The organism is Geodermatophilus sp. SYSU D00705 (assembly GCF_054050135.1).
Map to the genome: position 1 here is coordinate 1 of NZ_JBJGYT010000021.1, position 55,120 is coordinate 55,120.

The 55,120-nt window shown below is 76.0% G+C and carries 57 protein-coding genes (1 of these 57 cut by a window edge); 29 read left to right on the plus strand and 28 right to left on the minus strand.

What is annotated here, in order from left to right; translation table 11 throughout:
* The first annotated feature begins 604 nt into the window (after window positions 1–604).
* From ACI78Q_RS16065 to ACI78Q_RS16085, 5 genes are all read left to right on the plus strand, one after another.
* Window positions 605–1,453, plus strand: coding sequence for a DUF4142 domain-containing protein (locus ACI78Q_RS16065; RefSeq protein WP_456924411.1), 849 nt, complete (start codon window positions 605–607; stop codon window positions 1,451–1,453).
* Entirely contained in the window at window positions 1,450–2,520 is a 1,071-nt protein-coding gene (locus ACI78Q_RS16070) for a hypothetical protein (RefSeq protein WP_456924412.1), read from the plus strand. The genes ACI78Q_RS16065 and ACI78Q_RS16070 overlap by 4 nt, the downstream gene beginning before the upstream one ends.
* 60 nt (window positions 2,521–2,580) lie before the next feature.
* Window positions 2,581–3,012, plus strand: coding sequence for a D-aminoacyl-tRNA deacylase (gene dtd, locus ACI78Q_RS16075; protein ID WP_456924413.1), 432 nt, complete (start codon window positions 2,581–2,583; stop codon window positions 3,010–3,012).
* A gap of 253 nt (window positions 3,013–3,265) precedes the next feature.
* Complete coding sequence (gene sigB / locus ACI78Q_RS16080; RefSeq protein ID WP_456924414.1) at window positions 3,266–4,258, plus strand: RNA polymerase sigma factor SigB; 993 nt, start codon at window positions 3,266–3,268, stop codon at window positions 4,256–4,258.
* Between the two features lie 189 nt (window positions 4,259–4,447).
* Entirely contained in the window at window positions 4,448–5,263 is an 816-nt protein-coding gene (locus ACI78Q_RS16085) for a methyltransferase domain-containing protein (RefSeq protein WP_456924415.1), read from the plus strand.
* 4 nt (window positions 5,264–5,267) lie between these two features.
* Here ACI78Q_RS16085 and ACI78Q_RS16090 read toward each other — a convergent pair whose 3' ends face one another.
* Window positions 5,268–7,976: a bifunctional acetate--CoA ligase family protein/GNAT family N-acetyltransferase gene (locus tag ACI78Q_RS16090; RefSeq protein WP_456924416.1), complete on the minus strand. Its 2,709-nt coding sequence runs from the start codon at window positions 7,974–7,976 to the stop codon at window positions 5,268–5,270.
* On the minus strand, window positions 7,969–9,150 hold the full coding sequence (locus ACI78Q_RS16095) for an acetoin utilization protein AcuC (RefSeq protein ID WP_456924417.1): 1,182 nt from the start codon (window positions 9,148–9,150) through the stop codon (window positions 7,969–7,971). The genes ACI78Q_RS16090 and ACI78Q_RS16095 overlap by 8 nt, the downstream gene beginning before the upstream one ends.
* A gap of 169 nt (window positions 9,151–9,319) precedes the next feature.
* On the opposite strand from ACI78Q_RS16095, the gene ACI78Q_RS16100 reads away from it, so the two are divergent.
* Window positions 9,320–10,027, plus strand: a complete 708-nt coding sequence (locus tag ACI78Q_RS16100) for a metal-dependent transcriptional regulator (protein ID WP_456924418.1) — start codon at window positions 9,320–9,322, stop codon at window positions 10,025–10,027.
* Window positions 10,028–10,126: 99 nt separating this feature from the next.
* Entirely contained in the window at window positions 10,127–12,226 is a 2,100-nt protein-coding gene (locus ACI78Q_RS16105) for a S9 family peptidase (protein WP_456924419.1), read from the plus strand.
* A gap of 6 nt (window positions 12,227–12,232) precedes the next feature.
* Here the strand turns inward: ACI78Q_RS16105 and ACI78Q_RS16110 are convergent, their stop codons facing one another.
* Both ACI78Q_RS16110 and ACI78Q_RS16115 read right to left on the minus strand, forming a co-directional pair.
* Entirely contained in the window at window positions 12,233–13,321 is a 1,089-nt protein-coding gene (locus ACI78Q_RS16110; protein WP_456924420.1) for a DUF4192 domain-containing protein, read from the minus strand.
* Between the two features lie 119 nt (window positions 13,322–13,440).
* Window positions 13,441–13,734 (minus strand): Dabb family protein, encoded by a 294-nt coding sequence (locus tag ACI78Q_RS16115; RefSeq protein WP_456924421.1) that lies wholly within the window; start codon window positions 13,732–13,734, stop codon window positions 13,441–13,443.
* Between the two features lie 88 nt (window positions 13,735–13,822).
* Here ACI78Q_RS16115 and ACI78Q_RS16120 point away from each other — a divergent pair, with 88 nt between their 5' ends.
* From ACI78Q_RS16120 to ACI78Q_RS16140, 5 genes are all read left to right on the plus strand, one after another.
* Window positions 13,823–15,076 carry a glycosyltransferase family 4 protein gene (locus tag ACI78Q_RS16120; RefSeq protein WP_456924422.1) on the plus strand — a complete coding sequence of 418 codons (1,254 nt, stop codon included), beginning with the start codon at window positions 13,823–13,825 and terminating at the stop codon, window positions 15,074–15,076.
* The gene (locus tag ACI78Q_RS16125; RefSeq protein WP_456924423.1) at window positions 15,070–15,861 is read left to right on the plus strand and encodes a class I SAM-dependent methyltransferase; all 792 of its coding nucleotides are present in this window, start codon (window positions 15,070–15,072) and stop codon (window positions 15,859–15,861) included. The genes ACI78Q_RS16120 and ACI78Q_RS16125 overlap by 7 nt, the downstream gene beginning before the upstream one ends.
* Window positions 15,862–15,883: 22 nt before the next feature.
* Entirely contained in the window at window positions 15,884–16,948 is a 1,065-nt protein-coding gene (locus ACI78Q_RS16130) for a prenyltransferase (RefSeq protein WP_456924424.1), read from the plus strand.
* Complete coding sequence (locus ACI78Q_RS16135) at window positions 16,945–17,817, plus strand: glycosyltransferase family 2 protein (protein ID WP_456924425.1); 873 nt, start codon at window positions 16,945–16,947, stop codon at window positions 17,815–17,817. Before ACI78Q_RS16130 ends, ACI78Q_RS16135 begins: the two co-directional genes overlap by 4 nt.
* Before the next feature lie 104 nt (window positions 17,818–17,921).
* Window positions 17,922–18,803 (plus strand): glycosyltransferase family 2 protein, encoded by an 882-nt coding sequence (locus tag ACI78Q_RS16140; protein ID WP_456924426.1) that lies wholly within the window; start codon window positions 17,922–17,924, stop codon window positions 18,801–18,803.
* Window positions 18,804–18,904: 101 nt separating this feature from the next.
* Here the strand turns inward: ACI78Q_RS16140 and ACI78Q_RS16145 are convergent, their stop codons facing one another.
* The 5 genes from ACI78Q_RS16145 to ACI78Q_RS16165 all read right to left on the minus strand — a co-directional run bounded on the left by ACI78Q_RS16145 (window position 18,905) and on the right by ACI78Q_RS16165 (window position 21,990).
* Window positions 18,905–19,288, minus strand: a complete 384-nt coding sequence (locus ACI78Q_RS16145; RefSeq protein WP_456924427.1) for a nuclear transport factor 2 family protein — start codon at window positions 19,286–19,288, stop codon at window positions 18,905–18,907.
* A gap of 65 nt (window positions 19,289–19,353) precedes the next feature.
* Window positions 19,354–19,686 (minus strand): TraR/DksA family transcriptional regulator, encoded by a 333-nt coding sequence (locus tag ACI78Q_RS16150; RefSeq protein ID WP_456924428.1) that lies wholly within the window; start codon window positions 19,684–19,686, stop codon window positions 19,354–19,356.
* Window positions 19,676–20,293: a class I SAM-dependent methyltransferase gene (locus tag ACI78Q_RS16155; protein WP_456924429.1), complete on the minus strand. Its 618-nt coding sequence runs from the start codon at window positions 20,291–20,293 to the stop codon at window positions 19,676–19,678. The genes ACI78Q_RS16150 and ACI78Q_RS16155 overlap by 11 nt, the downstream gene beginning before the upstream one ends.
* 14 nt (window positions 20,294–20,307) lie before the next feature.
* The gene (locus ACI78Q_RS16160) at window positions 20,308–21,498 is read right to left on the minus strand and encodes a YibE/F family protein (RefSeq protein WP_456924430.1); all 1,191 of its coding nucleotides are present in this window, start codon (window positions 21,496–21,498) and stop codon (window positions 20,308–20,310) included.
* Window positions 21,499–21,624: 126 nt separating this feature from the next.
* A complete protein-coding gene (locus ACI78Q_RS16165) occupies window positions 21,625–21,990 on the minus strand; it encodes an STAS domain-containing protein (protein ID WP_456924431.1) in 366 nt (121 codons plus the stop codon).
* A gap of 200 nt (window positions 21,991–22,190) precedes the next feature.
* Between ACI78Q_RS16165 and ACI78Q_RS16170 the strand changes: the two genes are divergently transcribed.
* From ACI78Q_RS16170 to ACI78Q_RS16195, 6 genes are all read left to right on the plus strand, one after another.
* On the plus strand, window positions 22,191–22,688 hold the full coding sequence (locus tag ACI78Q_RS16170; protein ID WP_456924432.1) for an Hsp20/alpha crystallin family protein: 498 nt from the start codon (window positions 22,191–22,193) through the stop codon (window positions 22,686–22,688).
* 91 nt (window positions 22,689–22,779) lie between these two features.
* Window positions 22,780–23,190, plus strand: a complete 411-nt coding sequence (locus ACI78Q_RS16175) for a MerR family transcriptional regulator (protein ID WP_456924433.1) — start codon at window positions 22,780–22,782, stop codon at window positions 23,188–23,190.
* A gap of 55 nt (window positions 23,191–23,245) precedes the next feature.
* Window positions 23,246–23,539, plus strand: a complete 294-nt coding sequence (locus ACI78Q_RS16180; protein ID WP_345771608.1) for a metal-sensitive transcriptional regulator — start codon at window positions 23,246–23,248, stop codon at window positions 23,537–23,539.
* A gap of 24 nt (window positions 23,540–23,563) precedes the next feature.
* On the plus strand, window positions 23,564–23,773 hold the full coding sequence (locus ACI78Q_RS16185) for a heavy-metal-associated domain-containing protein (protein WP_456924434.1): 210 nt from the start codon (window positions 23,564–23,566) through the stop codon (window positions 23,771–23,773).
* Between the two features lie 25 nt (window positions 23,774–23,798).
* Window positions 23,799–24,710, plus strand: a complete 912-nt coding sequence (locus ACI78Q_RS16190) for a hypothetical protein (RefSeq protein WP_456924435.1) — start codon at window positions 23,799–23,801, stop codon at window positions 24,708–24,710.
* Window positions 24,711–24,721: 11 nt separating this feature from the next.
* The gene (locus tag ACI78Q_RS16195) at window positions 24,722–27,016 is read left to right on the plus strand and encodes a heavy metal translocating P-type ATPase (protein ID WP_456924436.1); all 2,295 of its coding nucleotides are present in this window, start codon (window positions 24,722–24,724) and stop codon (window positions 27,014–27,016) included.
* 78 nt (window positions 27,017–27,094) lie between these two features.
* On the opposite strand, the gene ACI78Q_RS16200 is transcribed toward ACI78Q_RS16195, so the two are convergent.
* Together ACI78Q_RS16200 and ACI78Q_RS16205 are read right to left on the minus strand one after the other, a co-directional pair.
* Window positions 27,095–28,024, minus strand: a complete 930-nt coding sequence (locus ACI78Q_RS16200) for a M48 family metalloprotease (RefSeq protein WP_456924437.1) — start codon at window positions 28,022–28,024, stop codon at window positions 27,095–27,097.
* 33 nt (window positions 28,025–28,057) lie between these two features.
* On the minus strand, window positions 28,058–28,420 hold the full coding sequence (locus tag ACI78Q_RS16205; protein WP_456924438.1) for a BlaI/MecI/CopY family transcriptional regulator: 363 nt from the start codon (window positions 28,418–28,420) through the stop codon (window positions 28,058–28,060).
* Between the two features lie 116 nt (window positions 28,421–28,536).
* On the opposite strand from ACI78Q_RS16205, the gene ACI78Q_RS16210 reads away from it, so the two are divergent.
* The 3 genes from ACI78Q_RS16210 to cydC are packed head-to-tail and all read left to right on the plus strand — an operon-like array spanning window position 28,537 to window position 34,463.
* A complete protein-coding gene (locus ACI78Q_RS16210; protein WP_456924439.1) occupies window positions 28,537–30,069 on the plus strand; it encodes a cytochrome ubiquinol oxidase subunit I in 1,533 nt (510 codons plus the stop codon).
* Window positions 30,070–30,084: 15 nt separating this feature from the next.
* On the plus strand, window positions 30,085–31,080 hold the full coding sequence (gene cydB / locus ACI78Q_RS16215; protein WP_456924440.1) for a cytochrome d ubiquinol oxidase subunit II: 996 nt from the start codon (window positions 30,085–30,087) through the stop codon (window positions 31,078–31,080).
* The gene (cydC, locus tag ACI78Q_RS16220) at window positions 31,077–34,463 is read left to right on the plus strand and encodes a thiol reductant ABC exporter subunit CydC (RefSeq protein WP_456924441.1); all 3,387 of its coding nucleotides are present in this window, start codon (window positions 31,077–31,079) and stop codon (window positions 34,461–34,463) included. Before cydB ends, cydC begins: the two co-directional genes overlap by 4 nt.
* Window positions 34,464–34,472: 9 nt before the next feature.
* On the opposite strand, the gene ACI78Q_RS16225 is transcribed toward cydC, so the two are convergent.
* A complete protein-coding gene (locus tag ACI78Q_RS16225; RefSeq protein ID WP_456924442.1) occupies window positions 34,473–34,844 on the minus strand; it encodes a hypothetical protein in 372 nt (123 codons plus the stop codon).
* Window positions 34,845–34,989: 145 nt separating this feature from the next.
* Here ACI78Q_RS16225 and ACI78Q_RS16230 point away from each other — a divergent pair, with 145 nt between their 5' ends.
* Window positions 34,990–35,550, plus strand: a complete 561-nt coding sequence (locus tag ACI78Q_RS16230; protein WP_456924443.1) for a dihydrofolate reductase family protein — start codon at window positions 34,990–34,992, stop codon at window positions 35,548–35,550.
* A gap of 2 nt (window positions 35,551–35,552) precedes the next feature.
* On the opposite strand, the gene ACI78Q_RS16235 is transcribed toward ACI78Q_RS16230, so the two are convergent.
* On the minus strand, window positions 35,553–36,191 hold the full coding sequence (locus ACI78Q_RS16235; RefSeq protein ID WP_456924444.1) for a hypothetical protein: 639 nt from the start codon (window positions 36,189–36,191) through the stop codon (window positions 35,553–35,555).
* A gap of 19 nt (window positions 36,192–36,210) precedes the next feature.
* Between ACI78Q_RS16235 and ACI78Q_RS16240 the strand changes: the two genes are divergently transcribed.
* Window positions 36,211–36,435 (plus strand): hypothetical protein, encoded by a 225-nt coding sequence (locus ACI78Q_RS16240; protein WP_456924445.1) that lies wholly within the window; start codon window positions 36,211–36,213, stop codon window positions 36,433–36,435.
* A gap of 202 nt (window positions 36,436–36,637) precedes the next feature.
* Here the strand turns inward: ACI78Q_RS16240 and eutC are convergent, their stop codons facing one another.
* The 4 genes from eutC to ACI78Q_RS16260 all read right to left on the minus strand — a co-directional run bounded on the left by eutC (window position 36,638) and on the right by ACI78Q_RS16260 (window position 41,711).
* Window positions 36,638–37,387, minus strand: a complete 750-nt coding sequence (gene eutC, locus ACI78Q_RS16245; protein ID WP_456924446.1) for an ethanolamine ammonia-lyase subunit EutC — start codon at window positions 37,385–37,387, stop codon at window positions 36,638–36,640.
* Complete coding sequence (locus ACI78Q_RS16250) at window positions 37,384–38,796, minus strand: ethanolamine ammonia-lyase subunit EutB (RefSeq protein ID WP_456924447.1); 1,413 nt, start codon at window positions 38,794–38,796, stop codon at window positions 37,384–37,386. Before ACI78Q_RS16250 ends, eutC begins: the two co-directional genes overlap by 4 nt.
* Window positions 38,793–40,253, minus strand: a complete 1,461-nt coding sequence (eat, locus tag ACI78Q_RS16255) for an ethanolamine permease (RefSeq protein ID WP_456924448.1) — start codon at window positions 40,251–40,253, stop codon at window positions 38,793–38,795. The genes ACI78Q_RS16250 and eat overlap by 4 nt, the downstream gene beginning before the upstream one ends.
* 96 nt (window positions 40,254–40,349) lie before the next feature.
* Complete coding sequence (locus ACI78Q_RS16260; protein WP_456924449.1) at window positions 40,350–41,711, minus strand: MFS transporter; 1,362 nt, start codon at window positions 41,709–41,711, stop codon at window positions 40,350–40,352.
* 240 nt (window positions 41,712–41,951) lie between these two features.
* Here ACI78Q_RS16260 and ACI78Q_RS16265 point away from each other — a divergent pair, with 240 nt between their 5' ends.
* A complete protein-coding gene (locus ACI78Q_RS16265) occupies window positions 41,952–42,680 on the plus strand; it encodes a GAF and ANTAR domain-containing protein (RefSeq protein WP_456924450.1) in 729 nt (242 codons plus the stop codon).
* A gap of 7 nt (window positions 42,681–42,687) precedes the next feature.
* Here the strand turns inward: ACI78Q_RS16265 and ACI78Q_RS16270 are convergent, their stop codons facing one another.
* The gene (locus ACI78Q_RS16270) at window positions 42,688–43,575 is read right to left on the minus strand and encodes an SDR family NAD(P)-dependent oxidoreductase (protein WP_456924451.1); all 888 of its coding nucleotides are present in this window, start codon (window positions 43,573–43,575) and stop codon (window positions 42,688–42,690) included.
* 90 nt (window positions 43,576–43,665) lie between these two features.
* Entirely contained in the window at window positions 43,666–44,067 is a 402-nt protein-coding gene (locus tag ACI78Q_RS16275) for a hypothetical protein (protein ID WP_456924452.1), read from the minus strand.
* Window positions 44,068–44,200: 133 nt separating this feature from the next.
* On the opposite strand from ACI78Q_RS16275, the gene ACI78Q_RS16280 reads away from it, so the two are divergent.
* The 3 genes from ACI78Q_RS16280 to ACI78Q_RS16290 all read left to right on the plus strand — a co-directional run bounded on the left by ACI78Q_RS16280 (window position 44,201) and on the right by ACI78Q_RS16290 (window position 45,781).
* Window positions 44,201–44,821, plus strand: coding sequence for a hypothetical protein (locus ACI78Q_RS16280; RefSeq protein ID WP_456924453.1), 621 nt, complete (start codon window positions 44,201–44,203; stop codon window positions 44,819–44,821).
* Between the two features lie 52 nt (window positions 44,822–44,873).
* On the plus strand, window positions 44,874–45,143 hold the full coding sequence (locus ACI78Q_RS16285; RefSeq protein WP_456924454.1) for a DUF2277 domain-containing protein: 270 nt from the start codon (window positions 44,874–44,876) through the stop codon (window positions 45,141–45,143).
* An 89-nt stretch (window positions 45,144–45,232) separates the two neighbouring features.
* A complete protein-coding gene (locus ACI78Q_RS16290) occupies window positions 45,233–45,781 on the plus strand; it encodes a hypothetical protein (protein ID WP_456924455.1) in 549 nt (182 codons plus the stop codon).
* A gap of 93 nt (window positions 45,782–45,874) precedes the next feature.
* Here ACI78Q_RS16290 and ACI78Q_RS16295 read toward each other — a convergent pair whose 3' ends face one another.
* Window positions 45,875–46,096 carry a hypothetical protein gene (locus tag ACI78Q_RS16295; protein WP_456924456.1) on the minus strand — a complete coding sequence of 74 codons (222 nt, stop codon included), beginning with the start codon at window positions 46,094–46,096 and terminating at the stop codon, window positions 45,875–45,877.
* Window positions 46,097–46,213: 117 nt separating this feature from the next.
* On the opposite strand from ACI78Q_RS16295, the gene ACI78Q_RS16300 reads away from it, so the two are divergent.
* Entirely contained in the window at window positions 46,214–46,735 is a 522-nt protein-coding gene (locus ACI78Q_RS16300; RefSeq protein ID WP_456924457.1) for a DUF6328 family protein, read from the plus strand.
* Window positions 46,736–46,748: 13 nt separating this feature from the next.
* Here the strand turns inward: ACI78Q_RS16300 and ACI78Q_RS16305 are convergent, their stop codons facing one another.
* Entirely contained in the window at window positions 46,749–46,886 is a 138-nt protein-coding gene (locus ACI78Q_RS16305) for a hypothetical protein (protein WP_456924486.1), read from the minus strand.
* Window positions 46,823–47,413: a very short patch repair endonuclease gene (locus ACI78Q_RS16310; protein WP_456924458.1), complete on the minus strand. Its 591-nt coding sequence runs from the start codon at window positions 47,411–47,413 to the stop codon at window positions 46,823–46,825. Before ACI78Q_RS16310 ends, ACI78Q_RS16305 begins: the two co-directional genes overlap by 64 nt.
* An 84-nt stretch (window positions 47,414–47,497) precedes the next feature.
* On the opposite strand from ACI78Q_RS16310, the gene ACI78Q_RS16315 reads away from it, so the two are divergent.
* Window positions 47,498–48,937, plus strand: coding sequence for a hypothetical protein (locus ACI78Q_RS16315; RefSeq protein ID WP_456924459.1), 1,440 nt, complete (start codon window positions 47,498–47,500; stop codon window positions 48,935–48,937).
* A 50-nt stretch (window positions 48,938–48,987) separates the two neighbouring features.
* Here the strand turns inward: ACI78Q_RS16315 and ACI78Q_RS16320 are convergent, their stop codons facing one another.
* From ACI78Q_RS16320 to ACI78Q_RS16345, 6 genes are all read right to left on the minus strand, one after another.
* Complete coding sequence (locus ACI78Q_RS16320; RefSeq protein ID WP_456924460.1) at window positions 48,988–50,199, minus strand: DUF222 domain-containing protein; 1,212 nt, start codon at window positions 50,197–50,199, stop codon at window positions 48,988–48,990.
* A gap of 251 nt (window positions 50,200–50,450) precedes the next feature.
* Complete coding sequence (locus tag ACI78Q_RS16325) at window positions 50,451–51,137, minus strand: glycosyltransferase (protein ID WP_456924461.1); 687 nt, start codon at window positions 51,135–51,137, stop codon at window positions 50,451–50,453.
* Window positions 51,134–51,988 (minus strand): NAD-dependent epimerase/dehydratase family protein, encoded by an 855-nt coding sequence (locus ACI78Q_RS16330; protein ID WP_456924462.1) that lies wholly within the window; start codon window positions 51,986–51,988, stop codon window positions 51,134–51,136. The genes ACI78Q_RS16325 and ACI78Q_RS16330 overlap by 4 nt, the downstream gene beginning before the upstream one ends.
* Complete coding sequence (locus tag ACI78Q_RS16335) at window positions 51,985–52,791, minus strand: aldolase/citrate lyase family protein (protein ID WP_456924463.1); 807 nt, start codon at window positions 52,789–52,791, stop codon at window positions 51,985–51,987. The genes ACI78Q_RS16330 and ACI78Q_RS16335 overlap by 4 nt, the downstream gene beginning before the upstream one ends.
* Window positions 52,792–52,793: 2 nt before the next feature.
* A complete protein-coding gene (locus ACI78Q_RS16340; RefSeq protein ID WP_456924464.1) occupies window positions 52,794–53,846 on the minus strand; it encodes an ABC transporter ATP-binding protein in 1,053 nt (350 codons plus the stop codon).
* Window positions 53,843–55,120, minus strand: partial view of an ABC transporter permease gene (locus ACI78Q_RS16345; protein WP_456924465.1) — the 3' portion only. It continues 240 nt past the right edge of the window; 1,278 of the gene's 1,518 nt are visible here — the last part of the coding sequence; the start codon falls outside the window, past its right edge; it ends in the stop codon at window positions 53,843–53,845. Before ACI78Q_RS16345 ends, ACI78Q_RS16340 begins: the two co-directional genes overlap by 4 nt.

Below are 55,120 nucleotides of genomic sequence, written 5' to 3' on the forward strand. Positions count from 1 at the left end.
GCGAGCGTTAGCGTGGGACACGAGACCTCCGAGCATTCGGGCGTGGCGTCAGCACCCACACCTTCGCTCGGAGGTCTCCTCGTTGGATCAGGCCTCGGCGCCGTCAACAACGCTCATGGGCAGTACACCTAGGCGCTGCTGTGGCTGTGCACAGAGCTCGGCGGGTTCCCGTGGGGCACGCCCTCGTCGTGGACGGCGGCCGGACCTCCGGCATGGATCCGTCACCGTGGCGACGACGGCCGGGCGGGGTGGCACGGAGCGACGCGCCCGAGGGCTGGGGCGGGCGAGCGATGCCGCGGGCCGCTCACCGGCCCTCTGGTCGTGGCGCTCAGCCCGTCCGTGCGGGGCGCATCAGGGCCCGCGCGGGGGGAGGCCCCCGACCGGTGGAGCGACGCTCGGTAGAACTGTTCCGTCACGGACTTCCGATCACGCTGTGCTCACGTCTAACCTCGATGAGTCACACCCGTTCACCCGATCGAGGGGCCCCTTCCCCATGCACCACCGCCCCTCCGGGCATCGTCTCGTTCCCCTTCTGCTCCGCTGGTCCCGCCAGGGACGCCGCCGCGCGGGCCTCCCGGTCTCCGCGGTCGTCGCCCTCGTGGCGGTGACGGTCACGCTGACCACGCCCGCGCCGGAGGGAGCCGCCGGGAGCGCGCGCACGCTCGACGCCGTGGAGGCGTCCGCCGACACCCCGCTCGCCCACGCGGGCGGCGACACGACCGGCATCGGCGTCCCCATGGAGCGCGTCGAACAGACCGCTGCCGAAGCCGCCGAGCCGTCGGACGCCGACGGTGCGCCCCTCGCGGTGTCCGATCGCGAGGTGCTGCAGAAGGTGAAGCAAGCCGGTCTGTGGGAGATGCCGGTCGGGACATCGCTGACCGAGCGAGCCGTCGATCCGCTGGTCCGCGAGGTCGGCGGCAAGATCTCCGCCGAGCACCACGTCCTCGACGGGATCGTCGAGGAGGTCGCGGCCCGACTGGGCGTCGCGCTGCCGACCGGCCCGACGACGGAGCAGCAGGGCTGGATGCGCGAGATCGACGCGCAGCAGGGCGCCGCGTTCGACGAGCGCGCCGTGTTCCTGCTCCGGCAGGCACACGGCAACGTGCTGCCGTTCCTGACCCAGGTCCGGGTGTCGACGCGCAGCGCGGAGATCCGCGAGTTCGCGACCGAGGCGATGGCGTTCGTGCAGCGGCACATCGAGTACCTCGAGTCGACCGGGCTCGTGGACTACGAGCTGCTGCCCAGCACGTCCGACGTCGACCACCCCGACTGGCTGGGGAACACCCTCGACTTCCTCCTGTACACCCTGGTCACCGCTCTCTTCGTCGTCCTGCTCGTCCTCTTCGGCCGGGCGCTGGCTCGAACCGTGCAGACGCTGGCCGGACCGCGGGAGAACCGGACCACCACACCGCGGACACGGGCCCGCGGACACCACGCAAGGAGCAGAGCATGAGCAGGTCCAGGACCAACCAGGCGCTCCCCGTCGCCGCAGCCATGGCCGTGGGGGCTGTGCTCGGCGCCGCCGTGGTGGCCGGCACGGGCAGCCTCGCGACGGCGTCCGCGCAGTCCAGCGAGGCGGTCGCAGCGTCATCCCCGGCCGCCGGCGACGGGGCCGCGGCGTCATCCTCGGCCGCCGGCGAGGGGGCCGCGGGGCACGACCACGGGACTGCGGCGTCCGACGCCGCGGCATCACTCGTGCCGCTGGCGCAGGGCTGCGAGGACTCCGACCTGCCGCCGCACGACGGCAACCAGGTTGGGCCCGCGTGCGTCCCGACCCCGTTCGGCGAGGTCGGCGCGGCGGAGGACAACCCGCAGCTGCTGATCACCGACGCCCCGGGCGAGGTGGCGGTCGGCCAGCCGTTCGCGATCGAGGTGTCGACACGCAACCTCGTCCGGGACCGCTTCCTGCCCGCCGCGGAGGGCGGCTACTACCTCGAGTCCTCCACCCTGGACGCGAACGGTCTCGTCCGCGGCCACTTCCACACGGCCTGCCGCGTGCTGGGCGACACCGGCGAGGCGCCCCAGCCGGAGCGTCAGGCCGTGTTCGTCGCGACCGAGGACGGCGGGGGCGGCGCCACGCCGGACACCGTCACGGTCCAGATCCCGGGACTGCTCACCGCCGGCGAGGCCCAGTGCTCGGCGTGGGCCGGCGACGGCTCGCACCGGATCCCGATGATGGTGTTCGCCAACCAGATGCCGGCTGTCGACTCGGTCCGCATCCGGGTCACGGTGGACGATGCGGCCGAGGCGGCTCCCCCGGGCAACGCGGATGCGGCGGACACGGGCGCCGGCCAGCCGACCGAGACCCCGCAGCGCACCGAGGAGGCGTCTGTCACCGCGCAGCGCACCGAGGAGGCGTCGGCCACCCCGGAGCGCCCGGTGGCCGAGACCCCGCAGCGCACCGTGGAGCCGGAGCGCACCGGTGCCGACGTCGACTCCGAGAGCCGGAGCGGGACCGACACCGACACGCGCACCGACGGCGACGGCGACGGCGACGGCGACCCGTCGAACGGCCGCTGACCGGGCCCCTCGGCAACCCCTCACGCGGGATGCCGTTCTGGACCGGCCGAGGATGGCCTGGTGCGCGCGGTGGTGAGCAGGGTCGGGACGGCGGCGGTCACGGTGGACGGCGTCGTCGTGGGCGAGATCGGCCGGGGGCTGCTGGCGCTCGTCGGCGTCGGCCGGGACGACGACGCCGAGCGCGCCCGGGTGCTGGCCCGCAAGATCCACGAACTGCGGGTCTTCCCCACCGAGGACGGCGCCCGGTCGGTGTCCGACCTGGACCTGCCCGTGCTGGTGGTCAGCCAGTTCACCCTCTACGCCGACACCCGCAAGGGCCGCCGTCCCTCCTGGGACGCCGCCGCCCCCGGTGAGCTGGCCGAGCCGCTGGTGGACGAGGTCGTCGCGGAGCTGCGCCGGCGCGGCAGCGAGGTGGCCACCGGCGTCTTCGGCGCCCGGATGCTCGTCTCGTCGGTCAACGAGGGGCCGATGACCTTGCTGCTGGAGGTCTGATCCGCCGAGCGCGGGGTACCGCAGGGTGACACAACACACGCCCTGTGCGTTTGCTGGGAACCCGGCATCGGTGGAACACGCAGGCCCGTCGCGGCCGTTGTGCAGGGCGTACCACAACGGACACCCGAGCGAGGGCTGCGGCCGGTTGACGAACCGGCCGACCGGGCCCCCACCCACGACGCCCGGACGCGCGCCGCCGCCACCGACGACCGGCGGCACGCATCCGAACCGAAGGCAAGGACGAAGACAGATCGTGACGCTGCTGCAGTCTTCCCCCACCGACACCCTCGAGGTGCGCTCGCGCTCGACGCGCCGCGAGCCCGACACCACGGGTCTGGTCTCGACCGACCTCGTGCGGGTGTACCTCAACACCATCGGCAAGACCGCGCTGCTCACCGCCGAGCAGGAGGTCGAGCTCGCCAAGCGGATCGAGGCCGGCCTCTACGCCGAGCGGCTGCTCGCCGAGAAGCAGGGCCTCACCCCCAGCTACCAGCGGGACTACAAGGCGCTGGCCATCGACGGCAAGGCCGCCAAGCGGCACCTGCTGGAGGCCAACCTGCGCCTGGTCGTCTCGGTGGCCAAGCGCTACACCGGCCACGGCATGACGTTCCTGGACCTCATCCAGGAGGGCAACGTCGGCCTGATCCGCGCCGTGGAGAAGTTCGACTACACCAAGGGCTTCAAGTTCTCGACGTACGCGACGTGGTGGATCCGCCAGGCCATCACCCGCGCCATGGCCGACTCCGGCCGCACCATCCGGCTGCCCGTGCACCTCGCCGAGCAGGTCAACAAGGTGGTGCGCACCCGGCGCCGGATCCACCAGGAGCTGGAGCGCGAGCCCACCCCCGAGGAGCTCGGTCTCGAGCTCGACATGACCCCCGAGCGGATCACCGAGCTGCTCGAGTACTCCCGCGACCTGGTCAGCCTCGACCAGACCGTCGGCGCCGACGAGGAGTCCCGCCTCGGTGACTTCATCGAGGACGCCGACGCCGCGGTCGCCGAGGACGCCGTCGCCTTCCAGATGATGAAGGGCGACGTGCGCAACGTGCTCTCCACGCTCGAGGACCGCGAGCGCGACGTCGTCGTCCTCCGCTTCGGCCTGGACGGCGGCCAGCCGCGGACCCTGGAGCAGATCGGGAAGCAGTTCGGCCTCTCCCGCGAGCGGGTGCGCCAGATCGAGCGCGAGACGATGGCCAAGCTCCGCGACCCGGAGCGCGCCGACGCCCTCCGCGACTATCTCGCCTGACGTCCTCCGGACGTCACCGCGGCCAGGTGCCGTCCCCGGCACCGAACCGTCCGGCACCGCTCGAGAGCCGGTCACCTCCGGGTGGCCGGCTCTCGGCGTCCCGGGGGCGCGCGCAGCGACCCGGTGACCTCGCGCCCGCACCGCGCGACCCTGGACGGCAGCGGGGGCACCGCACCCGGGGAGCGCGCCATGACCACACCGCGAGCCGCGACCGAGACCTTCCAGATCGGCGCCGAGGCGGCCGAGCTCTACGAGGCCCGCTTCGTGCCGGCGATCTTCGCCCAGTGGGCCCCCCTGCTGGCCGACGTCGCCGGCGTCCGGCCCGGACAGGACGTCCTCGACGCCGCCTGCGGGACGGGCATCGTCGCGCGGACCGTCGCCGACCGGCTGGGTGGCCGCGGCCGGGTCGTGGGCGTGGACCTGAACGAGGCCATGCTCGCCGTGGCCCGCCGGGTCCGGCCCGACCTGGAGTGGCGGCAGGGGGACGTCGCCGACCTGCCGTTCCCCGACTCCGCCTTCGACGCGGTGCTGTGCCAGATGGCGCTGATGTTCTTCCCGGACCGGACGGCGGCGTTGCGCGAGGCGGCACGGGTGACCCGTCCCGGCGGCGTGGTCGCCGTCTGCGTCCCGGCCGCCTTGGCCGACCAGCCCGCCTACGGCCCCTTCGTCGAGATGGCCGTCTCGCACGCCGGCCCCGACGCCGCGTCGCTGCTCGGCGCGTACTGGGCCTGCGGTGACCTGGACCAGCTGCGCGCGGCCCTCACCTCCGCCGGCCTCACGGTGGTGGCCACCCGGACCCACCTGGGCACCGCCGCCTTCGACTCCGCCGACGCGCTGGCCACCACCGAGGTCGAGGGGTCACCGCTGGCCCAGCGGATCACCCCCGAGGTCTACGAGCGCATCCGCGCCGGCGCCCGGGAGGTGCTGGCGCCCTTCACCGCCCCGGACGGCACGCTGGCCGCTCCCCTGCGCGGGCACCTGGTCGTCGGCCGCACGCCGGCGTGAGCCCTCACACGCCGGGGCTGCGCATGCGCCGGGGGCCGGGCTCGACCCGCGCGGTCGGCGGCCCGACCCGGACCACGGCTCCGGCGACCACCAGCGAGCGCCCGCCGTGCCACGGGTTCGGCGGGCCGACGATCACCGGTTCGAGCCGCAGCTGCAGCACCTCGGGCAGGTCGTCGGCCAGCCGCGCGACCCGCAGCAGGAGGTCCTCCAGGGCGGCGACGTCGACCGGCTCGGAGCCGCGGTAGCCGTTGAGCAGCGGCCACGCCCGCGGTGCGCGGACCAGCTCGGCGGCGTCGAGGTCGGTGAGCGGGAGGGTGCGGTACGCGCGGTCGCCGAGCAGGTCGGTGGCCACGCCACCGAGGCCGAAGCTCACCAGCGCGCCGAACGACGGGTCGTCGACGACCCCCACGACGGTGGCCACGCCCGGGGCGGCCATCTCCTGCACGATCACCGGGTCGCCGGCGGGGATGGCGGCGAAGGCGGCCCGGACGGCGTCGGCGTCGCCCAGGTCCAGCCGCACACCGCCGAGGTCGGAGCGGTGCCGCAGCCACGGCGCCGTCGACTTGAGCACCACCGGGTACCCGATCGCCTCCGCGGCGGTGACGGCCGCCTCGGCGTCGGTCACCGTGCGCGTGCCCAGCAGCGGCACGCCGTAGGCGGCCAGCAGGGCGATCGTCTCGTCGTCGGTGAGCGTTCGCCCGCCGGGCTCCGCGGCCAGCGCCGACAGGACGACCTCGCGCGCGGCCCGCTCGTCGACCCCGTCGAGCTCGGGCACCTCGCCCACCGGACGGCGCCGCCAGCGCGCGTACTCCGCCACCTTCGCCAGCGCGATGACGGCGCGCTCCGGGGTCGAGTAGGAGGGCACCGAGCCGCGGTCCGGCGTCCCGTCCTCACCGGGGACGGCGAGCTCCGGCGGGATCCCCTCGGTGGACAGGAACGTCGCGACGACCGGCTTGCCGGCGTCCTGGGCCACCTCGCGCAGCACCCGGCCGAACTCGGCCGACCCCCGGCTCAGCGGCGGCAGGAACACCGCGACCACCGCGTCCACCCCGGGGTCGTCGACGGCCGTGCGGAGCGCGGCGCGGAACTCCTCTGCCGTGCCCCCGGCGCCGATGTCCGCGGGCGCCTCCCAGGCCAGCGCCAGCCCCTCCTCCAGGACGGCGTCGGCGACCAGCACGCCCATCGCGGTGGAGTTGCCGACGACGGCGACCCGGTCGCCCTCCGGCAGCGGCTGGTGGGCCAGCAGCGTGCCGACGTCGAACAGCTGCGCGAGGGTCTCCACCCGGATGACGCCGGCCGAGGCGAACAGCGCCGCCACCGACTCCTCGGGCACCGCCACCGACGTGCCGGCCAGGCCCTCGGTCATGCGGACGTGGCGGCCGCTCTTCACCGCGACCACCGGCTTGCTGCGGCCCACCCGGCGGGCCAGCCGGGCGAACTTGCGCGGGTTGCCGAAGCTCTCCAGGTGCAGCATCACGACCTCGGTGCCGGGGACGGTGGCCCAGTACTGCAGCAGGTCGTTGCCGCTCACGTCGGCTCGGTTGCCGGCCGAGACGAAGCTGGACAGTCCGATGTTGCGGGTGCGCGCCTGCTCCAGCAGCGCCGACCCGAGCGCCCCGGACTGCGCGAAGAAGCCGACCCGGCCGCGCCCGGGGATCCGGGGCGCGAGGCTGGCGTTCAGCCGCACCGCGGTGTCGGTGTTCACGATGCCCAGGCAGTTGGGGCCGACCACCCGCATCCCCGACGCCCGCGCGGCGGCGACCAGCGCGCGCTCGGCGGCCCGCCCCTCGGGACCGGACTCCCCGAACCCCCCGGAGATCACCACCAGGCCGCGGACCCGCTTGCGCCGGCAGGCCTCCACCACGCCGGCGACCTCGTCGGCGGGCACCGCGAGGACCGCGAGGTCGACGTCGTCGGGGATCGCCTCGATGGAGGCGTAGGCGGGCACCCCCCGCACGTGCCGGGCACCGGGGTTCACCGGGTAGACCGGACCGCGGAAGCCGTAGTCGAGCAGGTGCCGCAGGACGGCGTGGCCGATCTTCTCCTCGTCGTTGCTGGCCCCCACCACCGCGACCGAGGACGGCGTGAGCAGCCGGGCGATCGACCGCGACTCGCTGCGCTGCTCCCGCTCGTACAGCACCGCCAGCGCCGTCTCCGTGGGCGCGATCGGGAAGGTCAGGTGGACCACGCCCTCCTCGTACGTGCGCTCGGGGGTGTAGCCGGCGTCGAGGAAGACCCGCACCATCCGGTTGTTCTGCGCCAGCACCTCGGCGACGAAGCGGTCGATGCCGCGCTCCCGCGCCGCGGCGGCCAGGTGCTCCAACAGGACCGACCCCAGGCCGCGGCCCTGGTGGGCGTCCTCGATGAGGAAGGCGACCTCGGCGTCGGCGGTGTCGGGGTAGCGGTCGTAGCGGCCGACGCCGATCACCTGGTCGCCGAGCACCAGCACGAACGCCACCCGGGAGTCGTGGTCGACGTGGGTGAACCGGTGCAGGTCCCGGTCGGACAGCCGCTTCATCGGGCCGAAGAACCGGTAGTAGCGGGTCTGGTCGGAGCTGCGCTCCATCAGCCCGACGAGCGCGTCGCCGTCGTCGGGACGGATCGGTCGCAGGTGCAGCGTGCCGCCGTCGGCGGCGATGATGTCGGCCTCCCAGTGCGCCGGGGGCGTGCCGACCTCGTCGGCGGGGACGGTCTGGGTCTGCTGGTCAGTCACGGGGGTCGTCCGGGTCGAGGCCGAAGTAGGGGAACGAGGCCCGGCGGGTGCGGGAGATGGCGCGGTCGACGCGGGACTCGGTGAACGGGTCCCAGCGCGAGAAGCCGGTGTAGCCGCCCTCGGTCATGTGTGTCGGTGGGCGGGCGCGCAGGCCGCGGCGGACGACGTCCTCCCGCCACGACTCGGGGATCTCCGTCGCCGGGTCCAGCCGGTCCCCGCCGGCCTCGGCGATGAGGTGGGTCCAGGCCCGGGGCACGCAGCGGACCAGGCCGTACCCGCCGCCGCCGAGGGCCAGCCAGCGACCGTCGCAGACCTCGTGCGCGAGGTCGTGCAGCGCCCGGTAGCTGGCCCGCTGGCCGTCGACGGTGAGCGAGAGGTCGGCGAGAGGGTCCTCGTGGTGGGCGTCGCAGCCGCACTGGGTCACGAGGATCTCCGGCTTGAAGGCCTTGAGGACGCTCGGCACGACGGCGTGGAAGGCACGCAGCCAGCCGGAGTCGTCGGTGCCGTTGGGGAGGGCGAGGTTGACCGCGCTGCCCAGCGCCGTGGCCGGCTCCCCGGTCTCCTCGGGGTAACCGGTCCCCGGGAAGAGGGTGAGCGGCGTCTGGTGCACGCTGACGGTGAGCACCCGCGGGTCGTCGTAGAACGCCGCCTGCACGCCGTCCCCGTGGTGGACGTCGATGTCGACGTAGGCGATCCGCTCGTGGCCCTGCGCGAGCAGCCAGGCGATGGCCACCGCGGCGTCGTTGAAGACGCAGAAGCCCGAGGCCCGGTCGCGCATGGCGTGGTGCAGGCCGCCGGAGATGTTCACCGCGTGCTGGGCGGTGCCCGCGTGCACCTGCTGGGCGGCGAGCACGCTGCCGCCGGTGATCAGCGCGGCGGCGTCGTACATGCCCTCGAAGATCGGGTTGTCCGGCGTGCCGAGGCCGAACCCGACGTCGGGGTCGGCCGGCGCGCGCCGCACCGCGTCGAGGTAGGCCGGGTCGTGCACGAGCGTGAGCAGGTCGGTGTCGGCAGCGGTCGGCTGGAGCACCTGCAGCCGGTCGGAGGTCAGGACGCCGAGGGAGTCCGCCAGCCGCATCGTGAGGTCGAGCCGGACAGGGTGCAGCGGGTGGTCCCCGCCCATCGTGTAGCCGAGCAGCGCGTCGTCCCAGACGACCGCAACGGAGTCACTCACCAGCTCTCCTCGCTGACGGGCGGGACGGAGGGGGTCGTCGACGACCCCGGACCACTTCCGGGTGGGACGCTACCGCCGGCGACCCGTTCGCGAGCCCTGGACGCACCGCCGCGTGACCCCGCCCACGAGGCCTCCGCCCGTACCATCGGGGGCGACACGGAGGAGACCTGTGAACGACCTCATCGACACCACCGAGATGTACCTCCGGACGATCTTCGAGCTGGAGGAGGAGGGGATCGTCCCCCTCCGCGCCCGGATCGCCGAGCGGCTGCACCAGAGCGGCCCCACCGTCAGCCAGACGGTCGCCCGGATGGAGCGTGACGGTCTGCTGACCGTCGAGGGTGACCGGCACCTTCAGCTGTCCGACCAGGGGCGCCAGCTGGCCACCGCCGTCATGCGCAAGCACCGCCTCGCCGAGTGCCTGCTGGTCGACGTGATCGGCTTGGACTACGCCGACGTCCACGAGGAGGCGTGCCGCTGGGAGCACGTCATGAGCGAGGCCGTCGAGCGCAAGCTGCTCACCCTGCTGGGCAACCCGAGTGTCTCGCCGTTCGGCAACCCCATCCCGGGGCTGGACGCGCTCGGGGGCGAGACCTCCGCGGTGCTGGACTCGCTGACCCTCCTGTCCACGACGGCCACCCCCGAGGGGCGCCGCGTGGAGGTCAAGCGGATCAGCGAGCAGCTCCAGGAGGACTCCGAACTCATGCGCTCGCTGGCCGACCAGGGGCTGCGGCCGGGCGCGACCGTGGTGGCCCAGCTGGTGGCCGGCACGGTGGCCGTGGACGGCGAGGTGCTGCCCGCCGGCGTGTCCCAGCACGTGTTCGTCAGCGCACTGGACGAGGACCTCACCCCGGTGGAGGCCGCGCCCCGGCTCTGAGCCGGGAGCGGGCCCGGCCCGCGACGCGGGGACGGCGCGGCGGTCGGGCTCACTACGGTGGGCCCGACCGCTCCGACCGGACACGAGAGAAGGCCCCGCGTGAGCCAGCCTCCCGCCGCGACCGACCCGTCCGCCCCCGCGGGGGACGACGCCACCCCGGGCACCTCGCCGTTCGCCGACCTGGCCGCCTTCGTCGCGCTGCCCCGGCTCACCGGGCTGGCGCTCTCCTCCGACGGCCGGCGGCTGGTGGTGTCGGTGCAGACGCTGGACCCCGAGCGCACGAAGTGGCAGTCGGCGCTGTGGGACGTCGACCCGGAGGGACGCCGCCCGGCCCGCCGGCTCACCCGCAGCGCGCCCGGGGAGTCGGCCCCGGCCTTCGCCCCCGACGGGTCGCTGCTGTTCACCTCCGCCCGCCCCGACCCGGACGCCAAGCGGGACGGTGAGGACCCCCGGCCCGCGCTGTGGAGCCTGCCGGCCGACGGCGGCGAGGCCCGGCCCGTGGTGGTCCACCCCGGCGGCGTCGGCGGCTTCGCGGTGGCCGCGGACTCCGGGGACGTGGTGGTCGTGGCCTCGGCGATGCCCGGCGCCGCGGACGCCGAGGCCGACGCCGAGCGCCGCAAGCAACGCAAGGACGCGGGGATCAGCGCGATCCTCCACGAGGCCTACCCGGTCCGGCACTGGGACTCCGACCTCGGGCCGGCCGCACCGCACCTGTTCTGGCTCGGCCGGCTGCCCGCGGAGCCACCCGCAGGAGCCGCCGCCGAGCCGGGTCCGCTGCGCGACCTGACGCCCGACGTCGTCCCGCCCGACGAGGCCGGGGACTCCCCGGCGCTCTCCCCCGACGGCCGGCTGGTGGTCCGCGTCGAGCCGGTGCCCCACGGTCCGGCCGGCCGCCGCGACCGACTCGTCGTCCTCGAGACCGCCACCGGCGAGGCCCGCGTGCTGGTCGACGACCCGCTGGCCGACGTCCACTCCGCCCGCTTCTCCCCCGACGGCACCGCGGTGGTCTGCGTGCGGGAGACGCTGCCGACGTACGAGGACGCGCCGGACTACACGCTCCTGCACGTCGACGTCGCCACCGGGGCGGTTCGCGACCTCACCCCCGACCTCGACCGCTGGCCCAGCGCCCCACAGTTCGCCGCGGACGGCGCGGCGGTGTACTTCCTCGCCGACGACGACGGCCGGCACGCGCTGTTCCGGGTGCCGGCCGACGGCGGGACGCCCGTGCGCCTGACCACGGACGGCGCCTACAGCGACCTGCAGGTGGCCCGCGACGGCAGCGCCCTGTACGCCCTGCGCTCGGCGTACGACGAGCCGCCGGCCCCCGTCCGGCTGGACCCGGAGGCTCCCGGCCAGCACCCCGCGCCCCTGCCCAACCCCGGCGCCCTCGACGCCCTGCCCGGCACCCTGCACGAGGTGACGGCGACCGCCGCCGACGGCACCCGGGTGCAGTCGTGGCTGGTGCTGCCGGAGGGGGCGTCGGCGGACCGCCCGGCTCCGCTGCTGCTGTGGATCCACGGCGGCCCGCTGATGAGCTGGAACTCGTGGTCGTGGCGCTGGTGCCCCTGGGTCATGGCCGCCCGTGGCTACGCCGTCCTGCTGCCCAACCCGGCCCTGTCGCAGGGCTTCGGCCAGGAGTTCGTGCGCCGCGGCTGGGGCGCGTGGGGGGACGCGCCCTACACCGACCTCATGGCGGCCGTCGACGCCGCGGAGCAGGTGCCGGAGGTCGACGCCACCCGCACCGCGGCGATGGGCGGCTCCTTCGGCGGTTACATGGCCAACTGGGTCGCGACCCAGACCGACCGGTTCCGCGCGATCGTCACCCACGCCAGCCTCTGGCACATCGACTCCTTCGTCGGCACCACCGACGCGGCGTACTTCTGGGAGCAGGAGTGGGGCGACCCGCTGCAGCAGCCCAAGCGCTACGAGCAGAACTCGCCGCACCGGTTCGCCGACGCCATCCGGACGCCGATGCTGGTCATCCACGGCGACCACGACTACCGCGTGCCGATCGGGGAGGCGCTGCGCCTCTGGTACGACCTGCAGAAGCGGGGCGTGCCGTCCAAGTTCCTCTACTTCCCCGACGAGAACCACTGGGTCCTGACGCCGGGGAACGCGCGGATCTGGTACGAGACGGTGCTGGCGTTCCTCGCCGAGCACGTGCTGGGCGAGGAGTGGCAGCGGCCGGAGTTGCTCTGAGCACCCTCATCCCGCGGCCCAGACCTCGTCGGGCTCCTCGGCCGTCGCGGTGATCATCGCCCGGAGCTCCCCCGGGGGCAGGCACGCGGTCAGCCCCTGGGCCAGCAGCTGGGCGAAGGTGTAGGTCGGCCGGCTCGCCAGGGCCCGCTCGAGGGCGACGTTGGCCATCGCGCCGTCGCCGCGCAGCCACGCGCTCACCGCGAGGAGGGTGGCCGGTGCGGCGTCCAGCGGGACCGGTGCCCGGCGAGTGCACTCGGTCCACAGCGCCTCGGCCGCGGCGGCGTCGTCCCCGAGGGCGAGGGTGAGTGCACGGTCGCGCACCCGGATGTCGGCGAGCGCCCACAGCACGTGCGCGACGTCGGAGTCCGGGAGCCGGCCGCTGCCGGCAGCGCCCGGCCGGCAGCGCTGCAGCGCCCGGACCACGGTCTCCCAGCCGCGGCGGGCCGCGACGTCCCGGTCGGCCGGGACCGCTCGCGCGGCGCGGTCGCCCACCCGCCAGGCGAGGGCCTCCATCGCCGCCGCGGCCGGCTCGTCGACGCGGGCGATCCGGGCCTCCAGCGCCGCGCGGTCGCGCTCGACGACCACGCCCCCGGCGACGGAGGCGGCCGCCAGCTCGGAGACCCCGGCCGGCAGCGGCGTACCGGCATCGGGGGCGCAGCAGGGCTCCGGGCAGTCGTAGGACCACCACCGGCCGCGGCGGACCAGGATCGCGTCGACCACCGGGATGTCCAGCGCGGCGAGCGCGACCACCGCGTCGTGCACGACGTCGCGGTGCGGCAGCCCGGCCACGACCTCGCCGGAGGGCTGCCCGGGCAGGGCTTCGAGGTCGTCCGGCGACTCCGAGACCACCGCCACGACCACCCCCGAGGGGTCGTCGGTGGCGACGCTGCGTGCCAGCAGCCGGGCGGCCGGCGCCGACGCCGCCCGCGCCGGGAGGTCGGCCCGCACGGTCAGCCCGACCCGCCGGCCGCTGGGCCCGCCGAGGCCGACCAGCAGCACCGACTCGTGCGGGTGGAAGCCGATCAGGTGCGGCAGCGCCGCGGCCACCTCACCGGTGTCGGAGATGCGGACCTCGGGCCGTGGGGTGTCGTCCATGCCCCGACCCTCGGGGCCGGGAGGCCCGGGTGGGGCGCCTGCGCGGTACCTGTGGACCGCGGCCGGGCCTGTGGAGGACGCCGGCCGGGATGTCCCCGCCCCGTGCCTGCGCGCGGGTCTCAGACCTCGTACTGGGCCGCGCTCCGCGAGGCGAGGTACGGGGTCACGTGCTCGGCGACCACCTGCAGGTGCACCGGGTGCTCGGCGTAGCGCCGCCAGGCCTCGGCGTCGGGGAAGTCGGCGACCAGCGCGGTGTGCGCGTTGCCCTCCCGCAGCCCGGCGTCGGGGCCGACGTGGAACGACGTCATCCCGCCCACCTCCTCGGGCAGCCGCCGGAGCGCGGCCAGTGTGGTGGCCCGGCGCTCGGGGTCGGCGTCGTCGGACCAGGTGAAGAGCGCGACGTGGCGCAGCATGACCGCCACCCTCTCAGCACCGGTCCGCCGTCCACAGCCGGGGCTACCGGAACCGGCGCGTCACACCGGGACACTAGAGTCGCCGACCATGGGACGGTCGTTGCGCGTCGCACTGCTGTCCTACCGGAGCAAGCCGCACAGCGGTGGCCAGGGCGTCTACGTCCGCGCGCTGTCCCGCGAGCTGACCGCCCTCGGCCACGCCGTCACGGTGTTCAGCGGCCAGCCCTACCCGGAGCTGGACGACGGCGTGCCGCTGGAGCGGGTGCCCAGTCTCGACCTCTACCGCGAGCCGGACCCGTTCCGCACGCCGCGGCCGGGCGAGTTCCGCGACTGGGTCGACCTCACCGAGTGGGCCCTGATGTGCACCGCCGGCTTCCCGGAACCGCTCACCTTCAGCCTCCGCGCGGCCCGGGAGCTGCTCCCCCGGGCCGGCGAGTTCGACGTCGTCCACGACAACCAGAGCCTGGGCCTCGGGTTGCTGCGGTTGGTCCGCGCGGGCGTGGCCACGGTGGCCACGGTGCACCACCCGGTCGCCATCGACCGCGCGCTGGAGCTGGCCGCCGCCCCCTCCCGCCGCCGCCGGCTGACGCTGCGCCGCTGGTACGCCTTCACCGGCATGCAGGCGCGCGTGGCGCCGCGGCTGGACGGCATCACCACCGTCTCGGAGAGCTCGCGCCGCGACATCGAGACCCACCTGGGCGTGCCCGCGGCCGGAGTCGACGTCATCCCGGTGGGCATCGACCCCGACGTCTTCACCCCTCCCCCGCCCGGCCGCCCGCGGGACCGCGCGTCGATCGTGGTCACCACCAGCGCCGACGTGCCGCTCAAGGGCCTGGTGCACCTGCTGGAGGCGGTCGCGAAGCTGCGCACCGAGCGGCAGGTGCGGCTGACCGTCGTCGGCACCGCCCGGCCGGGCGGGCCGGCCGAGGCGGCGCTGGACCGGCTGGGCCTGCGCGACGCGGTCCGCTTCACCGGCCCCCTGCCCGAGGCGGACCTGGTGGCGCTGCTGCAGGGCGCCGCCGTCGTCGCCATCCCGTCGCTGTACGAGGGGTTCTCCCTCCCCGCGATCGAGGCCATGGCCTGCGGCACGCCACTGGTCACCACCGACGCCGGTGCGCTGCCCGAGGTCGTGGGCAGCAAGGCCGGCCTGCGGGTGCCCGCCGGCGACGTCGGGGAGCTCACCGCGGCGCTGCAACTGGTGCTCGACTCGCCCTCCCTCGGCGAGCAGCTGGGCCGGGCCGGGCGGCGCCGGGTGCTGGCGTCCTACACGTGGCGGTCCACGGCCGAACGGACGGCGGAGTGGTACGCGCAGGTGCTCGAGAGGAAGGGCCGCCCGTGCTGACCGTCGACTACGACCGGCTCGGCCTGCGGCCGGGCATGACCGTGCTCGACCTCGGCTGCGGCGAGGGCCGGCACGCCTTCGAGGCCTTCCGCCGGGGCGCGCGGGTGGTCGCGGTCGACTGGGGCGTGCCCGAGGTCGAGACGACGCGGCGCTGGCTGGGCGCGATCGCCGAGGCCGGCGAGGGCGGGAACGGCGCCCGGTACGCGGTGGTCCGCGGCGACCTGCGCGCACTCCCGGTGCCCGACGCCAGCGTGGACCGGGTGATCGCCTCCGAGGTGCTCGAGCACATCCCCGACGACGTCACCGCCCTGGCCGAGATCGCCCGCGTGCTCAAGCCCGGCGGGCGGGTCGCGGTGACCGTCCCCCGCTACCTGCCCGAGCGGATCTGCTGGGCGCTGTCGGACGCCTACCACGCCAACGAGGGCGGCCACGTGCGCATCTACCGCGGCGACGTGCTGCGCACCCGGCTCGCCGCCGCGGGTCTGGTGCCCGGCGGGCAGCACCACGCGCACGCGCTGCACGCACCCTTCTGGTGGCTGAAGTGCGCCGTCGGGGTCGACCTCGACACCGCCGCGGTCCGCACCTACCACCGGCTGCTGGTCTGGGACCTCATGCGGCGGCCGTGGCCCACCCGCACCGCCGAACGGCTGCTGGACCCGCTGCTCGGCAAGAGCCTGGTCGTCTACGCCGACAAGCCGGTCGCCGCTGCGGACCAGCCGGCGCCGGCCCGCGCCGCACAGACCGAGCAGACCGGGCGGACCCAGCCGGAGCGGACCGCTGTCTGAGCTGCTGCCGGAGCTGCCCGGGGTGCTCAGCGGGGAGCAGGTACGCGCGACGGTGGCGGCGATCGCCGCGGAGCAGGAGGCCGACGGCGCGCTGCCGTGGTCCCGCGGCGGCCGGCTGGACCCGTGGGACTCCGTGGAGGCCGCGATGGCCCTCGACGTCGGCGGCGAGCACGACCGGGCCCGGGCCGCCTACCGCTGGCTGGCCGCCCGGCAGCGACCCGACGGGTCGTGGGCCGCCGAGTACCGCGGCAGCGCGGAGTCCGCTCCCGGAGCCGAGAGCAACCACGCCGGCTACCTCGCCGTCGGCCTGTGGCACAGCTGGCTGTGCACCGGTGACGAGGAGCTGGTCACCGCGCTGTGGCCGGTGGTCCGCCGCGGGCTGGACCTGGTCACCCGCATGCAGCTGCCGGGCGGGGCGGTCGGTTGGGTCCTGCGACCGGACGGCACGCCCGACGGCACCGCCCTGCTGACCGGCAACGCGAGCCTGTTCCAGGCGCTGCGCTGCGGGGTCGCGCTGGCCGCGCTCGCCGGGGAGCCGCAGCCGGACTGGGAGCTGGCCGCCGACGACCTCGGCACGGCCCTGCGCACCCGCCCCGGGGCGTTCGCCGACCGCTCCCGCTACTCGATGGACTGGTACTACCCGGTGCTCGGCGGCGCCGTGACGGGGCTCGCGGCCACCGAGCGGCTGGCCGCCGACTGGGACCGGTTCGTCGTCCCCGGCCTCGGCGCCCGCTGCGTCGCCGACCGCCCCTGGGTGACCGGCGCGGAGACCTGCGAGCTGGCGCTGGCGCTGGCCGCCGCCGGCCAGCGGGACGCCGCGGTCGAGCAGGTGGCCGCGATGCAGCACCTGCGCCACGACGACGGCTCCTACTGGACCGGCTTCGTGTACCCCGACGACGCCCGCTGGCCGGTCGAGCGGACCACCTGGACGGCGGCCGCGGTCGTCCTCGCCGCGGACGCGCTGGCCGCCGCCACCCCCGCCTGCGCGCTGTTCACCGATCCGGCGGCACTGCCGGCTGCCGGCACGGACGCGTCACAGGGTGCGGTGGATTGGCTCGCGGGAGGCGCGGGCACGGTGCTGTCGTGACCCCGCCCGACACCCCCGCCGCCGCAGGACCGCCCGTCACCGTCGTGGTGGCCAGCCGCAACCGCCGCGAGGACCTGCTCGCCTCACTGCCCCGGCACGAGGCGCCGGTGGTGCTGGTCGACAACGGCTCCACCGACGGCACGGTGGACGCCGTCCGGGCCGCCCACCCCGAGGTGACGGTGCTGCCCCTGGAGCACAACCTCGGCGCCCGGGCCCGGACGCTGGGCGCCGAGCAGGCCGGCACCCCGTTCGTCGCGTTCGCCGACGACGACTCGTGGTGGGCGCCCGGCGACCTGGCACGGGCGGTGCAGATCATGCGCGCGCACCCGCGGCTGGCGCTGCTCAACGCCCGCATCCTCGTCGGCCCGGAGGAGCGGCTGGACCCGGTCTGCGCCGAGATGGCCGACAGCCCTCTGGGCACCGCCCCCGACCTGCCCGGCCCGTCGCTGCTGGGCTTCGTCGCCTGCGCGGCGCTGGTGCGCACCGAGGCGTTCGCGGCCGTCGGCGGGTTCGACGCGGTGGTCCGCTTCCCCGGCGAGGAGGAGCGGGTGGCGCTCGACCTCGCCGCCGCCGGCTGGGGACTGGCCTACGTCGACGAGGTCACCATCCACCACCACCCCTCCCCGCGGCGGGACGCCCCGGCCCGCCGGCAGGCCGCGATCTGGCGCAGCCGGGTGCTCACCGCCGTCATGCGCCACCCCCTCCCGGCGCTGCCGCCGCTGCTCGCCTCCGCCGTCCGCGCCGGACGCCCGGGGCTGCGGGGGCTGCTGCGCGCGGTCCCGGACGTGCCGGCCGCGGTACGGGGCCGCCACCGGGTGCCCGACGCGGTGTGGTCCGACGTCCGGCTGCTCGCCGGCGACGCCGCGTGACGGCGACCGAGGCCGCCCCCGGCCGCGTGAGAGAGGACTCTCCTGCCCCCCACCGCTCGCAAGCTGGCAGCGGGCCCCTGCAGGAGGGCCACACCGACCCGCGGGTGGCCGTCGTCGTCATCACCCACCAGCGCCGCGACGAGGTGCTCCGGGCGCTGGCCCGGCTGCGCGCCCTGCCCGAGCAGCCGCACGTGGTCGTGGTCGACAACGGGTCCACCGACGGGACGGCGGCGGCGGTCGCCGAGCGGTTCCCCGAGGTGGAGCTCGTCGCCAGCCCGGAGAACCTCGGCGCCGTCGGCCGCAACGTCGGCGTGGCCCGGGTGTCGACCCCCTACGTGGCCTTCTGCGACGACGACACCTGGTGGGACCCCGGCTCGCTGCGCGCGGCCGCCGACGCCTTCGACACCCACCCGCGGCTGGCCGTCGTCACCGCGCGGATCCTCGTCGAGCCGGGCGGCCGCGAGGACCCGATCGTCTCGGAGCTGCGGGACTCCCCCGTCCGCGGCGCGGAGTGGCTGCCCGGCCCGGCGCTGGGCTCCTTCCTCGCGGGTGCGTCGGTGCTGCGGCGCGCGGCCTTCGAGGAGGTGGGCGGCTTCTGCGAGCGTCTGTGGCTCGGCGGCGAGGAGGAGCTCATGGCCGGCGACCTCGCCGCCCGCGGCTGGGAGCTGTGCTACCTGCCGGAGCTCACCGTGCACCACCAGGCCAGCACCGCCCGCGATCCGCACAAGCGCCGCCGCGACGGCATCCGCAACACCCTCTGGACGACGTGGCTGCGCCGCCCGCTGCGACCGGCCCTGCGCCGCACCCGGCACCTGTTGCGCACCGTGCCGCGGGACCGGCTCAGCGTGCTCGGCGTCCTGGACGCGGTGCGCGGGCTGCCCTGGGTGCTGCGGGAGCGCCGGGTGCTGCCGCCGCACGCCGAGGCCCGCTTCGCCGCGCTCGAGGAGTCGCAGCGCACCTCGACCGCCCGCCGCTACGTCAGCTGAGCACTCCTGCCACGGTTCGTGCACACAACGTGCCCTGCCGGGCCGGGAGAACACGGTCTGCGCGCAGACCGCCGGCCGGGCGCGGTGCGGGCCCGAACCGGTCAGCCCTTGACGTACGAGAGCTTCTCCACGACCTTGCCGCCCCGGACGGTGATGACGTCCACGCCGCGCACGTGGCCGCCGCCCTCCCCGGTCCCCCACGAGTACCGCCACAGCGCCACGGCCCGCTCGCCGTGCGGCAGGAGGTCCTCGGTGGTGAACCGGGCACCCGGGGTCGCGAACAGCTGCTCCCAGACGCGCCGCACCTCCGCCTGCCCCTCGTGGCGGCGTCCGTCGGGCGGCTCGGTGGACTCGAACACGACGTCGTCGGCCATCTCGGCCATGATCGCGTCCACGTCGCCCCGGCCGAAGGCGTCGAGGAGGCGCTCCACCACCACCCTGGTCGCCTCGGTGGTCGAGTCGGGCAGCTGGTCCGATCGCGTCATCGCGCCTCCTCGCCGACGCCCCGTCGCGTCCGCCAGGATGCCACCGGGGAGCCCGGTCGAAGGGCTCAGCGGGCGCAGTCGATGCAGGTGCGCGCGGAGGGGCGCGCGGCCAGCCGCTCGGGGGCGATCGGCCTCCCGCAGCTCTCGCAGGTGCCGTAGTCGCCGGCCGCACGGCGGGTCAGCGCGGCGTCGACGTCGGCCAGCCGGCGCCGGGCGGCGTCGAGCAGGGCGGCGACCTGCTGCCGCTCGAACGCGATGGTCGCGCCCTCCGGGTCGTGCTCGTCGTCGGCGTTGGACGACCGGGACGCCGCGACGACGGCGTCGAACTCGGCCGTCAGCGCCGCGATCTGGGCGAGGACGGCGGCCCGCTCGGCCGCCAGGGCGTCCTCAGCGCTCACGGCGGAGCAGCCGCAGGGAACCGGTGCCGGGCAGCTCGGTGAACTCCCCCGACGCGAGCACCCGCCGGTACACCCCGTAGGGCGCCTGGCCCCCGTCGGCCGGGTCGGGGAAGACGTCGTGGATGGCCAGGGTGCCGCCGACGGCGAGCTTGGCCACCCAGGCGTCCTGATCGCGGCGGGCGGACTCCTCGGTGTGGCTGCCGTCGAGGAACAGCAGCGCCAGCGGGGTGGTCCACAGCGGCGCGAGGGTCTCCGATCGGGCGACGACGGCGATGACGACGTCCTCCGCGCCGGCGTCGGCGACGGTCCGGCGGAACCGGGGCAGGGTGTCGAGCAGCCCGACGGCGGGGTCGACCAGCGACGGGTCGTGGTACTCCCAGCCCGGCTGGTGCTCCTCGGAGCCGCGGTGGTGGTCGACGGTGACCACCTGCCGGCCGGTCTCGCGGGCGGCGGCGGCCAGGTAGAGCGCCGACCTCCCCATCCAGGTGCCGACCTCCAGCAGCGGGCCGGGGACGGTGACCGCGCGGGCGGCCTCGTACAGCGCCGTCCCCTCCTCGTCGGGCATGAAGCCGGGCGCGGCGCGGGCGGCGAGCAACAGGTCGGGCACGGGCCGGGCCCCGCTCACCGGGCGAACCGGGCGCGCAGGGCGGTCATCCGCCGGTCGGTCGCGGCCCCTGCCTCGGTGCCGGCGGCCTTGGCGAAGAACGCGCCGGCCGCCGTCGTCACCGGGACGGCGAGGACCAGGGCGATCGCGCCGACGAGGGTGCGGATCACCTCCTCCGCCATCGCCGAGCTGGTGAGGACGACGTCCCACGGCTGGGAGTAGAGCTCGAAGAGCAGCAGCAGCGGCAACGCGGCCCCGGCGTAGGCGAAGACGATCGTGTACACCGTCGAGGCGATGTGGTCGCGGCCGACCGTCATGCCCCGGCGGTAGAGGTCCCGCCAGCTCATGTCGGGGTCGACCTCGTTGAGCTGCCAGATCGCCGAGGCCTGGGTGATCGTGACGTCGTTGAGCACGCCGAGCCCGGCGACGACCACGCCGGCGAGCACCAGGCCGGAGAAGTCCAGCGTCGGGTCGTACTGCAGGAGGGTCGTGGTCTCCTCGCTGGTCAGCCCGGTCAGCCGGGCGGTCTCGACGGCGACCGCACCGAGGACGGCGACCAGCGTGAGGCCGAACAGGGTGCCGACCAGCGCGGTCGTGGTCCGGGCGGAGAAGCCGTGGGCGAGGTACAGGACGACGAACATGATCGCCGCCGACCCGACCAGGCTGACCAGCACCGGCGACTGGTCGGTCAGCAGGGCCGGGAGCACGAACTGCAGGAGGACGAAGAAGGCGAACGCCAGCCCGACCAGCGAGGCCAGCCCCCGCAGGCGGGCCACCAGGCCCACCACCACGGCGAAGGCGATCGTCAGGACGACGATCGGCACGTCCCGGTCGTAGTCGAAGAACGCGTACGACGCGGCTCCCTCGGCGCCGCCGTCCCGGGTGAGGACGAGGACGTCGCCCTCGGCGACCCCGGCCGCGAACACCTCCGCCGGCAGGTCGACCTGCACGAAGTCGCCCTCGTCGGGCCCGTCGAGCACCTCGGTCACCACCGTGGCGCAGGTGAGCTGCTGCGCCGGCTGCCCGTCCCCGCCGGGCAAGGAGCAGTCGAACGGCTCCACCGACGACACCCGGGCGTCGTGGTACGTGGTCCCCGGCGGGACGTACAGCTCGGCGGCCTGCTGCGCCCGCGACGGCTCGTCCCCGGGCCACAGCACGACCAGCCCCACGACGGTGGCCAGCCCGACCGGCACGAGCAGCAGGAGCATCAGCCGGACCGCACGGCGCCGGCGGAGGAGGACCTCCGGACTCGGCGGGGGCGCGTCGGGGTCGGGACCGTGACTGTGGGGGTGGCTCGGCGGCACCCGGTCAGGCTAGGAGGTGCCGATGGGCGCTCACTCCTCGACGGGGAACCGCCGCCACAGACCGGACAGCTGCAGCGGGCGGGCCACCGTCGACGGCGGGGCGACCAGCACCAGCTCCACCCCGCGCGGCTGCCCCAGCTTCTGCAGCTGCACCAGCACCGCCATCCCCGCGGAGTTCACGTAGGTCACCGCGCGGGTGTCCAGGCGCACCCGGTGCAGCCCCGGCTCGGCGAGCAGCAGGTCGGTCATGGTCCGGACCAGCGGGCGCCGCGCCTCCTCGCTCAGCTCCCCGACGACGGTCAGGGTGGCGACGTCGCCCGCCAGGCTGGTGGTCACCTCCGTCGTCCCGCTGCCGGCCTGCTCGTGTCCCGTCTCCCCCTGCGCTGGGGGACCCATGCGCTCGTCCACGGCAGAGCACTGCCCCGTGCGGCCGATGCTCAAGCGCCCGCCGGCGAGGCCGTGGCCGGTCGAGCGGGGAACAAATTCTCCGGATGGATGTTTACACCAGTGCGTGTCAGAGGTAATCTCCAGTTGCCACTAGAGGTTCACCTCGGGCAGCGAACTCGACAGGACCACACACAGGAGGTTGCACAGCCATGGCGATGCTGACCGCCTACGACCCGTTCGCCGCCACGTCCGCCGCCTTCCGGGCACTGGACCAGCTCACCGGCCGCGGTGGCGGGATGACCGCCCGCCCGCTGTCCGGCATGCCGATGGACGCCTACCGGGTCGGCGACAACTTCGTCGCCCACTTCGACCTGCCCGGCGTCGACCCCGGCTCCATCGACCTGTCGGTCGAGGGCGCGACGCTGACCGTGACCGCCGAGCGCACGGTGCCCCAGCTCGAGAACGCCGAGTGGAGCATCGCGGAGCGGCCCTACGGCAGCTACACCCGGCAGCTCGTGCTCGGCCGGAGCCTGGACACCGACCGGCTCGAGGCCAGCTACCACGACGGCGTGCTCACCGTGAGCATCCCCGTCGCCGAGAAGGCCCGGGCCCGCAAGATCCAGGTCACCCGCGCCGACACCCCGGTCGCGGTGGAGGGGCGCACCATCGAGGGCGAGTCGTCCCAGTCCAAGGCCGTCGAGAGCTGATCGGCCACCCGGCGGCACACGGCCGCCGCGCAGCAGGGGCCGGGTCCGCACGGGCCCGGCCCCTGCGCGCTGTCGGGAGCAGAGGAGCGCCATGAGCGAGCGGCACCGCGAGGAGCCCGACCCGGGTGGCGAGGCGCTCCGGCGGCTCGACGACCCCGACTTCCCGGCGCTCACGATGAGCCAGGCGGCGGAGCTGCTCGGTGTCCAGGCCGCCTTCCTGCGCAGTCTGGACACCGCGGGGGTGCTCCAGCCGCACCGCTCCCCCGGCGGGCACCGCCGCTACTCCCGCCACCAGCTCACCCTGGCCGCGCGACTGCGCGGCCTCCTCGACGACGGACACACCCTCGCCTCCGCCGAGGTGATCCTCGGGCTCCAGGACGAGCTCGCCGACGCCCGGGCCGACAGTGAGCGGTTGCAGGCCACCGTCGACCGGCTGCGCGCCGGCGGTACCGGGAACGCCGGCCGGGGCCGCCGCGACGCCCGCCCCGACGCTGCGCAATAGACCCTAGGGGGGTATGGTTCTCCGCAACGGAGCACGAGCCGTCAGGAGGACCCCCGTGGAGAGCGCGCCGCACGGCTACATCCACCGCAAGGACGACTACCTCAAGCGCCTGCGGCGCATCGAGGGCCAGGCCCGCGGCCTGCAGCGGATGGTCGAGGACGAGAAGTACTGCATCGACATCCTCACCCAGGTGTCGGCGATGACGAAGGCGCTGCAGTCGGTCGCCCTGGGCCTGCTCGAGGAGCACATGTCGCACTGCGTCGTCCAGGCGGCCCAGGCCGGCGGCCGCGAGGCCGACGAGAAGGTCCGCGAGGCGTCCGAGGCGATCGCCCGGCTCGTCCGCTCCTGACCCCAGCACCCGAGAGGAACCCCCATGAGCACCGCCACCTTCACCGTCGTCGGCATGACCTGCGGCCACTGCGTCACCGCGGTCACCGAGGAGGTCTCCGCCGTCCCGGGCGTCACCACCGTCGACGTCGACCTCGCCACCGGCGGCCTGACGGTCAGCAGCACCGACCCGGTCGACGACGGCGCCGTGCGCGCCGCGGTCGAGGAGGCCGGCTACGAGCTCGCCGGCAGCTGACCGGCGCACCGCGCGAGGGGATGCCATGAACACGCCGGCGCGACTGGCCGTCGTCGCCCTCGCCCTGGCCGCCGTCTTCGGCGCCGCCGTGGGCGTCGGTGCCGCGGTGGGGCCGATCGCGGCGCCGGAGTCGCACGCGGGTGCCGGCAGCCCGGCGCCCGCCCCGGCCGGGCCCGCCTACGGCGGTCTCGCGGTCGCCGAGTCCGGGTACCGCCTGGAGGTGCCGGACCGGCAGCTGCCGGCCGGGACGGCGACCCTCGCCTTCCGCGTGCTGGGCCCCGACGGCGCCCCGGTGCGCGCGTACGAGGTGGAGCACGACGAGGACCTGCACCTCGTCGCCGTCCGCCGCGACCTCACCGGCTACCAGCACCTGCACCCGGAGCTCGGCGCCGACGGCACCTGGCGGACGCCGGTCGCGCTCACCGCGGGCAGCTGGCGGGTCGTCGTCGACACCACCCCGACCGCGCTCGGCGAGGACCTGGTGCTCGGCACCGACGTCGAGGTGGCCGGCGACTACGACCCGCAGCCACCGCCCGAGCCCGCCGCGGTGACAGAGACCGACGGCTACACCGTCGTCCTGACCGGGGACCTCGTCGCCGGCCGCGAGTCGGAGCTGACCCTCAGCGTCAGCCGCGACGGCCGGCCGGTCACCGACCTGCAGTCCTACCTCGGCGCCCACGGCCACCTGGTCGCGCTGCGCGAGGGCGACCTGGCCTACCTCCACGTGCACCCGGTCGAGCCGGCCGAGGGGACCACCCCGGCGCCCGGTCCGCACGTGGCGTTCGCCGCGACGGCGCCGTCCCCCGGCGCGTACCGGCTGTTCCTCGACTTCCGGCACGGCGACACCGTGCACACCGCCGCCTTCCCCGTCCAGGTCGCCCCGGGCAGGGAAGGCGGCGTCCCCGACGAGCCGGCCGGCCACGGTCACGGCGGCTGAGGAGACCCGCGTTGAGCACCACCACCCAGTCGCCGGCCGGCGAGGTCGAGCTCGCCATCGGCGGCATGACCTGCGCCTCCTGCGCCGCCCGCATCGAGAAGAAGCTCAACCGGCTCGACGGCGTCACCGCGACGGTGAACTACGCGACCGAGAAGGCGAAGGTGCGCTACGGCGGCGCCGTCACCCCGGCCGACCTGATCGCCACCGTCGAGAAGACCGGCTACACCGCGACCCTGCCGCAGCCGCCGGCCGCTCCCGAGCCGGCGGCCGAGGAGGACGGGGTCCTCTCCCTGCGCCGCCGGCTGGTCGTCGCCACCCTGCTGACGGTGCCGGTGGTGGCCATGGCGATGGTCCCGGCGCTGCAGTTCCCGTACTGGCAGTGGCTGTCGCTCACCCTGGCCGCGCCGGTGGTCGTCTGGGGCGGGCTGCCGTTCCACCGCGCCGCCTGGACCAACCTGCGCCACGGCGCCGCCACCATGGACACGCTGGTCTCCCTCGGCACCGGGGCGGCGTTCCTGTGGTCGCTGTACGCGCTGTTCCTCGGCACCGCCGGCGAGCCCGGCATGACGCACCCGTTCGAGTTCACCGTCGCCCGCGGCGACGGCAGCGCGAACGTCTACCTCGAGGCCGCCGCCGGCGTGACCACGTTCCTGCTCGCCGGGCGGTTCGTCGAGGCCCGGTCCAAGCGGCGGGCCGGCGCCGCCCTGCGGGCCCTGCTGGAGCTCGGCGCCAAGGAGGTCTCCGTGCTGCGCGGCGGCACGGAGCGCCGGGTGCCGGTCGGCCGGCTGGGCGTCGGCGACCTGTTCGTCGTCCGGCCCGGCGAGAAGATCGCCGCGGACGGCGAGGTGACCGAGGGCGCCTCCGCGGTCGACGCCTCGATGCTCACCGGCGAGTCCGTGCCGGTCGAGGTGGGCCCGGGCGACCCCGTCGTCGGGGCGACGGTGAACGCCGGCGGCCGGCTGGTCGTGCGGGCCACCCGGATCGGCGCGGAGACCCAGCTGGCGCAGATGGCCCGGCTGGTCGAGGAGGCGCAGAACGGCAAGGCGCAGGTGCAGCGGCTGGCCGACCGGGTCTCCGGCGTCTTCGTGCCGGTCGTGCTGGCCCTCGCCGTCGCCACTCTCGGCTTCTGGATCGGTGCCGGTGCCGGGCTGCCGGCCGCGTTCACCGCCGCGGTGGCCGTGCTGATCATCGCCTGTCCGTGCGCGCTCGGGCTGGCCACGCCGACCGCCCTCATGGTCGGCACCGGCCGCGGGGCGCAGCTCGGCGTCCTCATCAAGGGCCCGGAGGTGCTGGAGTCCACCCGCGCCGTCGACACCGTGGTGCTCGACAAGACCGGCACGGTGACCACCGGCCGGATGGCCCTCACCGACGTCGTCCCCGCGCTTGGCGAGGACGCCGGCCGGGTGCTGCGGCTGGCCGGCGCACTCGAGCACGGCTCCGAGCACCCGATCGCCCGCGCGGTCGCCGCCGCGGCCGCCGACCGGGTCGGCCCCTTGCCGGCGGTCGAGGGCTTCGCCGGCCTCGCCGGGCTCGGCGTGCAAGGCGTCGTGGAGGGCGCCGCGGTGCTGGTCGGGCGGCCCCGGTTGCTGGCCGAGCGACAGGTGCCCGTACCGGCGCCCCTGGCCGCCGCGCAGGCCGACGCCGAGACCCGCGGGGGCACCGCCGTCCTCGTCGCGGTGGACGGCGCGGCGGTCGGCCTGCTGGTCGTCGCCGACGCGGTCAAGCCGACCTCGGCCGCCGCCGTGACGCAGCTGCGCGACCTCGGCCTGCACCCGGTCCTGCTGACCGGCGACAACGAGGCGGTCGCGCGGACCGTCGCCGCCGAGGTCGGCATCGACGAGGTGGTCGCCGAGGTGCTGCCGCAGGACAAGGTGGACGTCGTCCGCCGGCTGCAGGCCGAGGGCCGGGTCGTGGCGATGGTCGGCGACGGCGTGAACGACGCCGCCGCCCTCGCCCAGGCCGACCTGGGGCTGGCCATGGGCACCGGCACCGACGTCGCGATCCAGGCCTCCGACCTCACGCTGGTGCGCGGCGACCTGCGCGCGGCCGCCGATGCCATCCGGCTGTCCCGCCGCACGCTGGCGATCATCAAGGGCAACCTGTTCTGGGCGTTCGCCTACAACGTGGCGGCGATCCCGCTGGCCATGGCCGGGCTGCTCAACCCCATGATCGCGGGCGCCGCGATGGCGCTGAGCTCGGTCTTCGTCGTCACCAACAGCCTCCGGCTGCGCCGGTTCGCCTCCCTGCCGGGCAACGGCGGCACCACCGCCGTCCCCGCCGGGCGCCGGGCGGCCGTCGCCGCCTGACCCGAGACACCTTCCTGCGGACGCTCGTGCTCTGCCCACCAGGGTGGGCAGAGCACGAGCTTCCTGGGAGAGATCCCCTCAGAGGGCCGGCAGGAGCAGCAGCGCGGTCGGCAGCAGCAGGAGCAGCCCGGCCGACAGCAGCGCGGCGACCCGAGCCCAGCCCGGCAGCGGGGACGGCGGGTCGATCAGCCGGGTCACCCGCGCCCCGAGCGCACTGCCGGTGACCGCGAGCGCGCCGTCGGGCACCCCAGCTCCCCCGGCGCCGCCGGCCGCCACCACGATCGCCTGGGCCAGCGTGCGCCGCGGCGCGGCCCCGGTCAGCGAGCCCAGGGCCACGTCGTCGGCGCGCATCTCGACCAGCGCCCGCACGGCCGCGTGCGCCCGGGCGGCCGCGGGCAGCACGGGCAGGGCCGCCTCCCAGGCCACGAACGGCAGCAGCAGCAGGTGGTGGTGCTCGCGCAGGTGCGCCCGCTCGTGCGCCACGACGGCGGCCAGCTGCCCGTCGTCCAGCTCGGCGACCATCCCGGAGGAGAGCACCAGCAGCGGCTTGGCACCGGGGATGCAGAAGGCCACCGGCGCGGGGTGGTCGAGCAGCCGGGCGTCGGGCACGGCGGCCGGCTGGACGACCAGCTCCAGCAGGTCCCGGTGGCGGCGGCGGGTGCGTGCGGTGCGCAGCCACGACAGCAGCAGGACGCCGAGCAGCTCCGCGGCGAGGACGGCGGCGAGTGTCTGGGTGACCCAGTGGTCACCGCGCACCGGCGCCTCGGCGGGGTGCCGGGTGATCCAGTGCCACCACGCCTCGGGGAGGGAGTGACCCCACGGCGCCAGGCCGTGGACGAGCAGCGCCCCGATGATCGACAGGCCGCCGGCGAGGCCGATCGCCTGCCAGCAGACGAGGGCGACCAGCGGGTCGCGTCGCGGCCAGCGGGCCCGGGCGAGCAGCACCGGCACCGGCCACGCCAGCAGCGCGGCCAGCACGGCGAGGGCGGCCGCGGTGGCGGGGAGCATCGGTCGGGGCGGCGAGGTGGGCGGCTCAGCAGGTCAGCGGTCGGCGTCCGGCCCCGGCGCGGCCAGCAGCTCGCGCAGCAGCCGGGCCTCGTCGGCGTCGACGCTGCCGACGAAGCGGGCCAGCACCGCCTGCCGGTCCCCCGCCGAGCCGAGCACCTCGTGCATCAGTTCGGCGGCGTGCTCCTCCCGGGTGGCCCGCGGGCGGAACCGCCGCGGCCGCGCGTCGTCGTGGACGACGAAGCCCTTCTGCTCCAGCCGGGTCAGCACCGTGTGCACCGTCGTCAGGGCCAGGCCCCGGTCGGCCAGCCCGTCGCGCAGCTCGGCCGCCGAGACGGCACCGTCGGCCGACCACAGCCGGTCCATGACGGCCCGTTCCAGCTCACCCAACGACGCCACCGGTCCTCCTGTCTCGCGTCTCACACCGTGTTCTTCTACGCATCGTAGAACTTTCTCTTCTACTCGGCGTAGAAAGAACTCGACCGATCGTACGTCGCCCAGTGAGGAGAGCGGCCGTGGACGTCCTGGACGTGGCGCGCTGGCAGTTCGGGATCACGACCGTCTACCACTTCCTGATGGTCCCGCTGACCATCGGGCTGGGGGTCCTGGTCGCGGTCATGCACACGATGTGGGTGCGCTCCGGCAAGCCCGAGTGGCTGCGGATGACCCGCTTCTGGGGCCGCATCTACCTGATCAACTTCGTGCTCGGCGTCGCCACCGGCCTCGTGCAGGAGTTCCAGTTCGGCCTGGCGTGGAGCGAGTACAGCCGGTTCGTCGGCGACGTCTTCGGGTCGCTGCTGGCCCTGGAGGCGCTGCTGGCCTTCTTCCTCGAGTCGACCTTCCTCGGCCTGTGGATCTTCGGCTGGGGGCGGATCCCGAAGAAGCTGCACCTCGCGGCGCTGTGGGCGGCGGTGATCGGCTCGGTCGTGAGCGCGTACTTCATCATCGCGGCCAACTCGTGGATGCAGCACCCGGTCGGCGTCCTGGCCGACGACGCGACCGGCCGGCCCGTGCAGGTGGACTTCCTGGCCGTCCTCACCAACAACACCGCGCTGGCCGCGTTCAGCCACGCGATCGTCGCCGCCCTCATGGTCGCCGGCGCGCTGCTGGTCGGCATCGGCCTGTGGCACCTGCGCCGCCGGACGCTGGACGAGGCCCCCACCACGGACGTCGACCACCGGGTGTGGCGCCGCTCGGTGCGGCTGGGCGGCTGGGTGTCGCTGGCCGCGTTCGTCCTCGTCGCCCTCACCGGCGACTGGCAGGGCAAGCTCATGTACGAGCAGCAGCCGCTGAAGATGAGCTCGGCCGAGGCGCTGTGCGAGACCGAGGCGCCGGCGTCCTTCTCGATCCTCGCCTGGGGCAAGCTCGGCTCCAACGAGTGCGACGACGTCCACTCGCTGACCGTCCCGTACCTGCTCTCCTACCTCGCCCACGGGAACTTCTCGACCGCCGTCCCGGGCGTCAACGAACTGCAGGAGGAGTACGCCGCGGTCTACGGCGAGACCTACCCCGACGACCCGTCGCGCTTCGGCGCCCTGGCCGGCGAGCCCATCGACTACACGCCGCTGCTCGGGGTCACCTACTGGAGCTTCCGGCTGATGATCGGCACGGGCGCGGTCTCGGCGGCGGTCGCCGCCTACGCGCTCTGGGCGACGCGGAGGGGCCGGGTGCCGACGTCGCGGATCGGCGTGTACGGCTCGCTGGTCGCCGTCGCCGCGCCGTTCCTCGCCAACGCGACCGGGTGGATCTTCACCGAGATGGGCCGCCAGCCCTTCGTCGTCCACCCCAACCCCGACGTCCCCGTCGACGAGCAGGTCTGGTTCTTCACCGCGCAGGCGGTGTCCCCCGGCGTCAGCGCCGCCGAGGTCTGGACGTCGCTGTCGGTGCTGACCCTCGTCTACGGCGCGCTGGCCGTGGTCGAGCTGTGGCTGATCACCCGGTTCGTCCGCCGCGGCGTGACCACCGGGGACGGCGCCCCGACGCCCGGCACCCCGCCCGAGGACACCCTGGACGACCGCGACGACGACGTCCTCTCCTTCGCCTACTGAGTTCGGAGCAGACCCATGGACCTGCAGACCCTCTGGTTCGCCGCCGTCGCGGTGCTGTGGACCGGCTTCCTGCTGCTCGAGGGCTTCGACTTCGGCGTCGCCGCGCTGCTGCCGGTGCTCGGCCGCCGCCCCGCCGACCGGCACCTCATGCTGCGCACCATCGGCCCGCTGTGGGACGGCAACGAGGTCTGGCTGATCACCGCCGTCGGCGCGGTGTTCGCCGCCTTCCCCGGCTGGTACGCCACCTGGCTGCCGGCGCTGTACCTGCCGTTCGTGCTCGTGCTCCTCGGGCTGATCATCCGCGCGGTGGCCTTCGAGTGGCGGCACTCCCACCACACCGAGGCCTGGGACGCGACGTGGACGCGGGTCATCACCACCGGCTCGCTGATCGCGGCCGCCGGGATCGGTGCCGCCCTCGGCGCCACCACCCTCGGCCTGCCGGTCGACGCCGACGGCATCCGGGTGGGCGGCGCCCTCTCCGGACTCGGCTGGTCGGCGCTGCTCGGCGCCGTCGCGGTGCTCGCCTTCTCCGTCGTGCACGGCGCCCTGTTCCTCGCGCTGAAGACCGACGGCCCGGTGCGGGTCGCCTCGCGCCGCTTCGCCCGGCGCTGGGCTCCGGCAGCCGCGCTGCCGCTGCTGGCCTGGGCCGGCGTGGTGCACCTGCGGTACGGGACGCCGGCGACCGCGGTGCTGTGGCTGGTCGCGGCGCTGGCCGTCGTCGTCGCGGAGGCGCGGCTGCGGGTCGGGCGCGAGGGCCAGGCCTTCACCGCCTGGGGCGTGCTGCTGGTGGCCGCGGCCGCGACGGTGTTCGGGGCGGCCTACCCGGTCGTCGTCCCCTCGACGATCGACCCCGCCTTCGACGTCACCGTGGCCGACGCCTCGGTCAGCGACTACACGCTCACCGTGATGACGTGGGCGGCCGGCATCGGCCTGCCCGTGGTGCTCGGCTACCAGGCCTGGACCTACTGGGTCTTCCGCAGGCGGCTGACCGCAGAGCCGGTGCACGCATGAGCGGCCGAAGTGGCCACAAAGGCCCGCTCGGGCCCCTGGCGGCGCTGGCCGGGGTGCCGGGACTGACCGGGGCGCTGGTCCGGCAGGCCGTCGCCGCGCTCGGCCAGGTGGCGGGGCTGGTGCTGCTGGCCGCCGGGCTCGCGCACGCGGTGGCCCGGGCGGCCGGCGCCGCCGAGGGTGCGCTCGGCGGACCGCTGCTGGCCGCCGCCGCCGGAGCCGGGCTGCGCGCGGCCGCCGGGTGGGCCGGGGAGCTGCTGGCCGCCCGCGACGCCCGCCGGGCCGAGGAGGAGCTCCGCGCCCGGCTGGTCGCCCGGCTGGCCGCCTCGCCGGCGGCGGTCGAGGCCGCGGGCGGCCCCGGCCCGGCGGCGGTGCTGGCCACCACCCGGCTGGCCGACCTCGGCCCGGGGCTGGCCACCCGCCTCCCGGCGCTGGCCTCGACGCTGGTCGTCCCGCCGGTGCTGCTGGTCGTCCTGGCCTGGACCGACCTGCTGTCGGCCGTGCTCGTCGCGGTCACCCTGCCGCTGGTGCCGGTCTTCATGGTGCTGGTCGGCCTGACCACCCGGGACGGCACGACCGCCGCCGCCCGCGCCCTGGACCGCATCGCCGCGCACGTCGCCGAGCTGGTCCGGGGACTGCCGGTGCTGGTCGGCCTGGGCCGTGCCGCCGAGCAGGTCGCCGCGCTCGCCGAGCTCGGGGAGGACTCCCGCCGGCGCACCCTGGCCACGCTGCGGCTGGCGTTCCTCTCCTCGCTGGTGCTGGAGCTGCTCGCGACACTGTCGGTCGCGCTGGTCGCGGTGACCGTCGGCCTGCGGCTGGTGCACGGCGACGTGGCGCTGGCCGTCGGGCTGACCGCGCTGCTGCTCGCACCCGAGGCGTTCGCCCCGCTGCGCGCCCTGGGCGCGGCCCACCACGCCGGCGAGGACGCGGCGCTCGCCGCCGCCGAGGCCCGCGCCGTGCTCGCCGCCCCCGTCGCGCCCGCGCCCACGGGCACCCCGGACGACGACCCGCGCGGTGCCGACGTCGCCGTCCGCGGGCTGACCGTCCGCTTCCCCGGCCGGACGTCGCCAGCGCTGCCCCCGGTGGACCTGGACGTGCGGCCCGGTGAGCTGGTCGCCGTCCGGGGCGCCAGCGGGTCGGGCAAGTCGACGCTGCTGGCCGCCCTGGCCGGGCTGGTGCCCCCCGCGGCGACGGTCGAGGGAGCGGTCACCGGCGTCCCTGCGGGTGCCGTCGCCTGTGCGCCGCAACACCCGCGGACCACCGGGGCGACCGTCGCCGACGAGCTGCGCCGGCACGCGGGCTCGGCGCCGGGCGTGGACGAGCTCGTCGGCGAGGCGTTCGTCGTCGAGGCGCTGGCCCGGGTGGGCGCGAGCGCGCTGGCCGGCCGGCGCTGCACCACCCTCTCCCCCGGCGAGCTGCAGCTGGTGGCGCTGGCCCGCGCGCTGGTGCGGGTCCGCCGCGGGGCCCGGCTGCTGCTGCTCGACGAGCCGACCGCGCACCTGGACGCCGACGCCGCCGCCCGCGTGGCCGCCATGCTGGCCGGCCTGCGCGGCACCGTGACGGTGCTCCTGGTGACCCACGACCCGGCGCTGGCCGCCCTCGCCGACCGCACGGTCGACCTGGCTCCTCCCGCGAGATCGGCGGTCTCGTGGCCATCAGCGGCTGATGGCCGCGAGACCGCCGATGTCGCGGACACCACCGCCACGACCCACGCCCACCACACCGCCGTCACCACCGCAGCCACCGCAGCGACCGCGCACCGCTGGCCGCGGCGGGCGCTGGTGCGGGCGGTCGCCGCCGGCACCGCGTCGGCGGGTGCCGGCGTCGCGCTGACGGCGGTCTCCGGGTGGCTGATCGTGCGGGCCGCGGAGATGCCGCCGGTGCTGACCCTGCTCGTCGCGATCGTCGGGGTGCGGGCCTTCGGCTTGGGCCGGGCCGGCCTGCGCTGGACCGAGCGGATGGCCGCGCACGACGCCGCGCTGCGGATGGCCGCCGACCTGCGGGTGCGCGTGTGGGCCGCCCTGGCCCGGCAGGGCATCGCCGCCGACCGGACCCCCGGCTCGGCGCTCGCCCGGGTCGTCGGCGACGTCGCGCTGGTTCAGGACCTGTCGGTGCGCGTCGTCCCGCCCGCGCTGGTCGCGGCCGTGGTCCCGACCGCGACCGTGGCCGCCCTGGCACTGGTCTCCCCCGCCGCCGCGGCCGCGACCGGCCTGGTGCTCGCGGTCACTGCCGCCCTGGTCGTCGCGGCACACCGGCGGGTGGACGCGGGCGCGGCGCGGGCCGAGGCGGCGCTGCGGGTGGCCGCGCTGGAGGAGACCACCACCGTGCTGGAGGGGGCGGCCGACCTGCGGGCGCACGGTCTCGCCGCGCACACCGCCGCCGACCTGACCGGCCTCGCCGCCCGCCGCGGCGCCGCCGAGCGCACCGGCACCGCGGCGGGGGCGCTGGGCAACGGCCTGGTCGTGGTCGGCACGGGCCTCGCCGCGGTGGCCGCTGCCGCGGTCGGAGCGGCATCCGGGACCACCGGTCCCGCCGTCGCGGTGCTGGCACTGGCCCCGCTCGCCCTGGCCGAGCCGCTGACCGGACTGGTCGGCGCCCTGCAGCGCCGGGGTGCGCTCGCCGACGCCCGCGCCCGCCTCGACGCCGTCCTCACCGCACCGGTGCCGGCCGACCCCGCCGCCCCGCTCCCGGCCCCGGCGCCGGTCCGGACGCTGGCGACCGACGACCTCGCCGCCGGCTGGCCCGGCGGCCCGGACGTGCTGTGCGGGCTCACGACCCGGGCCGACGCCGACGGCGGCTGGCTGGTGGTGCGCGGCCCGTCCGGGTCGGGCAAGTCGACGTTCCTGGCCGTGCTCATGGCGGCCCTGCGGCCGCGCGGCGGCGGCTACGACCTCGACGGCGTGCCGGCCGCCCGGCTGACCGGGGACGACGTCCGGTCGCGGATGGCCTGGCTGCCGCAGGAGGCGCACGTGTTCGCCTCGACGATCCGCGCCAACCTCGCCCTCGCCGCACCGCGCGGGGAGCTCGCCGGCCCGGCCGGTGAGGAGCGGATGTGGGCCGCGCTCACCGCCGCCGGGCTCGGCGGGCTGGTGGCCGGTCTGCCGGACGGCCTGGACACGCCGGTCGGCGCCGGGGGCACGGCCCTGTCCGGTGGCGAGCGGCGGCGGCTGGCCGCCGCCCGCGCCCTGCTGGCCGACCGGGACGTCGTGCTGCTGGACGAGCCCACGGCGCACCTGGACCCGCCCACCGCCGCCGCGCTGGTCCGCGACCTGCGGACGGCGCTGGCCGGCCGGGTGGTGGTCTGCGTGACCCACGACGACGACGTCGCCCGGCCCGGCGACACCGTCGTCCGGCTCGGGGAGCCGGTGGCCGCGCTGTCCCGCTGAGCCGCCGGCTCAGGCCGCGGCGGCGTGCGGCGGCACGACGCCGCCGGGCCGGGCGCGGACGACCTCGAAGCCCGGGGACGCCGGCAGCTCCGGGTCGACGACGAGCGGCACGCCGGGCGCCGGCCCGAGGAGCACGTGCTCGACCCCGGCCGGGGCCAGCTCCGCCACCACGCGCTCGTACAGCTCGGGCCGCACGTGGATCTCCCGCGGCGCGGCCGCGCCGGGCGTGAAGGCGATGGCGACGAGATCGCCGGCGATGTCCGGCCGGGCCCAGTGCCTGGGGCGGGCGGGAACGGGCGTCGGCCCGCTCTCGCCCGAGCGGTCGGGTACCTCCGGCAGGACGTCGGAGGCCGGTCCCCTGTGGACGGTGGCCTCGAACATGGGAGCCCTCCTGGGCGCTTCCCCCGCGCCCTTGTCCAACGCTGGGGGAACTTCGGGTATTGCCTACCCCAGAACACCGACAGTTCCCCTCCGATACACCGGCCGGACGACCCATTTCGTCCGTGCCTTCCGGCACGCTCCCGGCATGGACGCGCCCTTCACCGGTTCGGTCTTCCTCGGCATGAGCGTCGACGGCTTCATCGCCCGCCCCGACGGCGACCTCTCCTGGCTCACCGGGGACGCCGAGGTCGGCGGCGCCCCCGATGACGGCGCCGGCGGTGACTTCGGCTTCGCCGACTTCGTCGCCGGCATCGACGCGCTGGTCATGGGCCGCGGCACCTACGAGGTCATCGCGCCGATCGACCAGTGGCCGTACCAGGGCAAGCCCGTGCACGTCGTCAGCACGACGCTCGAGCCCGGCGCCGACGCCCGCGTCACCGTGCACGGGTCGTTCGACGACGCGGTCGCCGCGCTCACCGCGGCCGGGTACCGACGGGTGTACGTCGACGGCGGCCGCCTGGTGCACACGTTCCTCACCGCCGGGCTGATCGGCGATCTCACGTTCTCCCGGGTGCCGGTGCTCATCGGGGCGGGCCACACGCCCTTCGGCGCGCTGCCGGCCGACGTCCCGCTGGAGCACGTCGGCACCCGGACGTATCCCGGCGGCATGGTGCAGACCACCTACCGGGTGCGCCGGCCGGGCTGAGCTCAGGCGGCGGGGACGTCCACCGGCACCTCCGGGCCGAGCCGGGCGCCCTGCAGCAGCTGCAGGTCGTCGCCGGACCAGAAGCTGCCGGGGTCGTAGGCGTTGCGCGGCCGGCCGCCGTCGAGCAGCCCCATCGCCGTGTAGGTCGCGGCCACCAGCTCGGCGCAGAAGACCGTCTCGGCCGACGTCCGGCGGCGCAGCCGGCCGTTCACCCAGCCCACGGCCAGCCCGCGGGTGGTCGGGAACGGCTTCCCGTCGAGGCGGGCCACGGTCCGCAGGACGGCGTCCTCCATCTCCGGGGTCACGCCGCCGTCGTCGGCCGGGCCGACCAGCTGGCGCAGCCAGGCGCGCTGCCCGTAGCGCTGCCGCCACGTGCGGACGGCGTCGGCGAGGTCGTGCAGCTGGACGCCGCGCTGGTGCTGCCCGGTCCAGACGTCGGGCAGGGAGCGGCCGAGCTCGGCGTGCCACAGCAGCGGGGGCAGGTCCTCCAGCACCACCGCCATGCCGACGTGGTTGACCGGGGCGTTGGTGAGGGCCTGGATGGCGCGGTCGGCGACCGAGGCGCCGCGGAACACCCAGACGTCGCCGGTGCGGGTCAGCTCGACCGCGTCGTCCAGCGGCAGCGCACGGGGCTGGGGCACGCGGCTACGTTAGGCGACCGTGCGGCTCTGGAAGCTCCTCGGACTGGCCGGCCTCGCGGGCGTCGCGGCGAGCGGGGCGGTGCTCGCCCGCAACGAGCGTCAGCGCCGCGCGCACACCCCGGAGGAGATCCGGGCGCGGCTGCGCGAGCGCCACGCCGCCCTCGCCGAGCCGGCGGACCCGGTGCCCGCCGAGCAGCCGGCCGGACGCCGCGGCCGGCTGGCCCGGCTGCTGCGCTCCCGCTGATCGGTGCGTGACGGAGGGCGACCGCCACACCGGGTTCCGGCCGATCGCCTTCCGGGACGGGGGCGTCGGGTCGACACTGCTCGCGCCCGCCGGTGTCGCCGGGCGTCTGTCTGGGTCATCCGTCCGGCGACGCCGACGCGGTCGTCCGCCCTCACGGGGCGACGGGGACCGCGCCGCCGTCGACGCGGTGTTCGGCTGACGGTCAGCCGGCGGTCAGCGCCGGGCCCTCGTCCTTGAGCGCCACCCCGGAGGCCCCGAGCTCGCGCGCCGCCGAGAGCAGCGCGGCCACCGTGTCGGCGGCCTGCCCGTAGGACAGCCCGTGCGGCGGGCGGACGTTGGACACGCAGTTGCGCTCGGAGTCCGCCCGGCCCGGACGCGGGTCCCAGGTCAGGTAGACACCGAGGGAGTCCGCCGACGACAGCCCCGGCCGCTCCCCGATGAGGACGACGACGGCCCGCACACCCAGCGCCGCCCCCACCGCGTCGCCGAGGGCCACCCGTGCCTGGTGTGCCAGCACCAGCGGCGCCAGCGTCCAGCCGGACAGCCGCTCCAGCAGCGCCGTCGTCAGGCCCGCGGCGTGCTCGTGCACCGCCCGCGGGGAGAGCCCGTCGGCGATCACGACGGCGAGGTCGGCGTCGGCGCGCGGCAGCGCCGTCCCCTCGGCCAGCTGCCGGCCGAGGTCGGGCCGCTGGAGGTACGTGGCCCGGTCACCGGCCGCGGAGTGCACCTCCAGCAGCTCGTGCCCGGGCAGCCCGGCACGGACCGCGGCCGGGTCCAGCGGCTGGTGCACCGCGTCCCGGGCGGCGGCGTGCGCGGCGCGGAACTCCAGCTCCCGGGCCGTCGGCAGCGCGTCGCCGGCCCGGCCGAGGGCCACCCGCGCCCGGGTGGCCGCCCGCAGCACCGCCCACGGGTCGTCGCCGGGCGGCAGCGGCTGGTCGAGGGCCGAGCTCATGCCGACGCCGCCGCGAGCAGGGCCCGCGCCGCGGGCGCGTCGGCGGTGAGCTCGCGGACCCGGCCGGCGTCGTCGAGCAGCTCCATCCGGGCCAGCCACTCCTCGAACTCCGGTGCCGGGCGCAGGCCGAGCACCGAGCGGGTGGTGAGGACGTCGGAGAAGGCCAGCGACTGGTAGTGCAGCATCACGTCGTCGGCGCCGGGGACGGCGATGAGGAACGTGCAGCCGGCCGCCCCGAGCAGCAGCATGAGGGAGTCCATGTCGTCGCCGTCGACCTCGGCGTGGTTGGTGTAGCAGACGTCGACCCCCATGGGCAGGCCGAGCAGCTTGCCGCAGAAGTGGTCCTCCAGCCCGGCGCGCAGCACCTGCTTGCCGTCGTAGAGGTACTCGGGGCCGATGAACCCGACGACGGTGTTGACCAGCAGCGGCTGGAAGTGCCGGGCGACGCCGTAGGCGCGGGCCTCCAGGGTCTGCTGGTCGACCGGCCGGCCGCCGATGCCGTGGTGCGCGTCGGCCGACAGCGCCGAGCCCTGGCCGGTCTCGAAGTAGGTCACGTTGGACCCCACGGTGCCGCGGCCGAGCGCCAGCGCACCGGCGCGTGCCTCGGCCAGCAGCTCGAGGGTGACCCCGAAGCCGCGATTGGCCGGCTGGGTGCCGGCGACCGACTGGAACACCAGGTCCACCGGCGCGCCCTGCTCCAGCGCCCGCAGCGTGGTGGTGACGTGCGCCAGCACGCACGACTGGGTGGGGATCCCGTAGCGGCTGATCACCGCGTCCACCAGCTCCAGCAGCGCCACCGTGCGAGCCGGGGAGTCCGTGGCCGGGTTGATCCCGATGACGGCGTCCCCGCAGCCCTGCAGCAGCCCGTCGACGATGGACGCCGTCACCCCCAGCGGGTCGTCGGTCGGGTGGTTGGGCTGCAGGCGGGAGGCGAGCCGGCCGGGCAGGCCGAGCGTGCTGCGCAGGCCGGTCACCACCCGCGTGCGGCGGCCCACGGCGACCAGGTCGGCGTTGCGCATCAGCTTGGACACCGCGGCCACCATCTCCGGGGTCAGCCCGGGGGCCAGGCCGCTGATCGCCGCCTCGTCCCCTGCCGCCGCCCAGGCCAGCAGCCGGTCGCGGAACTCCCCCACCGTCAGCGACGCGACCGGCGCGAACGCGGCCCGGTCGTGCGTGTCCACGATGAGCCGCGTGACGTCGTCCTCCTCATAGCCGACCACCTGCTCCTCGAGGAAGGTGGCCAGCGGCAGGTCGGCCAGCACGGTCTGTGCGGCCACCCGCTCGGCGGCGGACTCTGCGGCGCAGCCGGCCAGCGCGTCGCCCGAACGGGCCGGCGTCGCCCCGGCCATGAGCTCGACCAGGGTCGGGAACTCGTACGTGTGCCCCGCGACGGTGCCGCGCCGCCTCATCGGACGTCCTCCTCCGCCTCGGCCAGCAGCTCGAACTCCTCCTCCGGCGCAGAGGCCACCAGGTGGTGGCGGCTGTAGAGCGCGAAGTAGGCGAGGAAGACGGCGTAGGCGCCGAGGGTCCACAGCGCCGCGGTGACGTCGACGAGGAAGGTGGCGACGACCGCCGCGGCAGCCAGCACGAGCGCGACGCCGGTGGTGGCCACGCCGCCCGGCGTCCGGTACGGGCGTTCCAGGTCCGGCTCGCGGCGGCGCAGCACGATGTGGCTGACCATCATCAGCACGTAGGACACCGTCGCCCCGAAGACGGCCATGTTGAGCAGCATCGCGCCCTGGCCGGTCAGCGAGAGGACGAAGCCGATCGCGCCGGGCACCAGCAGGGCCAGCATCGGCGCCTTGCGGGAGTTGGTCACCGACAGCGCCCGCGGCAGGTACCCGGCGCGGGACAGCGCGAAGGTCTGCCGCGAGTAGGCGTAGATGATCGAGAAGAAGCTGGCGACCAGCCCGAACAGGCCGGCGTAGTTGACCACCCGGGTGAGGGCGTCGGGGGCGTCGGAGCCGGCGAGCGCGTCGACCGGCGGGTTGCCCGAGCCGGCGATCGCCGACGAGCCGGCCGCGCCCGGGGTGAAGACCAGCATCAGGACGGCGAGGACGACGAGCACGCCCATCGCCGCGACGATCCCCCGCGGCATCGAGCGGGCCGGGTCGCGGGCCTCCTCGGCGGCCAGCGGCACGCTCTCCACGGCGAGGAAGAACCAGATCGCGAACGGGAACGCCGCCCAGATGCCGATCAGCCCGTAGGGCAGGAAGGACGAGGCACCCGCCGCGTCGGTGGGCGCGATGTCGAGCAGGTTGCCCGCGTCGAACTGCGGGATGGCACCGGCGAGGAAGATGACCAGCCCGACCAGCGCGATGACCGTGACGACGAACATCGCCTTGAGCGCCTCGCCGACGCCCATCAGGTGGATCCCGATGAACAGCGCGTAGACCGCCAGGTACACCCACCAGCCGTCGGTGATGCCGAACAACCCGAGGGACTCGACGTAGGCGCCGATGAAGGTGGCGATCGCGGCCGGGGCGATGGCGTACTCGATGAGCACCGCGATGCCGGTGGCGTACCCGCCCCACGGCCCCAGCGCCCGCCGGGCGAAGGTGTAGCCGCCGCCGGCGGTCGGCAGCGCCGACCCGAGCTCGGCCAGCCCGAACACCATCGCGGTGTACATCACCGCCATGAGGACGACGGCGACGAGCAGCCCGCCGAACCCGCCCTCGGCCAGCCCGAAGTTCCAGCCGGCGTAGTCCCCCGAGATGACGGCGGAGACCCCCAGCCCCGCCAGCAGGAGCCAGCCCGCCGTGCCGGTGCGCAGTTGCCGCTTGTGCAGGTATCCCTCGTCGACCCGCTCGGCCTCCACCCCCGCGTGGTGGCCCGCACGGCCGCGGGTGCCGGGTTCTGCGGTCATGACAGACCTCCGCGTCGGCCCCCGCAGTCGGGTGGGGTCAGCGTTCTCGCAGCACCGTGCCTGGTCAACCCGCTGGGCGAGGACGGAACACGCTGTTCACCGGCCCGACGCGGGCGGCCCCACCAGCAGCCCCAGGTCGCGGACGTAGACGCCCGTCCCGTGGCCGAACCCCGACACGACCGGCTGCAGCCGCGTGCCCAGCCCGGCCGCCGCGCGGGACAGCGCCGGCGTCGGCAGCCGGACGTCCTCGCCGGACAGCGTGAGCACCAGCCCGGCCGCGACCAGCGCCATGACCGCGACGGTCCCGATGGCGGCCGACAGCCCCAGGTGCTCGGCGACCAGGCCGATGACCGGCGGCCCGCCCAGCAGACCGGTGTAGCCGACGGTCGTGGCCAGCGCGATGCCGCGGGCGCCGCCGAGCACCCCGGCCCGGGCGATCGCCAGCGGGAACACGTTGGCCAGCCCGAGCCCGACCAGCACGAACCCGGCGAGGGCCACCGGCAGGGACGTCGTCGTCACCGCGGCGGTCGCGCCGGCGGCGGCCAGCGCGGCGCCGCCGGTGAGCAGGCGGCGCTCGCCCAGGGCGAGGAGCAGCCGGCTCCCGGCCAGCCGGCCACAGGCCATGGCGAGGGAGAAGCCCGCGTACCCGCCGGCCGCCACGACCGGCGCCGCACCCAGGTCGGTGCGCAGCAGCAGCGCGCCCCAGTCGGTGAGCGCCCCCTCCCCGTAGGCGGTGCAGCCGGCGACGGCGCCCAGCACCACCAGCGCGGCGACGGGCCGGCCGCGCTCGGGCGTCCCGGCGTCGGCGCGGCGGACGGCCACCGCGGCGTCGGCACCGACCAGCGCGGGCGCCGCCCAGGCGGTGAGCAGCAGTCCGGCACAGGCGACGACGACCAGGTGCACGGCCACCCCCGCTCCGGCCGAGGCGAGGCCGCCGAGCACCGCGCCGGCCAGGCCGCCGAAGCTGAACCCGGCGTGCAACCCCGACAGCAGCGGGCGCCCGATCCGGGCCTCGACGGAGACGCCGAGCGCGTTGGCCGCGACGTTGACCATGCCGGTCGCCGCGCCGAAGACCAGCAGCGCTGCGCACAGTGCCGGCACGGAGGTCGCCAGGGCGGGCAGGACGACGGCCAGGCAGACCAGCACCGCGGCCGCCGCGCTGACCAGGCCGGCGCCGAGCCGGGCGCACAGCGCACCGGTCACCTGCATGCACGCCAGGGCCCCGAGGGAGAGGCAGAGCAGGGCGACGCCGAGCGTGCTGTGCCCGGCACCGACCTGCGCGGCCACGTCGGGCACGCGGGCCGCCCAGCTGCCGAACACCGCGCCGTCCAGGGCGAAGAGGGCGGCGACGGCGAGCCGCAGCCGGTCCGGCGACGGTTCGGGCGCGGACGACCGGGCCGAGCGCACGAGGACGGCGACCGGTTCGCGGGCGCGCAGGACGAGGGTGGGAGCGGCCATGGGGACCTCACGGGGAGAGGAGCCGGCCACCGGCGAACGGGCGGCCGCGAGGGACGGGGACGAGCACACGACCTCGGGCACCCGTCCTCCACGGTGCCAGCACCCGCGGGCCGGCGCCGCCCGGACGCGCCCCTCGTCCGCGTGAGGATCGCCACCCCCGAAGGCGCTCGCGTGGCAGACGGCATCTCGGTTGGGCACGATCGTCCTCGACGCCGCCGTGGTTGATGGAGGAGCAGGACCGTGGGGACGCCCGACACGACGCCCGCGCGCGACGACACCGATCTGCTGGCCCTGCTGGCCTCGGGTGGGGACCTCAACTCCTTCCTCGGGGACCTCGTGCACCTGGCCGTGGGGCACACGCCCGCCGCCGAGGCCTGCGGGCTGACCCTCGCCCGCTCCAGCAGCGGGGTGACGGTGCACGCGACCGGACCACTCGCGCAGGAGGCCGACGAGCGGCAGTACCAGGTCGACGACGGCCCGTGCCTGCAGGCGATGCGGGAGGGGGTCGTCGTCCGGGTCACGGACATGGCGGCCGAGCGCCGCTGGGGCCCGTACCCGGAGCTGGCCGCGCAGGCCGGCGTCCGCTCGTCGCTGTCCCTGCCGCTGGACGTCGAGGGCCGCAGCCGCGGCGCGCTGAACCTCTACTCCACCCGGCCTGCCGCCTTCGGCGGCGCGGACGAGGCGACGGCCGGGCGGTGGGCCGCCCAGGCCGCCGGCGCGCTGTCGGTGGCGCTGCGCATCGCCGACGGCGACGACCGGGCCGACCAGTTGCTCGGCGGCCTGGACACCCGGGCGACGATCGGCCAGGCCGTCGGATTGGTCATGGCGCGGGAGCGGTGCACCGCGGAGCAGGCGTTCGCCCTGCTGCGGGTCTCCTCCCAGCGGCGCAACGTCAAGCTGCGCGAGGTCGCCGCCGCCCTCGTCGCGGCGTTCGAGGCCGAGCTGCCGGAGCGCCCCGACCGCTGGTGAGCGGCGCTCAGACCGCCCGCCAGGGTCCCTTCACCGCGTTGCCCTCGGGGCGGGAGGCGAAGACGTTGCCCTCGGTGGGCGCGGCGTCGTCCCCGGCCAGTGCGAAGGTGCGGAACAGCGGGCCGACGAGCGCGTCGTAGAGCCCGGGCAGGAGCCGGAAGCCCGCGACGACGACGGAGTTGGCGACGCCGGACTGCACCAGCCGCCGCGGCCGGTCCAGCCGCGCCACCACCGCCCGGGCCACACGCTCGGCCGTGTAGACCGGCGGGGGCGGCCGTCCGGTGCTGCCCGCCCACGTCGCGCCCTGGTAGTAGATCGGGGTGTTGACCCCGCCCGGGGCGACCGCGGAGACGTGCACCCCGGGGGCGTCCCGGATCTCCTGCTGCAGGGTGCGCACGAGGGCCAGCTGGCCCCACTTGGCCGCCGCGTAGGTGCCCATCTGGGGTGCGGTGACCGACCCGAGCAGCGAGTTGACCACCACCAGGTGGCCGGCCCCCTGGCGGCGGAACACCGGCAGCACGGACCGGGCGACGTTCGCGGTGCCGTGCACGCCGGTGTCCACGACGGCCTCGAAGACCTCCCGCGGCACGTCCTCGATGCGCCCGTAGGCCATCGTCTGCGCCGCGTGGACGACGACGTCCAGCCGGCCGAACCGGTCGAGCGCGGTGTCGACCACCCGCTGCAGCGCGTCGGCGTCGGTGACGTCGGCGGGGCAGACGAGCACCTCCGCGGCGCCCCGCTCCCGCGCCTCCGCCGCGGCCTCCTCCAGCGGGCCGCGGCCCCGGGCGACGAGCACCAGGCGGGCGCCGCGGCCGGCCAGGTCGTGCACCGTCGCGCGGCCGATGCCACTGGAGGCGCCGGTGACGAGGACGGTCAGGGCGTCAGGCGGCGGCATGGGTCTCCTCGGGCTGGGGCCGAGGGCACCGTGCTGCGCTGGACCGCCCCGGCTCGACGTGCACCGGCCCCTACCCTCGCCGCGCGGCGCTCATGCGGGGCCGTCGGGCAGCGCGTCGTACAGCCAGCCCGGGCCGGTGACGGCCGCGCCCTCCGGCAGCCGCGCCCGCAGGCCGCGGTCGGCGGTGACCACCAGCAGGGGGACGCCCTGGGCGGCGAGCAGGGCGGCGCGGTCGGCGAGGGCGTCGTCGCCGCTGCCGGGGGCGCGCACCACGGTGACGCCGTCGGGCACGCGGGCGTCGCGCGCCGCCCCCTCGACGACCACCACGAGCTCCCGGACCAGCAGCGTGCCGCCGCCCGGCGCGTCCACCCGGCGGCCGGCGAGGGGGGCCAGGCGCCGCAGCAGGCGGGTGGTCGCGCCGGCGCGGTCGCGCCACCAGCCGTCGGGACGGGCGCCGAGCACGTTGGCCACGTCGACCAGCAGGACCGTCATCGCACCCCTCCCCGGTCGGTTCCGATGGTGCCCCTCCTCCCGGCGGGTGACCGCTGTTTGCGCCGATCGGGCGCGGGAACCGACCGGTACGTCCCCGCGCCGGTGGGCGCGGACCCGCCCGGAGGAGGGGCCCATGGCCAGCAGCGACCGGACCGCCCACGACCACGACGCCACCCGCGACGGCGCCTCGGCGACCCGGGGCCTGGCCCGCGACGCGGTGGCCGCCCAGCGCTCCCGGTTCGGCGGCGTCAAGTGGGGGGCGGCGTTCTTCGGGTGGCTGTCGGCCAACGGGCTGGCGGTGCTGCTCATCGCGCTTCTGTCGGCCGCCGGCGTCGCCCTCGGCCTCACCCAGGGTCTGGAGTCAACGGACGACGCCACGGCGCAGGCCGACACCATCGGGCTGGCCGGCGCGATCGCGCTGCTGGTCGTGCTCTTCCTCGCCTACCTCGCCGGCGGGTACGTGGCCGGGCGCATGGCCCGGTTCGACGGGCTGCGGCAGGGCATCGCCGTCTGGCTGATCGGGCTGCTCGTCGTCGTGGTGCTGTCGGTCGCCGGGTACCTGCTGGGCCGCGAGTACAACGTGCTCGAGGCGCTCAACCTGCCGCGCATCCCGATCGACGAGGGCACCGCCACCACGGCCGGGATCCTCACCCTGGTCGCCATGGTCGTGATCACGCTGGTCGGCGCCGTCGTCGGCGGCATGCTCGGCACCCGGTACCACCGGAAGATCGACCGGGCCGGCTTCGCCGCCTGAGCCGAGCCGAGGGGGCTGCCGGGTGTCTCCGGCCGCTCCTACGCTGCGGGCCATGTGCCGGAACATCCGACCGCTGGCCAACTTCGAGCCCCCGGTGACCGACGAGGAGGTCCAGGCCGCCGCGCTGCAGTACGTACGGAAGATCAGCGGCACGACCCGGCCGTCGCGCGCCAACGTCGAGGCGTTCGACCGCGCCGTCGCCGAGGTGGCCGAGGCATCGGCCCGGCTGCTGGGCACCCTGGTGACGACGGCGCCGCCGAAGGACCGCGCGGTCGAGGCCGCCAAGGCGCGACAGCGGGCGGCCGTGCGGTACGGGAGCTGACCACCGGCTCCGTTGTGCGCAACCGGTGTGGGAGCCGGACACCCGGGTATCCCGGAACTCCCTCGACCTCGTCCCCCCGGAGCGCAGCCATGGCTCGCAACACCCTCTCCCGCACCCTGCACGACGTCGGCCTGTCCGCCTGGTTCGGCGGCACCCTCGCCAACGCCGTCGCCCTCAACGCCGCGGCCGCGGAGGCCGGCGGGGACCGCGCCACGGGGCGGGTGGCCAACGCGGGGTGGGACCGCTGGACCCCGGTCAACGCGGTGGCGATCGGCGCCCACCTCACCGGCAGCGTCGGTCAACTGCTCGGCAACCGCGGCCGCGTGGCCCGCCAGCAGGGCGTCGCCGGCATGAGCGTGCTCAAGACCGCCCTGACGCTGGCCGCGCTCGGCGTGACCGCCTACAGCCGGGTCCTGGGTCAGACGGTGTCCAACGCCGGGGCCGTGCCGTCGCGGTCGGGCACCAAGCCGGCCAGGCGCACCAAGGCGGTCAGGACGGAGGTCGCCGCCGCCCAGGAGCAGTTGGACCGCCTGCAGTGGGTCGTGCCGGCCCTGACCGGTGCCCTCGTGGCGGTGAGCTCCTACGCCGGGGAGCAGCAACGGCCCAGCGAGGTCGCCCGGGGTGTCGCCCAGCGCTGACGTCCCCGTCCCGCCACGTTCCGGGAGCCCCGTCGACCCGGACCGTGCCGCCCGGCCGCGACACCGACGGTCCGAGGCGCTGATCGCACCCGGTCAGCTGCGGCCGACGTCCCCGGGGTCCGGCGTCCGGAACGGCGGATCGCTCGACCGGCCGCCGTCGTGGTCCGGGGGCGGCGCCTCCTCGGGCCGGTCGGGCTCCTCTCCCCCGACGCCGAAGCCCTCGGCCGGCGGTGGCGCGCCCGCCCCGGGGTCGGCGGCCGGGATGCCGTCGTCCTCGCCGCCGAGGTTCGGCTCCATCGGTGTCCACGTCGACATCGCGCTCTCCTCACCCGCCCGGGTGGACGGGCGGTCCCCGCGGCATACCCGGGCCCGGTTGGGGGCAGCATCACCAGCCAGGTGAACGCCGGATGAACACGTCGGGCGGGAGACGGCATGGCGGAGACGCGGGCAGCGCAGCACGACGGCGGGTCGACGGGCGAGAGCCGCAAGGAGCGGGTCGACCGGGAGCTTCTGGAGCTGCTCAACGAGCTGCGGGTTGCCCTGCCCGGGGTGCAGTTCCTCTTCGCGTTCCTGCTGGTCGTCCCGTTCCAGCAGGGGGGCGCGGACCTGACCGAGTTCCAGCGGGACGTCTACTTCGTGACCCTGCTGGCCGCCGCGATCACGACCGGGCTGCTGATCGCACCCGCCGCCCAGCACCGCGTGCTGTTCCGGCAGCACGACAAGGAGAACCTCCTGCGGCGCAGCCACCGGTCGGCGTTCCTCGGGCTCATCGTGCTGGCGATCGCGATCTGCTCGGCCGTGCTGCTCGTGACCGACGTGGTCTTCGACCTGACCCTGGCGTGGGTGACCACGGGGATCGTGGCCGCCCTGCTGGCGTGGTGGTGGATCGCCGTCCCGTTCTGGCAGCGGGCGCACGCGAGGCAGGACTCGCCGCCGGAGAACGGGGAGCGCTGACCGGGGACTCCGCTCAGTCCCGCAGCGCCTCGGCGACGCGGTGGACGTCGCGCCGACCCTTGCCGTGGTCGATGAGCGTCGACCCGGTCAGCAGCCGGAACGGGATGCCGAACACGAACAGGACGAGCCCGTGGCTGCGGAGCGCACGCACGGCACGGATCCTGGCCGGACGGATCCGGCGGTGCCGGGTCGAGGACGCCTCGTGCACCCGGGGGGGTGCGTCCCCCGGTGCCCGAGCGCCCGGCAGATGGCCTCCACGACGGCGTCCGGCTCCTCGTGCTCCCAGAACCGGAGGACCCGCCAGCCGGCCGCCCTGAGGCGGGCGTCGGTGCGGCGGTCTCGGGCGACGTTGCCGGCGAGCTTGGCCATCCACCACTCCCGGTTCGCCCGCGGCAGGTGTCCGCAGGCCGGGCAGGCGTGCCAGAAGCAGCCGTCGAGGAAGACGACGAGGCGCCGGCCCTTCCACACGATGTCCCCGCGCGCCCGGGTCTCGGGACCGGGCCGGACGTCGACGCGGAAGCGCACGCCCCGGGCGTGAAGTCCCCGCCGGACGGCGAGCTCGTGCGAGGTGTCGCGGCGCGGCTGCTTCCGGAACCGGGCCGCCACCACGTCGGAGGACGCCGGTGGCGCGGGACCCGGTCCACCGCGACACGGGTCGGGCTCGTCCGCTGCGGACATCCACCCTCCTCAGCCGGGTCCGACGCCGCGTGCCGCGGTGGACGGTCGAGGACCTCCGGCGGCCGGTCGCCTAACCTGCGCCTCGTGAGCTCGCCGGTGGTCGTGGATGCCGCACCGCCACGGGAGGCTCGCCGGACCCGCACGCGGTGGACGCCGGTCGAACTGCTGCCGCCCCTGGTGGTCACCGTCCTCGGCACGGTGCTCCTGCTGCCGGGGCACGGCCTGTGGTTCGACGAGCTGTTCACGGCGGAGGTCGGACGGCTGCCGTTCCGGGAGATCGTCGCCGCGGTCGTCGGCGGCAGGGGGACGACGAGCTACCTGGTCGACGTGCCGCCGTCGTACAACGCCCCCTACTACCTGGTCGTGCACGCGTGGGCCTCGCTGCCCGGGCTCGGCGGGGACACCTCGCTGCGCGTGCTGTCGCTGCTGGCCACCGCGGGCGGGTTGGCGCTGGTGACCCGGGCGGTCACCCGGCTGGCGTCCCGGTCGATGGGCGTGCTGGCCGGTGTGGTGCTGGCGGCCAGCCCGCTGGTGCTGGAGCAGGCGGTGGAGGCCCGCAGCTACGGACTGGTCGTGCTGGCCACCGGTGGCGCGGCGCTGGGGTTGGTGCGGTGGCTGCAGGGGGCGCCGCGCGGGCTGCTGCTGTTCGGCCTGGCCGGCGCCGGCATGGGGCTGATGCACTGGTACGCGGTCACGGTGCTGGCTGCGTTCGTCGTGGCCGCACTGCTGCTGCGTGGCCGGCGGGCACTGCCGGTCGTGCTCATCGGGGCGGCCGCCGTCGTCCCGGCCGCCGGGCTGGTGGCGGTCAACCTGCTCAACGGCACCGGGGCCCGCAACGCCGAGCACCTGCGGGACACCGGCGGCACGCTGGCCGACCTCGCCGTCGAGGCGTGGGCCGGGGGCCGGACTCCCCTGCTGTACCTCGCTGTGGGGCTGGCCGTGCTCGGGGCGGTGCGAGCGCCCGGTCTGCGCGTCGTCGGGACCTGCTGGGTGCTGGTCCCGCTCCTGCTGCTGCTCGGCGCCGAGCTGGTGCGGCCGGTGTACCTGCCCCGCTACCTGCTCGCCGGGCTGCTCGGGCTCGGCGTGCTCGCCGCCGCCGGCGCGATGGCGGTACCGCGGACCGCGCGGGCACCGGTGGCCGCTCTCCTGGTGGCCTGCGCCCTGCTGGCCAGCTCGCCGCTGGCCGTTCGGGAGCCGCGTGAGCGCGCCGACGAGGTGGTGGCCTACCTCGCTGCGCAGCACCGTCCCGGCGAGCCGGTCGTGGCGGCCGACCAGCGGTCGGCGACCGGGCTGGACCACTACGTCCGGACGACCGCGCCGCAACTGCGGGCCGACGTGGCCCTGCCCCCGGACGACGCACCGGGCTCGGCCGACCGGGTGTGGTTGATTCGCCGGATCATCGACGGCGCTCCGGTGCCCACCGACGACGACGAGATCCTCGCCTCCGCCGGGCTCCGGATGACCGACGAACGGTCCTTCCCCGCCGGCAAGACCGACCTCGTCGTGCAGCTCTGGGAGCGCTGAGCCGGACGCGCGGTGGGGCACGCCGGTTCGCGCTGTCCGCGTCGGCGGTGTCATGCGGCGGTGAGCAGTGGTGGGCCGATCACGATCTCGGTGCCGTCGGGTCGCCAGGTGCGCCAGCGGCCGTCGGGTTGTCGGTGCACGCGGAAGCCGTGGTGGACCTTGGTGTGGTGCCGTTCGCACAGCAGCGCGGAGTTGGCCAGGGTGGTCTGGCCGCCGTTGATCCACTCCCGCAGGTGGTGCACGTCGCACCAGAAGGTGGGCGCCTGGCAGCCGGTGAACACACATCCCCGGTCGCGGGCCTCCACCGCCTTGCGCAGGTGTGGGGGCACGACGCGTTTGTCCCGGCCGAGGTCCAGCGGGGTGCCGTCGGGGGTCATCACGATCCGGGAGACGGCCGCGTCGCAGGCCAGCCAGCGGGCGCGGGCGGCGGAGATCGCGGTCCCGAAGCCGGTCTCGGCGGCGCCGGGGGCGGCCTTCGGGTCGATCAGGTCGGCCAGGTCGATGCGCACCATCACCTGCGGCTTGACGGTGCGCAGCACCGGCAGGCTCCCGGACGCGAGGGCGTTGTCGCACAGCTGCACCAGCGCGTCGCCCAGCTGCTGGGCGCGGGTGCGGGTGTCCCCGGCGCCGCGGCCGGCCTGCACCAGGGCCTCCAGGGCGGTGCAGAACCTCTCCCCGCCGACGGCGTCGAGCTCGACCCGGGCGGTGAGGCCGCCGTCGGCGTGCCGGGCGAGCCACACCGCCCGGGTCTCGGTGGGATCGGGCTCGGCCCCGTCGGGCTCCAGCCGGGCCAGGTAGTGCCCCACGGCCAGGGTCAGCTTCTGGTACGGCAGATCCTTGGCCACGGAGGTCAGGGCGGTGTCGACCTCGGCCAGGTCCACGCCCTGCTCGGCGGCCGCGGCCAGCCGGTCGTCCTTGGTGATCGGGGCGATGACGGCGACCTGCTCGGCCGCGACATCTCCGGCGGCGCAGGCCTCCGCGAGCGCCGGCAGCTGCGCCAGCGCCCGCCCGCCGCGCACCACCCGCGCCGCGGCCGTGCCGGACAACCGGGCGTGCCCGCGCAACCACGACTGCATGCTCTTGAGCCCGTCGTGCGCGGCGGCCTGGCGGGCGTCGGCGGTGCGCACGGTGCGGGCCAGCTCGGCGTCCAGGCGGTTGCGGGACGCAACGAGCGCGGCGGTGCGGTCCAGCAGCTCCCCGTCAGACAGTGCGTGGAGGCCGTCGCCGGCGAGGGCGTCCAGCACCGACGACAAGCCGTCCACGACACCTCCCGCCGCCTTCGATCAGGTGTTCGAAGTCTATCCCGGCGAGAAGGCGCAGACCACGCGAATCCCCAGCTCAGAGCCATGTCCACAGATCACGAAGGCGTCTTGCGGAGGCTACGGAGATGCCCTCCACGTCGCCGCGCCAGGAGGCCCTCGCGGGCGCGGCACTGGGGTCGCGTCACCACCGTCGCGGCGCGCGGCTGTGCCGCCCGGCCACCGCAGCCGCCGAGCGAAGCCTCTCGAGCAGGTCAGCGGCGTTGCCGCAGGGCCCACACCAGGGAGCGGGCCGACTGCGCGAGGCGGTCCCGGCTGCTCCAGGCGGAGCGGCCCTCCGGCCGCCGGTCCCGCGCCACGGGCACGCTCGTGACCGGCCGGCGGGTGGCGCCGACGGCCAGCACGACGCTCGGCGCACCGCCGCCGAGCACGGCCGCCACGACCGCCTCGCGCACCTCCGGACCCATCGCGAGGAAGGCGCCGGCGTCCGGCGGCAGCCCGGTGAGCCGGGCGGCCAGCCGGCGGTGCACCGTCCCGCTCAGCCGGCGGGCCGCCGACTCGTAGGCGCCGCGGCGTCCGGCGAAGACGGCGTCGACGTCGCCGAGGGCGAGCCGGTCCAGCAGTACCGGCACCGCCTCCGGAGGGTCCTGCAGGTCGGCGTCGAGGCACACCCAGACGTCGGCGTCGGGCTCGGCCGCGAGGCCGTGGGCCAGCGCGGCGTGCTGGCCGCCGTTGACGGTGAGCCCGGAGACCGCGACGCGGGGGTCGGCGGCGCTGAGCGCCGAGGCGACCCGCACGCTGTCGTCGGGCGAGGCGTCGATGACCAGCCGCAGCCGCCAGTCCCGGCCGGCCAGCGCGGCGGCCACCCGCTGCGCGAGCGGGGCCAGTGTCGCCTCGTTGCGGTACACGGGGACGACGACGGCGACGCGCGGACCGCTCATCCCCCGGCAGCCCACGTCAGCGCCAGGCCCTCGGCCAGGTCCACGGTCGGCGTCCAGCCCAGCAGCGCCGCGGCGAGCGACGGGTCGCTGACCCAGCAGTCGGTGTCCCAGTCCCGTCCCGGGTGCGCACCCGGTGCTGTGGCGATCGGCCGGCCGGTGACCCGCGCGGCGACCGCGACGAGCTCCTCGGTGGCGGTCTGCACGCCGGTGCCGATGTTGAGCACCTGCCCCGGCGGCAGGTCGTCGGCGAGCGCGGCGCGCAGGCAGGCGTCGACGACGTCGCCGACCCACACCCAGTCCCGCCGGCTGACCCGTGCCGGCAGCGGGACGACGGCGCCGCTGCGGGCCGCCGCCAGCACCACGGGGACCAGCCGCGTCGGGTGGTCCCCGGGGCCGTACACCTGGAACGCCCGCAGCACCGCCGTCCGCACCCCGCGCTCGGCGCCGGCGGCCTGCAGCAGCAGCGAGCCGGCGGCCTTGGTGGCGCCGAAGAAGCCGCGGGGCCGCAGCGGGGCGTCCTCGGTCAGCGGCGCCGCGCCGGCGCCGTACTCGGTGGATGAGCCCAGCCGCACCACGGCGCGGCAGCGGTCCGGCAGGGCGTCGACCAGCCACGGGCTGGTGTTGACCGCCACCGTGGCCGCCCGCTCGGCGGCCGTCGCCTTCGCCCGGCCGGCGGCGAGGGAGAAGACGACGTCGGGGTCGGCGTCCCGCACCGCCGCTGCCGCGGCCAGCGGGTCGGCGAGGTCGGCCCGGGCCCGGGTCAGCGGGACGACGTCCCAGCCCTCGGACCGCAGCCGGACGACGAGGTGGCGGCCGACGAAGCCCCCGGCGCCGGTGACCAGCGCCCTCACGCCGGCTGCGCCTCCGGGACGCCGGTCACCGCGGCCACGAAGGCGGCCCGCCGTCCGGCGGCCTCCTCGGGGGTGGCGGCGCGCAGGTCGTCCAGCGCGGCGTGCAGCCGCGGCACCTCGACGAACGGGTCGCGGCCGGCCATGTCGGCGATGAAGGAGCGGCGCAGGAAGGTGAACCCGGTGTCCATGCGGAGCAGCTCGGCGGCCAGCAGCATCCCCGGCACGGGGAACCCGCCCCCGGGCAGGGTCAGCCCAGCGACGCCGAAGGGCCGGTCGGTGACCGTGGCGCGGACGGCGTCCACGGTGCCGTCGACCAGCGGGGTGAACAGCTGCGTCGCGCCGCGGTCGATGCGCAGGTCGTTGAGGCCCACGTAGACCCGCGACAGCGGCCGCCGGGCCAGCTCGTCGGCGCGGGCGACGGCGTCCTGCGTCTCGATCAGGATGCCCAGGCCGCAGCGTCCGGCGACGCGGTCCAGGGTGCGGTCGACCTCCTCGGTCGTGCGGACCATTGGCAGCATGAGCTCGTCCGCGCCGCGGGCCACCGCGTCATCGACCTCGGCCGCCGTCCAGGGGCCGTACCCGTTGAGCCGGCACAGCAGCCGCCCGTCGGTGGCGGCCCGCATGCGGCTGAGGTCCGCGGGGGTGTCGGCGTTGATCTGGGTGCCCTCGCCGGCCTGCCGGCGGTACTTCCCGCGGCGCTCCCAGTCGACGACGATGCCGGCCGCGCCGGCGGCGACCACGTCGGCGCCCCACGTCGGGTCCACGGAGAAGAGGAAGAGGTCCACGCGGGTGAGCTTAGGCATGCCTAAGCCGTCTGCACGACCCCGCCCACGGGGAACGGCAGCCCGGCGCCGACGACGCGCACCGACACGTCGTCCCCCGCCGACGGCAGGTCCCGGCCCTCCAGCCGGGCGCTGAACGCGGGACCGGCGTGCAGCTCCAGCCGGACCCGGGCGTCGTGGCCGAAGAAGTCCACCCCGGCCACCCGCGCCGTCGGGCCGCCCGCACCGGGGACGCCCAGCCGCAGCTGCTCGGGCCGCAGCAGCACCCGCGCGGGCCCGTCCGGGCACGGCCGGTCCAGGGGCAGGACGCCGAGCACCGAGTGCGCCTGCCCGCCGCGGACCTCGGCGTCCAGGACGACGGACTCGCCCACGAAGGTCGCGACGTCGAGGTCGAGGGGGCTGCGGTAGAGGGTGCGCGGATCGGCCAGCTGCACCAGCCGGCCGCCGCGGAGGACGGCCACCTCGTCGGCCATCGACAGCGCCTCGGCCTGGTCGTGGGTGACCAGCACCGCGGTCGCCCCCGAGGCGGTCAGCGCCTCGGCCACCGCCTGCCGCGTCTCCTCCCGCAGCGACGCGTCGAGGGAGGAGAACGGCTCGTCGAGCAGCACCAGGGAGGGTCGGGGCGCCAGTGCGCGGGCCAGCGCCACGCGCTGCTGCTGGCCGCCGGAGAGCTGGTGCGGCGAGCGCAGCGCCAGGCCTGCGTCGAGGCCGACGAGGGCGAGCAGCTCCGCCACCCGGCCGGGGTCGCGGCGCTGCCGACGCGGCAGGCCGAAGGCGACGTTGCCCGCGACGCTCAGGTGCGGGAACAGCCCGCCCTCCTGCGGCACGAACCCGATCCGCCGGCGGCGCGCGGCGACGCTGCGGCCGGGCCCGGCGACCAGTCGCCCGCCGAGCTCGATCGTGCCGGTGTCGGGGTCGTCGAAGCCGGCGATGAGCCGCAGCAGCGTCGTCTTGCCGCACCCCGAGGGGCCCAGCAGCGCGGTGAGGCCGCCCTCGCGCACGTGCAGGTCGACGCCGGTGAGCACCGGGGTCGACCCGTAGGACCTCGTCACACCGGTGACGGTCAGCGAACTCATGTGGTCAGACCTCTACGGACGTCTCGGGACAGCAGGACGGTGGCCGGCGCCGACAGCAGCACCATGACGACGGCGTAGGGCGCGGCCGCCCCGTACTCCAGGGCGCTGCTGGCCGACCAGAACGCCGTCGCCAGCGTCGTCGTCCCGGTGGGGGCGAGTAGCAGAGTGGCGGTCAGCTCGGTGACCACCGCGAGGAACACCAGCGCGGCGCCGGCGCCGATGCCCGGCGCGAGCAGCGGGAGCGTCACCCGGCGCAGCCGGTCCGGAGCCGAGGAGCCGAGGGACGCCGCCACGTCGTCGTAGAGCCGGGGCGACTGCTCCACCGCGGAGCGCACGGTGACGATCGCCCGCGGCAGGAACAGGATCGCGTAGGCGGCCAGCAGCACCGGCACCGTCTGGTAGATCCACGGCGTCACGTCGATGGCGATGGTGACCAGCGCGAGCGCGATGACGATCGCCGGCACCGAGCTGCCCAGGTAGGTGCTGCGCTCCAGCAGCGTCGCCACCCGGCCGCGGGCGCGCACCGCCAGCCAGCCGGTGGGCAGCGCCATCGCGGTGGTGACGGCGGCGGCCGCGGCGGCCAGCCCGAGCGTCGTCCCCGTGGTGGCGACCAGGGCGCCCACCTCCGGGTCGGTGGACGAGCCGCGGACCAGCCACGTGGCCAGGCTGCCCAGCGGCACCGCCAGCGAGAGCCCGACCAGGGCGGTCAGGCCCAGCAGCGCGGGGACGGTGAGCGCGCCCAGCCGCACCGGCCGGCCGGGCCGGGCCACGCCCGCGCCGGTGCGGGCGTAGCCGTGCCGGCCGCGCAGCCGCACCTCGGCCAGCAGCAGCGCGAGGCACAGCAGCACGAGGACGCCGGCCAGCGTGGTGGCGCCCGGCCCGTTGAAGGTCGCCCGGTACTGGTCGTAGATCGCGGTGGTGAAGGTCGCGTAGCGCAGCATCTGCAGGGCGCCGAACTCCGCCAGCACGTGGAGCGCGACCAGCAGGCTGCCGCCGAGCAGCGCCACCCGCAGCTGGGGCAGCTGCACCCGCCGGAACACCGCCCAGCCGGACAGGCCCAGGCCGCGGGCGGTCTCCTCGAGGGCCGGGTCCAGCCCACGGAAGGCGGCGACCACCGGCAGGTAGACGAACGGGAAGTACGACAGCGTCACGACCAGCAGCGCACCGGCGTAGGTGTCCAGCCCCGGGAGCAGCGAGATCCACGCGTAGCTGTTGACGAACGCCGGCACCGCCAGCGGCGCGACCAGCAGCACGTGCCAGGCCCGCCGTCCGGG

Bases quoted from the DNA above. Each gene is read 5' to 3' on its own strand.
- ACI78Q_RS16070 (WP_456924412.1), top strand. From the start codon at position 1,450: ATGAGCAGGTCCAGGACCAACCAGGCGCTCCCCGTCGCCGCAGCCATG.
- ACI78Q_RS16085 (WP_456924415.1), top strand. From the start codon at position 4,448: ATGACCACACCGCGAGCCGCGACCGAGACCTTCCAGATCGGCGCCGAG.
- ACI78Q_RS16110 (WP_456924420.1), bottom strand. From the start codon at position 13,321: ATGGACGACACCCCACGGCCCGAGGTCCGCATCTCCGACACCGGTGAG.
- ACI78Q_RS16115 (WP_456924421.1), bottom strand. From the start codon at position 13,734: ATGCTGCGCCACGTCGCGCTCTTCACCTGGTCCGACGACGCCGACCCC.
- ACI78Q_RS16120 (WP_456924422.1), top strand. From the start codon at position 13,823: ATGGGACGGTCGTTGCGCGTCGCACTGCTGTCCTACCGGAGCAAGCCG.
- ACI78Q_RS16145 (WP_456924427.1), bottom strand. From the start codon at position 19,288: ATGACGCGATCGGACCAGCTGCCCGACTCGACCACCGAGGCGACCAGG.
- ACI78Q_RS16160 (WP_456924430.1), bottom strand. From the start codon at position 21,498: ATGCTCCTGCTGCTCGTGCCGGTCGGGCTGGCCACCGTCGTGGGGCTG.
- ACI78Q_RS16165 (WP_456924431.1), bottom strand. From the start codon at position 21,990: ATGGGTCCCCCAGCGCAGGGGGAGACGGGACACGAGCAGGCCGGCAGC.
- ACI78Q_RS16170 (WP_456924432.1), top strand. From the start codon at position 22,191: ATGGCGATGCTGACCGCCTACGACCCGTTCGCCGCCACGTCCGCCGCC.
- ACI78Q_RS16175 (WP_456924433.1), top strand. From the start codon at position 22,780: ATGAGCGAGCGGCACCGCGAGGAGCCCGACCCGGGTGGCGAGGCGCTC.
- ACI78Q_RS16185 (WP_456924434.1), top strand. From the start codon at position 23,564: ATGAGCACCGCCACCTTCACCGTCGTCGGCATGACCTGCGGCCACTGC.
- ACI78Q_RS16190 (WP_456924435.1), top strand. From the start codon at position 23,799: ATGAACACGCCGGCGCGACTGGCCGTCGTCGCCCTCGCCCTGGCCGCC.
- ACI78Q_RS16200 (WP_456924437.1), bottom strand. From the start codon at position 28,024: ATGCTCCCCGCCACCGCGGCCGCCCTCGCCGTGCTGGCCGCGCTGCTG.
- cydB (WP_456924440.1), top strand. From the start codon at position 30,085: ATGGACCTGCAGACCCTCTGGTTCGCCGCCGTCGCGGTGCTGTGGACC.
- cydC (WP_456924441.1), top strand. From the start codon at position 31,077: ATGAGCGGCCGAAGTGGCCACAAAGGCCCGCTCGGGCCCCTGGCGGCG.
- ACI78Q_RS16225 (WP_456924442.1), bottom strand. From the start codon at position 34,844: ATGTTCGAGGCCACCGTCCACAGGGGACCGGCCTCCGACGTCCTGCCG.
- ACI78Q_RS16230 (WP_456924443.1), top strand. From the start codon at position 34,990: ATGGACGCGCCCTTCACCGGTTCGGTCTTCCTCGGCATGAGCGTCGAC.
- eutC (WP_456924446.1), bottom strand. From the start codon at position 37,387: ATGAGCTCGGCCCTCGACCAGCCGCTGCCGCCCGGCGACGACCCGTGG.
- ACI78Q_RS16250 (WP_456924447.1), bottom strand. From the start codon at position 38,796: ATGAGGCGGCGCGGCACCGTCGCGGGGCACACGTACGAGTTCCCGACC.
- eat (WP_456924448.1), bottom strand. From the start codon at position 40,253: ATGACCGCAGAACCCGGCACCCGCGGCCGTGCGGGCCACCACGCGGGG.
- ACI78Q_RS16260 (WP_456924449.1), bottom strand. From the start codon at position 41,711: ATGGCCGCTCCCACCCTCGTCCTGCGCGCCCGCGAACCGGTCGCCGTC.
- ACI78Q_RS16270 (WP_456924451.1), bottom strand. From the start codon at position 43,575: ATGCCGCCGCCTGACGCCCTGACCGTCCTCGTCACCGGCGCCTCCAGT.
- ACI78Q_RS16275 (WP_456924452.1), bottom strand. From the start codon at position 44,067: ATGACGGTCCTGCTGGTCGACGTGGCCAACGTGCTCGGCGCCCGTCCC.
- ACI78Q_RS16280 (WP_456924453.1), top strand. From the start codon at position 44,201: ATGGCCAGCAGCGACCGGACCGCCCACGACCACGACGCCACCCGCGAC.
- ACI78Q_RS16285 (WP_456924454.1), top strand. From the start codon at position 44,874: ATGTGCCGGAACATCCGACCGCTGGCCAACTTCGAGCCCCCGGTGACC.
- ACI78Q_RS16290 (WP_456924455.1), top strand. From the start codon at position 45,233: ATGGCTCGCAACACCCTCTCCCGCACCCTGCACGACGTCGGCCTGTCC.
- ACI78Q_RS16295 (WP_456924456.1), bottom strand. From the start codon at position 46,096: ATGTCGACGTGGACACCGATGGAGCCGAACCTCGGCGGCGAGGACGAC.
- ACI78Q_RS16300 (WP_456924457.1), top strand. From the start codon at position 46,214: ATGGCGGAGACGCGGGCAGCGCAGCACGACGGCGGGTCGACGGGCGAG.
- ACI78Q_RS16310 (WP_456924458.1), bottom strand. From the start codon at position 47,413: ATGTCCGCAGCGGACGAGCCCGACCCGTGTCGCGGTGGACCGGGTCCC.
- ACI78Q_RS16325 (WP_456924461.1), bottom strand. From the start codon at position 51,137: ATGAGCGGTCCGCGCGTCGCCGTCGTCGTCCCCGTGTACCGCAACGAG.
- ACI78Q_RS16335 (WP_456924463.1), bottom strand. From the start codon at position 52,791: ATGCCTAAGCTCACCCGCGTGGACCTCTTCCTCTTCTCCGTGGACCCG.
- ACI78Q_RS16340 (WP_456924464.1), bottom strand. From the start codon at position 53,846: ATGAGTTCGCTGACCGTCACCGGTGTGACGAGGTCCTACGGGTCGACC.